The 57,671-nt window shown below is 49.9% G+C and carries 50 protein-coding genes (2 of these 50 cut by a window edge); 27 read left to right on the top strand and 23 right to left on the bottom strand.

Annotation, left to right across the window (positions count from 1 at the left end; translation table 11 throughout):
* The 5 genes from Q4E40_RS11730 to rbfA all read right to left on the bottom strand — a co-directional run.
* A protein-coding gene (locus tag Q4E40_RS11730; RefSeq protein WP_303412356.1) for a DEAD/DEAH box helicase crosses the window boundary here: on the bottom strand, nt 1-330 show its 5' end (the start). The gene continues 2,607 nt to the left of window position 1, outside the view; 330 of the gene's 2,937 nt are visible here — the first part of the coding sequence; it begins with the start codon at nt 328-330; its stop codon lies beyond the left edge, outside the window.
* Nucleotides 331-511: 181 nt separating this feature from the next.
* Nucleotides 512-1,189: a hypothetical protein gene (locus Q4E40_RS11725; protein WP_303412355.1), complete on the bottom strand. Its 678-nt coding sequence runs from the start codon at nt 1,187-1,189 to the stop codon at nt 512-514.
* A gap of 43 nt (nt 1,190-1,232) precedes the next feature.
* On the bottom strand, nt 1,233-2,456 hold the full coding sequence (locus tag Q4E40_RS11720) for an ABC transporter permease (RefSeq protein ID WP_303412354.1): 1,224 nt from the start codon (nt 2,454-2,456) through the stop codon (nt 1,233-1,235).
* 263 nt (nt 2,457-2,719) lie between these two features.
* The gene (locus Q4E40_RS11715) at nt 2,720-3,529 is read right to left on the bottom strand and encodes a class I SAM-dependent methyltransferase (protein ID WP_303412353.1); all 810 of its coding nucleotides are present in this window, start codon (nt 3,527-3,529) and stop codon (nt 2,720-2,722) included.
* 17 nt (nt 3,530-3,546) lie between these two features.
* Nucleotides 3,547-3,942 (bottom strand): 30S ribosome-binding factor RbfA, encoded by a 396-nt coding sequence (rbfA, locus tag Q4E40_RS11710; RefSeq protein WP_303412351.1) that lies wholly within the window; start codon nt 3,940-3,942, stop codon nt 3,547-3,549.
* 145 nt (nt 3,943-4,087) lie between these two features.
* Here rbfA and Q4E40_RS11705 point away from each other — a divergent pair, with 145 nt between their 5' ends.
* Nucleotides 4,088-5,452 (top strand): hypothetical protein, encoded by a 1,365-nt coding sequence (locus tag Q4E40_RS11705; protein ID WP_303412349.1) that lies wholly within the window; start codon nt 4,088-4,090, stop codon nt 5,450-5,452.
* A 15-nt stretch (nt 5,453-5,467) separates the two neighbouring features.
* Here the strand turns inward: Q4E40_RS11705 and rpiB are convergent, their stop codons facing one another.
* From rpiB to Q4E40_RS11660, 9 genes are all read right to left on the bottom strand, one after another.
* On the bottom strand, nt 5,468-5,905 hold the full coding sequence (gene rpiB, locus Q4E40_RS11700; protein ID WP_303412348.1) for a ribose 5-phosphate isomerase B: 438 nt from the start codon (nt 5,903-5,905) through the stop codon (nt 5,468-5,470).
* Nucleotides 5,906-5,909: 4 nt separating this feature from the next.
* On the bottom strand, nt 5,910-6,758 hold the full coding sequence (gene tatC / locus Q4E40_RS11695) for a twin-arginine translocase subunit TatC (protein WP_303412626.1): 849 nt from the start codon (nt 6,756-6,758) through the stop codon (nt 5,910-5,912).
* A 33-nt stretch (nt 6,759-6,791) separates the two neighbouring features.
* Nucleotides 6,792-8,066 carry a serine hydroxymethyltransferase gene (gene glyA / locus Q4E40_RS11690; protein WP_303412347.1) on the bottom strand — a complete coding sequence of 425 codons (1,275 nt, stop codon included), beginning with the start codon at nt 8,064-8,066 and terminating at the stop codon, nt 6,792-6,794.
* A gap of 217 nt (nt 8,067-8,283) precedes the next feature.
* Nucleotides 8,284-14,409 carry an IPT/TIG domain-containing protein gene (locus Q4E40_RS11685; protein WP_303412345.1) on the bottom strand — a complete coding sequence of 2,042 codons (6,126 nt, stop codon included), beginning with the start codon at nt 14,407-14,409 and terminating at the stop codon, nt 8,284-8,286.
* Between the two features lie 681 nt (nt 14,410-15,090).
* A complete protein-coding gene (locus Q4E40_RS11680) occupies nt 15,091-17,613 on the bottom strand; it encodes an Ig-like domain-containing protein (protein ID WP_303412344.1) in 2,523 nt (840 codons plus the stop codon).
* A gap of 425 nt (nt 17,614-18,038) precedes the next feature.
* The gene (locus Q4E40_RS11675; RefSeq protein ID WP_303412343.1) at nt 18,039-18,734 is read right to left on the bottom strand and encodes a metallophosphoesterase family protein; all 696 of its coding nucleotides are present in this window, start codon (nt 18,732-18,734) and stop codon (nt 18,039-18,041) included.
* A 93-nt stretch (nt 18,735-18,827) separates the two neighbouring features.
* Entirely contained in the window at nt 18,828-19,064 is a 237-nt protein-coding gene (locus Q4E40_RS11670) for a hypothetical protein (protein WP_303412341.1), read from the bottom strand.
* A gap of 98 nt (nt 19,065-19,162) precedes the next feature.
* Nucleotides 19,163-19,474, bottom strand: a complete 312-nt coding sequence (locus Q4E40_RS11665; protein ID WP_303412339.1) for a hypothetical protein — start codon at nt 19,472-19,474, stop codon at nt 19,163-19,165.
* 76 nt (nt 19,475-19,550) lie between these two features.
* On the bottom strand, nt 19,551-20,420 hold the full coding sequence (locus Q4E40_RS11660; protein ID WP_303412337.1) for an SDR family oxidoreductase: 870 nt from the start codon (nt 20,418-20,420) through the stop codon (nt 19,551-19,553).
* A gap of 105 nt (nt 20,421-20,525) precedes the next feature.
* Here Q4E40_RS11660 and Q4E40_RS11655 point away from each other — a divergent pair, with 105 nt between their 5' ends.
* From Q4E40_RS11655 to Q4E40_RS11630, 6 genes are all read left to right on the top strand, one after another.
* Complete coding sequence (locus tag Q4E40_RS11655) at nt 20,526-20,774, top strand: 4a-hydroxytetrahydrobiopterin dehydratase (protein WP_303412624.1); 249 nt, start codon at nt 20,526-20,528, stop codon at nt 20,772-20,774.
* A 92-nt stretch (nt 20,775-20,866) separates the two neighbouring features.
* Nucleotides 20,867-21,559 (top strand): 16S rRNA (cytidine(1402)-2'-O)-methyltransferase, encoded by a 693-nt coding sequence (gene rsmI, locus Q4E40_RS11650; protein WP_303412336.1) that lies wholly within the window; start codon nt 20,867-20,869, stop codon nt 21,557-21,559.
* Between the two features lie 157 nt (nt 21,560-21,716).
* Nucleotides 21,717-22,955, top strand: coding sequence for an Lnb N-terminal periplasmic domain-containing protein (locus Q4E40_RS11645; RefSeq protein ID WP_303412334.1), 1,239 nt, complete (start codon nt 21,717-21,719; stop codon nt 22,953-22,955).
* Nucleotides 22,952-23,755 carry an inositol monophosphatase family protein gene (locus Q4E40_RS11640; protein ID WP_303412332.1) on the top strand — a complete coding sequence of 268 codons (804 nt, stop codon included), beginning with the start codon at nt 22,952-22,954 and terminating at the stop codon, nt 23,753-23,755. Before Q4E40_RS11645 ends, Q4E40_RS11640 begins: the two co-directional genes overlap by 4 nt.
* Before the next feature lie 34 nt (nt 23,756-23,789).
* Complete coding sequence (locus Q4E40_RS11635) at nt 23,790-23,966, top strand: FeoB-associated Cys-rich membrane protein (RefSeq protein ID WP_303412330.1); 177 nt, start codon at nt 23,790-23,792, stop codon at nt 23,964-23,966.
* A 345-nt stretch (nt 23,967-24,311) separates the two neighbouring features.
* Nucleotides 24,312-24,650 carry a hypothetical protein gene (locus Q4E40_RS11630; RefSeq protein WP_303412328.1) on the top strand — a complete coding sequence of 113 codons (339 nt, stop codon included), beginning with the start codon at nt 24,312-24,314 and terminating at the stop codon, nt 24,648-24,650.
* A 49-nt stretch (nt 24,651-24,699) separates the two neighbouring features.
* On the opposite strand, the gene Q4E40_RS11625 is transcribed toward Q4E40_RS11630, so the two are convergent.
* The 6 genes from Q4E40_RS11625 to Q4E40_RS11600 all read right to left on the bottom strand — a co-directional run bounded on the left by Q4E40_RS11625 (nt 24,700) and on the right by Q4E40_RS11600 (nt 34,183).
* A complete protein-coding gene (locus tag Q4E40_RS11625) occupies nt 24,700-25,632 on the bottom strand; it encodes a mechanosensitive ion channel family protein (RefSeq protein ID WP_303412326.1) in 933 nt (310 codons plus the stop codon).
* A 38-nt stretch (nt 25,633-25,670) separates the two neighbouring features.
* Nucleotides 25,671-26,693 carry a radical SAM/SPASM domain-containing protein gene (locus Q4E40_RS11620; protein WP_303412325.1) on the bottom strand — a complete coding sequence of 341 codons (1,023 nt, stop codon included), beginning with the start codon at nt 26,691-26,693 and terminating at the stop codon, nt 25,671-25,673.
* An 87-nt stretch (nt 26,694-26,780) separates the two neighbouring features.
* Complete coding sequence (locus Q4E40_RS11615; protein WP_303412324.1) at nt 26,781-27,968, bottom strand: baeRF7 domain-containing protein; 1,188 nt, start codon at nt 27,966-27,968, stop codon at nt 26,781-26,783.
* 207 nt (nt 27,969-28,175) lie between these two features.
* A complete protein-coding gene (locus Q4E40_RS11610; protein WP_303412322.1) occupies nt 28,176-29,591 on the bottom strand; it encodes a TlpA disulfide reductase family protein in 1,416 nt (471 codons plus the stop codon).
* A gap of 195 nt (nt 29,592-29,786) precedes the next feature.
* On the bottom strand, nt 29,787-31,172 hold the full coding sequence (gene radA, locus Q4E40_RS11605; protein ID WP_303412320.1) for a DNA repair protein RadA: 1,386 nt from the start codon (nt 31,170-31,172) through the stop codon (nt 29,787-29,789).
* Nucleotides 31,173-31,243: 71 nt separating this feature from the next.
* Nucleotides 31,244-34,183, bottom strand: a complete 2,940-nt coding sequence (locus Q4E40_RS11600; RefSeq protein WP_303412318.1) for a CHASE domain-containing protein — start codon at nt 34,181-34,183, stop codon at nt 31,244-31,246.
* Nucleotides 34,184-34,450: 267 nt separating this feature from the next.
* Between Q4E40_RS11600 and Q4E40_RS11595 the strand changes: the two genes are divergently transcribed.
* The 13 genes from Q4E40_RS11595 (at nt 34,451) to Q4E40_RS11535 (ending at nt 44,658) form a co-directional block, all read left to right on the top strand.
* Nucleotides 34,451-35,167 (top strand): hypothetical protein, encoded by a 717-nt coding sequence (locus Q4E40_RS11595; RefSeq protein WP_303412316.1) that lies wholly within the window; start codon nt 34,451-34,453, stop codon nt 35,165-35,167.
* Nucleotides 35,168-35,277: 110 nt separating this feature from the next.
* On the top strand, nt 35,278-36,675 hold the full coding sequence (gene fumC, locus Q4E40_RS11590; RefSeq protein WP_303412314.1) for a class II fumarate hydratase: 1,398 nt from the start codon (nt 35,278-35,280) through the stop codon (nt 36,673-36,675).
* A 291-nt stretch (nt 36,676-36,966) separates the two neighbouring features.
* Entirely contained in the window at nt 36,967-37,905 is a 939-nt protein-coding gene (locus tag Q4E40_RS11585; protein WP_303412312.1) for a TerC family protein, read from the top strand.
* A gap of 448 nt (nt 37,906-38,353) precedes the next feature.
* Nucleotides 38,354-39,376, top strand: coding sequence for a hypothetical protein (locus tag Q4E40_RS11580; RefSeq protein WP_303412311.1), 1,023 nt, complete (start codon nt 38,354-38,356; stop codon nt 39,374-39,376).
* A 110-nt stretch (nt 39,377-39,486) separates the two neighbouring features.
* Nucleotides 39,487-40,410 (top strand): DUF5677 domain-containing protein, encoded by a 924-nt coding sequence (locus tag Q4E40_RS11575; RefSeq protein WP_303412309.1) that lies wholly within the window; start codon nt 39,487-39,489, stop codon nt 40,408-40,410.
* A gap of 1 nt (nt 40,411) precedes the next feature.
* Nucleotides 40,412-40,891, top strand: coding sequence for a YdeI/OmpD-associated family protein (locus Q4E40_RS11570; protein WP_303412308.1), 480 nt, complete (start codon nt 40,412-40,414; stop codon nt 40,889-40,891).
* A gap of 50 nt (nt 40,892-40,941) precedes the next feature.
* Nucleotides 40,942-41,304 carry a GNAT family N-acetyltransferase gene (locus tag Q4E40_RS11565; protein WP_303412307.1) on the top strand — a complete coding sequence of 121 codons (363 nt, stop codon included), beginning with the start codon at nt 40,942-40,944 and terminating at the stop codon, nt 41,302-41,304.
* 306 nt (nt 41,305-41,610) lie between these two features.
* Nucleotides 41,611-42,387 (top strand): SDR family NAD(P)-dependent oxidoreductase, encoded by a 777-nt coding sequence (locus Q4E40_RS11560; RefSeq protein ID WP_303412305.1) that lies wholly within the window; start codon nt 41,611-41,613, stop codon nt 42,385-42,387.
* A 95-nt stretch (nt 42,388-42,482) separates the two neighbouring features.
* On the top strand, nt 42,483-42,878 hold the full coding sequence (locus Q4E40_RS11555) for a methionine-R-sulfoxide reductase (protein WP_303412304.1): 396 nt from the start codon (nt 42,483-42,485) through the stop codon (nt 42,876-42,878).
* Nucleotides 42,879-42,902: 24 nt separating this feature from the next.
* Complete coding sequence (locus tag Q4E40_RS11550) at nt 42,903-43,214, top strand: peptide-methionine (R)-S-oxide reductase (protein WP_303412303.1); 312 nt, start codon at nt 42,903-42,905, stop codon at nt 43,212-43,214.
* 88 nt (nt 43,215-43,302) lie between these two features.
* Complete coding sequence (locus Q4E40_RS11545) at nt 43,303-43,689, top strand: diacylglycerol kinase family protein (RefSeq protein WP_303412302.1); 387 nt, start codon at nt 43,303-43,305, stop codon at nt 43,687-43,689.
* 95 nt (nt 43,690-43,784) lie between these two features.
* Nucleotides 43,785-44,180, top strand: coding sequence for a DUF6970 domain-containing protein (locus tag Q4E40_RS11540; protein ID WP_303412300.1), 396 nt, complete (start codon nt 43,785-43,787; stop codon nt 44,178-44,180).
* A gap of 1 nt (nt 44,181) precedes the next feature.
* Complete coding sequence (locus Q4E40_RS11535) at nt 44,182-44,658, top strand: DinB family protein (protein WP_303412298.1); 477 nt, start codon at nt 44,182-44,184, stop codon at nt 44,656-44,658.
* Between the two features lie 125 nt (nt 44,659-44,783).
* Here the strand turns inward: Q4E40_RS11535 and Q4E40_RS11530 are convergent, their stop codons facing one another.
* On the bottom strand, nt 44,784-45,575 hold the full coding sequence (locus Q4E40_RS11530) for a DUF4382 domain-containing protein (RefSeq protein ID WP_303412297.1): 792 nt from the start codon (nt 45,573-45,575) through the stop codon (nt 44,784-44,786).
* A gap of 264 nt (nt 45,576-45,839) precedes the next feature.
* The gene (locus Q4E40_RS11525; RefSeq protein WP_303412296.1) at nt 45,840-48,866 is read right to left on the bottom strand and encodes an AsmA family protein; all 3,027 of its coding nucleotides are present in this window, start codon (nt 48,864-48,866) and stop codon (nt 45,840-45,842) included.
* Nucleotides 48,867-48,972: 106 nt separating this feature from the next.
* Between Q4E40_RS11525 and Q4E40_RS11520 the strand changes: the two genes are divergently transcribed.
* Together Q4E40_RS11520 and gldJ are read left to right on the top strand one after the other, a co-directional pair.
* Nucleotides 48,973-49,986 (top strand): PorP/SprF family type IX secretion system membrane protein, encoded by a 1,014-nt coding sequence (locus Q4E40_RS11520; protein ID WP_303412295.1) that lies wholly within the window; start codon nt 48,973-48,975, stop codon nt 49,984-49,986.
* 63 nt (nt 49,987-50,049) lie between these two features.
* The gene (gene gldJ, locus Q4E40_RS11515; RefSeq protein WP_303412293.1) at nt 50,050-51,285 is read left to right on the top strand and encodes a gliding motility lipoprotein GldJ; all 1,236 of its coding nucleotides are present in this window, start codon (nt 50,050-50,052) and stop codon (nt 51,283-51,285) included.
* Between the two features lie 63 nt (nt 51,286-51,348).
* Here the strand turns inward: gldJ and Q4E40_RS11510 are convergent, their stop codons facing one another.
* On the bottom strand, nt 51,349-52,035 hold the full coding sequence (locus tag Q4E40_RS11510; protein WP_303412292.1) for a ComF family protein: 687 nt from the start codon (nt 52,033-52,035) through the stop codon (nt 51,349-51,351).
* A 95-nt stretch (nt 52,036-52,130) separates the two neighbouring features.
* On the opposite strand from Q4E40_RS11510, the gene Q4E40_RS11505 reads away from it, so the two are divergent.
* From Q4E40_RS11505 to Q4E40_RS11485, 5 genes are all read left to right on the top strand, one after another.
* Complete coding sequence (locus tag Q4E40_RS11505; protein WP_220626146.1) at nt 52,131-52,484, top strand: carboxymuconolactone decarboxylase family protein; 354 nt, start codon at nt 52,131-52,133, stop codon at nt 52,482-52,484.
* Between the two features lie 89 nt (nt 52,485-52,573).
* Nucleotides 52,574-52,924, top strand: coding sequence for a hypothetical protein (locus tag Q4E40_RS11500; RefSeq protein WP_303412289.1), 351 nt, complete (start codon nt 52,574-52,576; stop codon nt 52,922-52,924).
* 100 nt (nt 52,925-53,024) lie between these two features.
* The gene (locus Q4E40_RS11495; protein WP_303412288.1) at nt 53,025-53,786 is read left to right on the top strand and encodes an exodeoxyribonuclease III; all 762 of its coding nucleotides are present in this window, start codon (nt 53,025-53,027) and stop codon (nt 53,784-53,786) included.
* A gap of 157 nt (nt 53,787-53,943) precedes the next feature.
* On the top strand, nt 53,944-57,252 hold the full coding sequence (locus Q4E40_RS11490; protein ID WP_303412287.1) for a DUF4175 family protein: 3,309 nt from the start codon (nt 53,944-53,946) through the stop codon (nt 57,250-57,252).
* A 31-nt stretch (nt 57,253-57,283) separates the two neighbouring features.
* On the top strand, nt 57,284-57,671 hold the 5' portion of the coding sequence (locus tag Q4E40_RS11485; RefSeq protein WP_101444487.1) for an ATP-binding protein. 38 nt of this gene lie beyond the right edge of the window; the window shows 388 of its 426 coding nt (coding positions 1-388); it begins with the start codon at nt 57,284-57,286; the stop codon falls past the right edge of the window.

The raw sequence follows: 57,671 nt of genomic DNA, 5'->3' as shown, positions 1-57,671 counted from the left end.
TTGGCTTATCGCCTCCTGCATGTTTTTATCGCCCTTTTCGGGGTCGTATACCTTCAGGAAAAAATCAGCAGCGGAGAGTTTCTTGTTCGAGAACTTTTTCAGGACGGCGTCCTGCTGGATCTGATCGGTTAGGGGGATCAGTTTAAAGTCTTTGGCATCGAGACGAGCGGAAAATTCGTCGGCGTTTTTGGCAGAAATATTCTGGTGCTGTAAAGTCAGCTGCCCCTTGGTATTAATCTGCACCACAAAAGATTCGAACAGGTATCCCAGGTACTCATGCTCGAACAAAGAGTAGATCACCTGAAACGGCTGCGTGGTGTATACTTTCATACAGGTACAATTTTAGGAGACCAAATTTACCCAAAAATCGCCTGATTTCCTACGCCAAACCCCTTAAAATCACTGTTGCTAATCAAAATATTTTCATATTTACAGCATTAAAATACCCGCTCTAACACATTAAAGACTTTTAATCTCAATATATAGCGGTTACCATATGCTTGCCTAATAACTAAAGTCCTTCTTCCAACCCCAGTTCACTCCTCACCACCTCTGATTGATTTGCCCTCACTAGGTTTAGAGCACTCCCCTGAACCAGGAAGACATTCTCCTCCGTCCACTCCCAGGCGGCATTCATCGGTAGGGTTACGCCGCTTGCGCTAAACCATACTTGTATCGTATCGCTTTTGGTGGTCAGGTATACCTCGTCGAATGTTTGCTGATTAGAGGCTGTAAAAGGCACCCGGGGACAAGAGGACAGGCGAGCCAGCACCTCCTGGTCGTTTCGAAACCAGTTTTGCAGAAAGCCCAGGTGCTGGTCGGAGCACTGATACCCCAGTTTGAGTGCGGTCAAGGCTTTGCACTTAAGATTACTAAACTCCTCGTTCGCATTACCATCCCAGTCGCACTCGCTGCCTATAAAAGTAACGACATAGCCCAGGGCGGCCCGTTCGGCGTCAGTCAGCCTATCAGCTAAAGCCTGATCGATCACAATTGTGCTCACAGAGTCCTGCAGGCCGGCATCGTATACCTGTTCCCGCCACAGGAAACGGATTTTGGTGTTGGGGGAGGTATGGGCTGCTGTTTCGGTTGGTGCTATACCTGCGGCTGGATCTTCCACTGGCGTATCCGTCTCAACTGTGGAGCAGCCGAACATAAGAAGCAGGAAAAACAGCAGGATGGCTTTCATGGGACCGGGGTGAAGCGAAGGGAAATGTGGTCGCGCCTATACCTTACAGGTTGTCGCGCACGGACATGGCAGCCGCTTTGCGGGCAGGGCGTATGGATACCAGCATGGTGATGATCACAATGGCAGCACCCGTCAGCACAAAGTCCATCAACACCAACTTGACAGGGTAAGAGTCGACAACCGACGTGGCCATACCCATCGAAACAATGCCAAAAGTCTGCTGCAGGTTGGCGATCAGCATGCCCAGCGACAGGCCGTAAGAAGCTCCGATAAAGGCGACCAAAGCCCCCTCAAACAGGAAGATGTTACGGATCTGTTCTTTGGTGGCGCCCATGGAGGCAAGCACCGCGATATCTTTCTTCTTGTCGATCACCAGCATGGAGAGGGAGAAGAAGATATTGAGCGAGGCGATGAGCAGAATAAAGGCGAAGGTAATGAACACGAAGAGCTTCTCGACCTTGACGGCACGCAGGAGGCTGGTATGTTGCTCGTCGCTGTTCTGCACCAGAAAGCCTTCTCCCAGCACCTTCTGCAGGGCGCGTTTCACGTTCTCGATGCGTTGCCCGTTCTCTACCTTGATCTCGATGGCCGTACGCCGCCGGCCGTATTCCATGAGTTCCTCCGCAAACTGAATGGGCACAAATACATAGGCGTCGTCGTACTGCCGCTCGATGGCAAACACGCCACCAGGGGTTATTTGCAGCGACTTGAAAGCGCCTTCGGGGTTAAGCGGATTGAATTTGGTGTTTCGCGGGTACAGGAACTGCATGTTCGTGAACTCATTGCTCGTCCGGATGGATAACTGATACTGCACGCCCCGTCCGACCAGGGCATAGTAATTATTGTTGGCATACAGGTTATAGTGCCCCTCCACTACCGAAGAGCCTATCCTGTTCTGCTCGAAAAAGTTTTCACTCACGCCCTTTACCTTTACCACCATCTGGCGGTCGTTGTAACGCAGCAGCGCATTATCCTCGATCACCTCGGTTACCAGCGCTACACCCGGCGTGCGGCGTATCCGGTTCATGAACTCCGTGTCCGTCTCAAAAGATTTGCCTTCCGCCGCCGATATCTTCAGGTTAGGGTCGAAGCTGGTATAGATGGTCCGGATAAGGTCTTCGAGGCCGTTGAACACCGACAGCACGATAATAAGCGCGGCCGTGCCCACCGCCACCCCGATCATGGCAATGTTGGAGATAATGCTGATGATGTTCCTCTTCTTCTTAGAGAAAAAATAACGCTTCGCTATGAGATAAGGGACGTTCATTTAGCAGGTATGGGTGCTTAGGCTAAAGTTTGATTGTTGATTGTTGATTGTTGATTGTTGATTGTTGATTGTTGATTGTTGATTGTTCTTACAAAGATTTTTCCAGCTCCAGGTATTTCAGCATACCTGGCCTGGCTTTCACCTGCCTCCCGCTATACCTATTTATAAAGCATGGCAACAACTCGGTTTTATGACAACTTCCACATCAACTTAATCATTGTGTTGAATCAACAATTTAGCAATTAAGCCATCAACAATTAAATTTATTTCCAGGCTTTCACGATCAGACCTGTGCCCGAAGCATGGTTGCCGTTTACATCAAGCCAGTTTAATATCAAGCTTATCGGAAACGTGATCAGGTAATAGAATGGTAGCAGAATGAAGAAAGCCTTGGATGTATTCAGCATCAGGAGCGGATACTTCATGGATAGTCGCCACGAGATTTGCCCTGGTTTGCCGTAAGAGTAACGTGCCTCCACTTTGCTGAAACCGGCCGAGAAAAGCTTATCCTGAATTTCGCGGATGTTATAACCGTCGCGCACGTGCTCCTCTATAAACGAGGTTTCATCGTCGCCATGCACGTCTGAGCCTCCCTGGTCAGACGGGGTGGAGATGACCAGCATGCCGCCCGGCACCAATGATGCCTGAAAATTGCGGAACACTTCCACATCTTCCAGAATATGCTCCATCACGTCCACTGACAGGATCAGGTCGTAGGTGTTTTCCTCGCGGTACTTGACCAGATCGCCAATCCGGAACAGCACATTCTGCCGCCCGATGGCTCTGAAAAAGCGGTTGCTGTCTGAAATCTGCTCTTCCTTAACATCGACGGCCAGTATGCTCCACTTGCTGCTCTGGCTCGAGAGCCAGTAGGTATACTGTCCGAAGCCGGAGCCCGCATCCAGTATGTGCTGCTCATCGTTTTTGCGGTTGGCGGCCCACTCGCGCAACTCCTTGTGCACGTGCCAGGCACGCAGCAGGAGCAGGTCCAGCAGGTTGTAAAATACGCGGCGCAGGAATGGGGTCTTGTTAAAAACATCGCCCAGCACACGCTTAATCGGGTCGTACTGCATAAGGGTGTTGCTGCTTCTTAGCGGGTATAGGTGTCGTCCTCCTCGTCTTCCTCGGGAGCAGGGGGTATGTCGAGGTTAGCAAATAGCTTGTCGATCTTGGCAGAGTACTCAGCGGTATCGTCGAGGAAGAACACGAGCTCAGGCACAACGCGCACCTGACTTTTGATACGCTGGGCCAGCAGATGGCGGACCGTTTTGGTATTGACCCGTAGCTCCTGCAGCAGCATCTCGTTGCCGTCCTTGGCGTTCATCACGCTCAGGTATACACGTGCCAGTCCCAGGTCGGGCGACACACGCACTACGCTTACCGATATATAGGCGCCTCCGAACAAGTGTGGCACTTCCCGCTGGAAGACCTCTGCCAACTCCTTCTGAATAAGGCGCGAAAATTTTTGTTGTCTTTTACTTTCCATATTGAAGATGCAAATATCATATTAATTTCGCATTTTTACCCCAATTGTGCCGTACTCATTTCGGCTCAGGCTGGTGTATAGTTCTTTCTAACTCCGTCTTCCTTTGATTAGTTACTTCCGAAGCATACTGCCTTCCCGCTTATTTTTGCTGGTATTACTGTTCCTGGCTATCCGGTTGCCTCTTCTCTTTTTGGGTATACCTGCTACCTCATCCGAGCTGCTGCATATGCTGGTAGGGGAGCGGATGGCGGGTGGTTTCGCCATGTACCGCGATATTTACGACACCACGGCACCCCTTTCGGCATTCGTGTACTGGACCATCGATGTGATAGCGGGGCGCTCATACCTGAGTTACCGGATCGTGGCTACTCTGCTGCTGCTCTTTCAGGCGATCATGTTTAACGTGACGCTCAACCGGCACCAGGTATACGCCGGCAAAGGCTACATTCCTGCTTTGTTATACCTGCTCATGGGCAGCCTTACCTTTGAGTTTGACATGCTGACCCCGCTGCTGATCGGCAACACCTTCCTTATTCTGTCGCTCCCTTATATTATTACCATCTCGCGGGAGGGTTTTGAAAACAACCGCCTGTTTGTCGGGGGGTTTATGGTGGGGCTTGCGGCTCTTAGCTATCTGCCTCTGGCCCAGTTTCTGCTGGTGGCGGCTTTTGGTGTCGTGCTCTTCGCTTCCAATACATTCAGAAGCTTCCTGTTAATGCTATGCGGCTTTGCTTTCCCGTATGCCGTGCTGTTTACCTATTACCTGTACACCAATACAGCCTCCCAGTTTGTGGAGATGCACCTGCTGCAGCCCTGGCAGTTTGGTTTCAACCCTCTGGTGCCGCCGGCACACCTGGCACTTGCACTAGCACTTCCGGCGGCCATTTTACTCCTCTCACTCATCAGTACTACTTCGCTGCCGCAGCGCCTCGTTTTCCAAGGCAAGTTTCAGCAACTCATGACGGTGTGGCTCGTGGTAAGCATTATGGTATTAGTAACCCGCCATGAGTTGTCTGTTGGATCCTTTGTGGTCATACTGCCGCCCATTGCCTATTTTGGCGAATTTCTGTTTACAAGCCGCATCAAGAAGTGGATATTGAACCTGATGTTTTTTATCCTGCTGGGTGGGGTACTGCTAATCCGCTACCGACAGCCCCTGGGCATCGCATCCTTTATGAAAATTGATGACTCGCAGTTGTTGCTTCCGAAGGGCGGTGCGAGCGGAGCGGTTAAGGGTAGCTCTGTTTTGGTGCTGGGTGAAGACCTGAGTTACTACGAGCATAATAAGCTGGCGACGCCATACCTTAACTGGCAGCTGTCGCAGCGTCACTTCGGCCGCCTCGATGAGTACCAGGCCGTGTATGATCTCTACCAGAATTTCCGCCAGGCAGCACCCGAATACATTGTAGACCAGGTGGGGCTTATGCCGCAGCTAAAACACAAACTGCCGTCCGTTTTCGATGGCTATACGCCTACGCAAACAGCGGCAGTTTATAAGAGAGTCCGTTAACAGGCTATACCTGACTTAGCAAACCGGAATTTTATCTACTCTATTCTGGTGGCGCCCACCCTCAAACGCTGTCTCCAGAAACACGTGTGTCATGTCAGCCGCTACCTCCTGCGATACGAAGCGGGCAGGTATGCAGAGGACGTTGGCGTTGTTGTGCTCCCGGGATAGCTTAGCCAGCTCTGTCTGCCAGCAGAGGGCCGCCCGTATCTCCTGGTACTTATTGGCTGTCATGGCCACCCCGTTTCCGCTACCGCAGATCAGGACACCAAAATCAGCCTCTTTACTTACCACAGCCTTCGCAAGCGGGTGCACATGATCCGGATAATCTACCGAGGCGTCTGATCCCGGACCAAAGTCCGTTACTTCGTGACCGGCTGCCGTTAACTGTTCTTTCAGCAGGTTTTTATAAGTAAATCCGGCATGGTCGCCGCCGATCGCTATTTTATATCCCATAGTTTTAAGCGTTACTTTCGTTCAATTTTTTCAAATCACGTTTGATGATCCTTCTCGACACACTGATACTTACTTCGTATAGGATGATCAGCGGAATGGATATGATGAGCTGACTGATCACATCCGGAGGAGTGATGACCGCTGCCACAATCAAAATAACGACAACGGCATGTCTCCGGTATAGCTTCATCACTTCCGGTGAGAGCAGGCCTGCTTTGGTAAAGAAGTACACGATTACAGGCAGCTCAAACATAAGGGCACAAGCCAGGCAAAGGGTCGTGAGCGTTGAGATGTAGGAGGTAAGGTCAAACTCATTTAAAATAGAGGGGTCTACCTGGTACCCTGCCAGAAAGTTGATCGAGATAGGGGATACCACATAGTAGCCGAACAGCAGCCCTAGTGCAAACAGGATCGACACCCAAAACACAGCCCCACGTGAGCTCTGCTGCTCCTGAGGGTACAAGCCGGGCTTCACAAATCGCCAGATCTCCCAGAAGGCATAGGGGAAGGCAAGGGCCAGGCCCAGCACTAACGACACCATGATGTGCATGGAGAACTGCCCGCTCATCTGACGGCTTTGGATGGTAAAACCCAAGTCTTCTATACACAGCACATCGGAGCCTATCCACTGACCTACATCGCACATAAACCGATAGCTCAGGAAGTCCGGGCGGGAGGGGGCCAGGATAATATCATGAAAAACGAAGCCTTTTGCCAAAAAGGCGGCAACGGCAAAGATCAGAATAGAGGCGAGTGAGCGGATGATGTGCCACCTTAACTCTTCCAGATGATCCACAAAGGACATTTCCTGCTGCGGCTCTCCTACTCCTTCTTCCAGGTACGGTTGGTCCATCAATCGTCGCTCTTAGGTACTCTTATTGTGTGATTAATAAGCAAAAAGTGGGTAGTCTTTCATCCAGCTGTTTACTTCTTTGCGCACAGCTTCTATTTTGCTTTCGTTCTCATTGTGGGTCAGCACATCATCGATCAGCTCCACGATGCGGGCCATATCCGCCTCCTTAAGACCACGCGTTGTGATAGCAGCTGTTCCTATTCGCATACCTGAAGTCACGAACGGCGACTTGTCATCAAAAGGCACCATGTTCTTGTTGATGGTGATGTCTGCCTTAACCAGTGTATTTTCGGCCAGCTTGCCTGTTATACCTTTCGTGCGCAGGTCGATCAGCATCATGTGGTTGTCTGTACCCCCTGATATGATGTTGTAGCCGCGCTCCACAAAAGCGGTTGCCATAGCCTGCGCATTCTGCTGCACCTGCTTGATATAGCCCATGTAGTCATTGGACAAAGCCTCGTAGTATGCCACTGCCTTGGCCGCGATCACGTGCTCCAGCGGTCCGCCCTGTGTGCCCGGGAACACGGCGCCGTCCAGCAACGAAGACATCATGCGGATTTCGCCTTTCGGAGTCTTGATGCCAAATGGGTTCTCAAAGTCTTTGCCCATCATGATCATGCCGCCTCTTGGTCCGCGCAGTGTTTTGTGCGTGGTGGTGGTAATGATGTGGCAATGCTCAAATGGGTTGTTCAAAAGACCTTTGGCAATCAGGCCGGAAGGGTGGGAGATATCCGCCATCAGCAATGCGCCTACCTCATCGGCAGCGGCACGCAGTTTTTTATAATCCCAGTCGCGGCTGTAGGCAGAAGCACCACAGATGATCAGCTTCGGCTGCTCGCGACGCGCTGTTTCCACTACTTTGTCAAAATCGATCAGTCCTGTTTCCTGCTCCACGCCATAGAAGCTAGGCTGGTACAGTTTGCCCGAGAAGTTAACCGGGGAACCGTGCGTCAGGTGACCGCCATGCGACAGGTCAAAACCCAGGATCTTGTCGCCCGGCTGCAACACGGCGAGCATCACAGCAGCGTTAGCCTGCGCACCGGAGTGTGGCTGTACGTTGGCCCAGCTTGCCCCAAAAAGCTCCTTTGCACGATCGATCGCCAACTGCTCTGACTGATCCACAATTTCGCAACCGCCATAGTAGCGCTTGCCCGGCAGGCCTTCGGCGTACTTGTTGGTCATCACGCTGCCCATCGCCTCCATCACCTGCTCCGAAACAAAGTTCTCGGACGCGATCAGTTCGATGCCGTGGGTCTGGCGTGCTTTTTCTTTTGCAATCAGGTCAAATATGGCTGTGTCTTTCTGCATGGCTTCTTTGGTTTTATATTCCTTCAAAATTAAAGCTTGTGCCTGAATAAACCAATGTTTCAAATGTTTATCTACGATGGCACCTAAGTTGCTGGATTTGTTAGTCCATAATTTATTTTGGCAATAAAGAGAGTAACCCGCTATTGAAAAATTCTCTATAAACAAGAAGGCCCGCCATTGTTGGCGGGCCTTCTTTTATAACAAGTAAGCTTTAGGTCTACTGTTTCATCAGCTTCACCTGCTCTGTCTTACCATTAAACTCTGTCATCAGGATGTAAATTCCTTTTGGCAGGTTGTTGTTCAGGTTCAGAAGGATGGTGTTCTCACCTTCTTCGATGTCGTAGCTTAAGTTCTGTACGGCTGAGCCATTCATGTTCACGATACGCACATTCAACTTACCTGCTCTGTCGGCATTATATACCAACTTAGAGTCAGCGTTGATTGGGTTAGGATACACTCTTGGACCAACTGCCAGGTTTACTCCGGTAGACGATACGGCTACCACTTTGCTGTAATCAGTTGTACCATCGAGGTCCACCTGCTTCAGTCTGTAGTAACGCGTGCCGTTGAAGTTGCCTTTGTGGTTGAACTGGTAGTCCTGACGAAGCGAAGTCGTATTCACTCTGCTCTTCACTTTGCCTACCGCCTTAAATTCACCTTTCAGGTCTTCCGTCATCTGCACCTCGAAGTAGTCGTTGTCCAGTTCAGAAGCCGTTGCCCATGTCAGTTGAACACCATTGCCTTCTTTTCTAGCGTTGAAGGCGATGAGCTCTACTGGGAGTGGGATGATCGCATCACCATTCAGTTGCAGTAGCCTAGTGGTCGGATACAGATTTGTTCTGTGATTTAAAGTAGTATTGTAAGATCCACTTTCTATCGGAGCGAATTTTACTGTTACCACTTGTTCAGTTACATTTCCGTTTTCATCAACTGTTAGATCAAACCCTTTCTTGTAATCGGTTTCTACGCCTTCCAGCAATACTGTGTAAGGCATTGTACCATCAGTGAGTGCCACACTGAGTATTTGCTCCCCATATGCAAGGCTTGAGGCACTCAACGTATATGATTGCATTACTTCTTTACCCGGTTCTGTCGAAAACTTCATTCCAGTTATACTCTGGCTGTTTCGAACAAAGTTGATAACTGGCTGATTGATAAACAGGTCCGTACTGCTTGTCTCTGTGCCACCGGTAGAAGTAATGGTTACTTCGTCAGTAGTAGCACCTCTTGGCACAATCATCTCCAGAGAGTATTCATCTTCTTCGTAGAAGTTTCTTACTGAAGTTCCGCCTATTTTGATAGTTCCAACCCCCGTCAGTTTGTAGCCTTTTACATACACTGTTTCGAGTAGACGAGCTGCATTGTCCGCTTCAATAACGCTGTTATTTTCTTTCTCAAATCTAACAATCATTGGCGTCGTTACATCAAATGTCTCTGCCGACATTACACTGCCTGCGATGTTCTCTACTCGAATAGCGCCAGAGATTGCTTTTGCAGGTACTGTCACTTCCAGCCATGTTCCCCATACGTTGTCGTAATTGCCTACTGTAACTTCTATCTCTTGTTTTTCCTCCTCTGCATTCGGGATCGCGTAAGTTGGGTTATGAGTCTTGAAGAACACTTTGGCTTTGCCATTACGAATTGACATGACATCCCACAGGTTCGTACCATTGATTCGAATTGTTGTGCTAACGGCACCAGCAGTAGTGGCAATGCTCGTAATGGTCGGTGCATTTACTACCCTGAAGTTGCTTGTGCTTTTCACAGTAGTGCCTTCAGCGTTTAGCCCACCGTTGTTGTAAGGTGTCGTAACCGCTATAGGGCCAGCCACGGCGCCTGCCGGAACAGAAAGTGAAATTTGCGTTCCTGTAGCATTCACCGTGAATCCAGTTGTCATTACCACTTCATCACCACTTGCAGCAGTCCCCAGGAACTCAACTTTGCTAGCCTGATCGAAGTTTGCACCATGAATAACAAAAGAAGTGAAAACAGGAGTACCTGCTGTCCCTGAGTTAGCAACAAAGGTACTAGTAGCTCTAAATCTTGGTGCACCGATAATTTCTACTGTGCTTTCCGTTCTAACACCACTACCGCTACGAATAGTCACCGCGCCAGTAGTTGCATCTTGCGGCACTGCTACTACAAGTTGTGATTCTGTGGCACCGTCTGCTACAGTAGCATCTATCGTACTTCCATTGAAACGTACTGTTGGCACTGCCTGCCTAACAGCTCCTTCATTTGTGTCATAGTATCCCATGAAGTTGGCGCCTGCGATAGTTACTTGAGCACCTATACCTGCGTAAACCCTGATTGGTGTGATAGACGTAATGCTCGGCTTAATCACCGTGAAGTTGCTTGCCTCTTTGCTGCTTCCGGTTTTGGTTTTTACAATTAAAGATCCTGTACCAGTATTGCCTGGGTCTTCAATGTATGGTGCTACAAATGTGATCGTTCCACCTGTTTCACGTTCAACTTTTGAAACAATCGGAACAACTACACCCTTAAAGGTTAACTCTTCAATATCAATGAAGTTATCACCAGTAATCGTAATTGTCTGACCTGCATAAGCTGGGTTGATCGTGTAAGCTGTAATGCTTGGAAATAGGATGTTAAAGGTTTCGCTATAACCGATACCGCTCAAAGATTGTACGCTTATTGAACCAGAAGTTGCGCCTACCGGTACTTCAACTGTAATACTTTCATCTGTAGGTGTTCCCACAATTGTTGCCAGTGTACCATTGAAGCGAACTATTGGCGTACCGTCACTTAACACTTTAGTTCCGTTGAAGTACGTCATGAAGTCGGCACCTGTAATAGTTACAGTTGTCTTCTCTGCGTAACCTTGGTTAACTGAAATAGCGCTGATAACCGGCTCAATCACGGTATAGCCTGCTGAACTATTGCTCACACCAGCAGGGGTGGTCAAGGCAATAAGACCAGTGCCAGCATCAAACGGTGCTTTAACCGTTACTGACTCTACGCCATTTTCATTTACTTCTATGGTTACTCCTGTGATATCAGCAGGCATACCATTGAATGTTAGCCTCGTCATGTTGGTGAAGTAGTTACCGGTAATAGTCACGAGTTCATTAGCATAACTTGAGTTGCGCGATACTGCCGTGATAACAGGTATAGGCACAATGAAGTCCTCTGGGCTGATACCATTTCCGGCTGGAGCTATCACCTGGATTTTGCCAGTAATGGCAGCGTAAGGAACCGTAGTCGTAATCACTGTTCCTTCAGCATTGATGGTGAATGGTGTAGCATCTGTATCGTCACCTGTTGCTGTTGTCCCCAAGAACGTAACTTTCGTAACACTAGTGAAGTTGCTACCTATAATTCTTACAACCGTGCCTGCTACACCACTTCCGTCTTTTTCTACTGATGTAATAATTGGTGCAGGTATAACCGTGAAGATGTCTTCTTCTGTGTTGAACATTTCAGTCCCATCTACTAGCAGTGCCAGCGGACCAGTAGTGGCATCCATTGGCACAGCAACTGTGAACGACCTATTTGTTCTTCCTTCTGTGATTGGTGTGGTGGATGTACCGTTAAACTCTACAGTAGTCACTTGGTCCAGCAACCAACCTGTAATGGTAACTATATCGCCCACTTTACCCTCGGTCGGGTTGAAACTAACGATTTCCGGTTTTGTTATGATTTCGTAGATGTCCGTGCTATGCTCGCTATCACCGGCAGCATTCGTTACCATGAGTTTGCCTGTAACAGTACCAACAGGTACAGCTACAGTTAGCTGCGTATACGCTTCATTCACATTCGCGCTTGCAACTGTTACCGTGGTCTCATCATTCTCTTCTTCGCTACCCAAGAAAGTTACCAACAGATTGCCGTAGAAGTTTGTGCCCGTAATTTTTACAATCTCGCCAGCTATACCTCTTAGTGGAGATACAGTAGTGATAGTTGGCTTCTGGATTATCTTAAATTCGGCTTCGCTTGTACCTGGGCCTACACCATTTGTGATTTCAATCAGGCTGGTTTGGGCACCGTCTGGCACAACCGCTGTCATCAATTCATCAGAAGCTACCTCAAAAGAAGTTGCCTCTAAAGCACCGAATTTAACTGATGTTGTTCCTGTGAAGTTATAACCCTCAATGGTCACTTCATCACCAACTACCCCTTCTACAGGATTGAAAGCTGTGATTACCGGGATCAGAACAACTTCATATTGTTGAGTCGTGGTAGTTGTGCCAGCAGGGTTTGTCAAGCGAAGCACACCGGTTGTGGTACCTGCAGGAACTGTCACTACCAACTCGTTATCTTTCGCATTTGGTGTTTCCAAAGTAACTGTCTGCCCGGCACCTTCTGTGCTTCCTAGGAATGTTACTTCAGACACATACTTCAGATACTGACCTGTGATGGTGATTGCTCTGCCAAGTGGACCTTTGGTTGGGCTGATGCTGATAACTGAAGGCTGGTAGATCACTTCTAATGGACCTTCCCATGCTGCTTCACCACCTTTTGTTTTTACAGTGATGCTACCAGTGGCCATCCCTGTTACGAGCGGGAATATGATTTCTGTTCCTGCTTCGTTTATCTGGAATCCATTTGGTCTTGTCTCCGCATCATAAAGTCCGATTGTAGTGCTGCCGAAAACCACTTGCTCAGCGGTCAGGAAGTTTTCACCAGAAATCTTCACAGTGTCTGTAGTCCCTTCAGCTGGAACTATACCATAGACAGAGCCGCCAGTAGTGGTAGTTACAGCCGTAATAACAGGCGTTGGCACGAAGTTGAACACCTGCTCACTTTCGTCTTCTTTGCCAGCACCTGACGCAAAAATTCTGATAGTGCCAGTTTCTGCACCATCCGGCACTGTTACAGTTAACTCATCATCTCTTGTCGGCTGTGCAATAGCAGCCTCTACACCAGCACCATTGTTACCAGCAAACAGCACAGTCGTCACGCTTGACATGTTTGTGCCAAACAGCTTAATCTGCATTCCTGGCCCGGCTGTGTTCGGGCTGAACTGGAATTTGCTGGATTCAGCATCGTAATCAGCAAACTTTGGCGCAGGCACATCGAACGCAACTGAACTTTCATCTTCTCCTGCTGGCGCAAGTACTTTTATTACACCTGTTCCTGCCCCGAGTGGTACGGTTACTTTTATAGTGCTATCGTTAACTACACTGAAATTGGTTGCTTTTACCCCATTGAACTGTACTTCTGTTACTGCTAGAAAGTATTTACCATAGATGGTTACCTCATCGCCAGCACTACCAGTTGCAGGGTAAAACTCAAAACCTGCGTTTGGTTCGTCTTCTTGCACTAAGATTTGAGGACCTAGAACAGTGAATGTTGAAGTGCTCACCGTTGAGCCAGCTGGGCTGGATACAGTTAAAGGGCCCGATGTAGCTCCTAGTGGAATGGTTACTGTAATTTCTGAATCTTCTGTCTCTGCTTCGTATTTAATGGTAGTAGGAACTGCTGCTACACCATTAAACAGCACTTGATTCACTCCCGTGAAATTCTGGCCATAAACAGTGATTGTCTGACCAGGCGCTGCTTCACTTGGGCTGAAAGCTGTGGTCGCATTAAATACCGGCGCTGGCACAACAAACTCATTTTCACCTATTGCAAAGCCGTATGGATTTACAACAGTAATCTTGTCTGTCTTCACACCGTATGGCACGGCTACAGTCAGCATTTCATCAGCTTTGTCGATCGGTGTTGCAACTACATTCCCGAAATATACTTGGGTCGCCTCGTCCAAGTGCTTACCAGTTACCGTCACAATCTCCTTTGGAAGCCCCTGACTTGGTGTAAAGCCAGCAATCTCAGGCTCCTGAGATACTGTAATAGCATCCAGAAAAACATAGGCATTTGAGACTTCCTCTAGCTGGAACTTGACATTGGTTACGTTGTTTGGCAGGTATAGACTGTTGCGGTTGGCAGTTGTTGTAACAGTAACCAACTCTCCGGAAACATTCACTTCACTCTCTCCATCGTAAAGCAGATAGCTTACGCGTACCTTCGCATTGTATGATGAGCGAGTCGTGGTAGCTTTCAGGGTATAACTAACTTTGTAGCCCGTTTGTCCTGTACTACCAGCATCCTGAAGTTTCACATTTACATATGAATCTGTATATCGTAGTTGAGCAGAGCCACCTGTGGTACTGGGTGCCAAATCGTCACCATCTGTTACCAGCCTATTGGATGTGACATTACCACCTTGTGTTGATCCAAACCATGGGCCTCCATAGGTAACTGTCGTATTGGTAGTTGGAGCCTGCGCCATACCGGCGGAGACTAGACCCAGCATGATCACGCACTGCAGGAGCAGGGTACGTAAAAGCCGGCCTAATGGTGGGTTGTAGAGTTGTGCCATAGCTAAAAGTTAAGGGTTACTAATTTTATTGTGCTGTTTTAATGAAAAGTTGATTGCCACAAAATAAGATAATTTATCTTTCATTTCAGCAATAAATTAGACTCTTTTTTTGTCCGATTTTAATATTTACTTAGTAATATGCCTTTTTTGATTTGTAATGGCCTTTTTTATATATAGGCCCATTCAAGGGCGCTCGTACGCTTTTTGTTATAGGCCTACCTAGTATATGAATAAAAAGCGTTCACACATTGTTCTTCTTATATTGCATTGTAAAAGTATATATATAAAATTCTTATTATTATACCTCTAACTTTAATCCTATCTACCGCGCACGCCTATTGCACAATTTGATAAACATTTTGATTTATGTATATAAAATAGTTTTTCTTGATCCCACTTTTGCAGATAATGTCACTAGCTTCTATTTGCTTTCAATTATATTTATCAGTACTCTATTTATTAGGTTTAACCTCCTTAAGACGTAGCCCCTGTTGCCAATAATTCTCTTGTTTTTTTACGCCTTTCTTTATACTATACTGACTTCCATCTTCCACTTACCTAGTAAGGGCCAAGCCCTCTTGTTACCTGGCCAATAACGCGGAATGTACCTTTACCATAAAGCAAAAAGGGCAGCTGCATATTATTGCAGCTGCCCTTTAAAAAGCTAGTTTTATCTAATTGCTAGCGCTTCATTAGCTTAAAGGTATGCTTTTTATCGTTGTCAAGTACATGCAGTACATACATCCCCTTTGTCGTAATACTGCGCATATCGACTGTGATAGAGTTACCAGAGGTTTCCTCAGTGCGCTGTTGCAGCACTTTCCCCATGGCATCCATTAATACTACCTGCACATTGCGTGCCTCAGTCCCACTAAGTGTCACGATAACGGCGTCATCAAAAGGGTTCGGGTATGCCGAAGCTGTACCATTACCTTCGGTCAAGGCAACAGCTCTGATTGGTGAATAGGAAGTAGTGCCGTCAAAGTCAACCTGCTTCAGGCGGTAGTAACGTGTACCGGATACAGCTTTTGTATCCAGGAAGCTATATTCCTGACGTAACGAAGTTGTTCCTACTTTACTTTCCACAAAACCAATTGCCTTGAAATCTCTGCCGTTGTTTGATACCTGCACTTCGAAGCCTTTGTTCTCTAGTTCCGAAGCAGTTGCCCAGGTTAAGTTCACGCCTTTGGTTTGTGCCTGCGCTTTGAAGAACAAAAGTTCTACAGGGAGGGGAGTGATAGGAAGGTCATCGATATAAAAGGAATTTGCCTCAAAACCTTCGATGCCTAAATTGCCAAGACTAGCTAAGCATGCTACGCTCGGGTTTCTTACTCGAATGGCAACTCTGAATCCATCAATGTTTCCTGGCATTTGATCCATCACCCAATCTCTACTTGTTGTTCCCTTTATCCAGGTAGTAGATCCCGTTTCATTTTTAAACCACTGAATACTTTCGATTTCAGCTTCTGGTACATTGGTTACAAATTTAAATACCGCTGGTTTGTCGAGCTCCAAGTCATTTGGCTCAATAATGTTTCCTGTAGCAGTATTATTGCCTGATGCCTGTACCGATAAGTTTGAGGTATATGTGTTACAAACATTCGAGACTGTAACAGATATATTGCCTCTGTAGGTAGATGCAGGATAGTCTACCGTTATTTGGTTTGTACCTGCGCCAGCATTTATGATTGCACCTGCGGATCCAGCATCGGGTGTTATAACCCATGAATATGTTGCACCAGATATAGCAGGCACACTATAAGTAACACCTGTCACTCCTTGGCATACTGCTGCCTGACCTATAATTGGGTTAGCTTCTGGCACAGGTGTAACCGTTACTGTAATTTGAGCAATGGCACTACTCTCGCATCTTGTCGCAATGTTTATCTTCCTGATATTATAAACATAGTTTACAGGGGCAGTTCCAGCTATAAATTCAGGTGTTATGTAAGAAGTCCCCTCACCCAGGTAATCGCCAGCTGCGCTATACCAAAGGTAACTCATACCTGATTCTACCGCGGGCTCTATTTTAACCGAGCCATTACCACATTGATTTATATTCATTGCAGTTGGATTACTCGGAATAGGGTTATTATTAGGCACATTGATGTTCGTACGCGCCTGGCAGGATCCAGATCCAGCAATTACCACATAATAATCACCTGACTGTTGATTTGTTTGGCGTACTAATGTTGCACCTTCTGTCACCAATACTCCTGCAGCGGTATACCATCTATAAGTTTCATTAACCCCAGCACCACTTGCAGTAAAAGTGATGGTTTGATTGCCATTTACACATTTCGCATCTGATGTCACTGTTGGAGGTATAGGATCACCAATTCGCGCAAGTACAGCAACCTTTTGGCTTATGCAACCGATAGAGTTAACTCTGGCTACGTAATAATTAGTGTTCTTAGTTAGGTGCCCAGTATTATATGTTGATGCTGTTGCCCCAGAAATAGCATTCTGGTTTTCATCATACCATTGGTAACGTTCAGTGGAAGTAGCTCCTGATGCAAGTAAAGTGAGGGACGTAGGAGTGCAGCTGCCAGACCCAATTGCTGTTGGCGCAGCCGGCGCGCAAGAACCAGTTATTGATAAGTTGTCAATCGTTAAAGCCGAGTTGTTGCCTCCTTGAGCATTAGTCAATTTTAATGCAAGATATTGCGCATTCGCTGCATTAGGCGCCACAAACTGAATTGTGTAACGTACTAAATTCGTAGCAACATCCTTAGCAACAGTAACACTACCGCCAAGAGGAGTACCTATGAAATTGTTATTTGAAATCCCTGTGCCATTCGCTACTACTTGGACAACACCACCCGAAGCCTGTGCATTGTCATAGGCTACCGCATCAAAACTTACAATGTATGTATAGCCTGCCTTTATGTCAAATCTTCTGGTATTTATCATCGCATACCCTTCATATCCATTATTTTGACCAGTTCCTCCGGTAATTTGTAATTGGCTATTCGCTATAGAAACACTGGTACCACTCCTCAAGACAGTGGCGAAATCAGCGCTTTGATCAAAGCTATTACTGTAGGGGGGCATGTCTTCATTCTGCCCCACACTCTCCCCACTCACCAGCAGGAAGAAGCTTAGTAACAGTAACATAAAAATTTTACTTGCCGCGGCTGTTCCCAAAGCTTTGGCAGTTGGCCGCTGGATGAGGGCGGCAGTTAGATTGTAGGTGTGTTTCATAATGAACGAAAAAATTGGAAGTTACAGGGTGGTTGGTGGCTTGACTGGAACCTAGGTATGGACATAGCAATCCCACATATGCTTTTTACAGCATTTTTTAGAACTCTATCTCTAGAGGACTAACTAGACAGGTATAGTTTAACCAGTTAGTAGCCAATATGTGGCATATCAGCTACCAGAATCATTCTCTACCTACTAAAATATTGGGAAGAATTATTTTGCCCTTTAACTAAATAAGTCTAATTGATTATTAATATAAAGCAATATTAATTATAGGACAGGGATTTTCCATACAATTATTGTTATTTTTTTTATCAAATATTTACAAATTGCACTGAAATCCAACAGTTGTCACACTCTGTTTAAGTATAAAATAATCTTTATATAATCATTTAAGCCTATATAATTATTTAAACAAGTAACTATCAGCTCTTTCTGCGAACAGTATAGGGGCGGTCTAAATTGCACTGAATATTCAATAAATTAGTGTCTAAATCCAACCCAGCAAGGTTGCCATAGGCAGCATTTTTGTAGTAGACGCAGCCAGCATCGAGGTTAATTCGGGCGTCCTGGTGTGCAACACTTTTTTTTATGGCATGGAGGGCAGTGGGGGTATGGCCGTGCAGGAGCCTCTTGTTATGTAGCTTATTCCAATCAACTTCATAGTTTCTTATGTTGAGCATAGCCTCTTTGTCTCTGAACAGATCATCCTGATGGAAGTCAAAGCCGGCATGCACCAGAAAGTAGTCAGGTAGTTCGAGGTAGTAGGGAAGGGAGTCTATGAAACTGGCGTATGTGGTGGGGAGTCTTCTGAAGTCGTGCATCCCAAAATTTTGCAGTACCATTTCTTTTTCCGGCTCTGACAGGTTCAAGGCCGATTCTCCTTTAGAGGCGGCTTTGAGCAGCATCTGGTCGTGGTTGCCGCGCAGGCAGTGTACCTGGTACTGCTGCTTTTGGAGGTGCATGATAAAATCCAGCACGCCTTTGCTATCGGGACCTTTGTTTACGTAATCGCCCAGCAGGTATAGCTCATCAGTTTTCTTGAGCTGCAATTGCTCGAGCACAAGCGCTCTGAAGGTGCGGGCACAGCCGTGTATGTCACTGATCGCGTATCGGGCCATGGCGGGGTGCGTCTGGTCTGAATCGGTGTGAATTGGCTAAAAAAATAGCACCTGTGTTATGAGCAGGTGCTATTCTCTTCAGCTATTTCCTGATTAGTTATACTTGTTATTGTCTAAGCCGGGCTTATCATGATTACGGTTCGGATTATTCACGCGCACGTTGGCACCGGTTTCATCCGCATCATCCACGGTATACTTCTCTTCCAGTTCTTCGTGCTCAGCTCTTGTGCTGTTCGGATCTACGGGCTTGCTGCCTGCTTTGTCCTGACCTTTTCCTGTTGGATTTCCTGAATTTTCCCCACCAGGTTGGGTATGCTTATATGATGGCATAATGTGTCCTCCTTGTATTTAAGTTAAAAAAAGAAGGCAAGCTGCTTCGGCCTATACCTGAGCGCAGCTATACCTTGTGTAAAATTCAATGCAGTTGATCAGGTACCGCGCCCTTCGTCTTCGGTGCGCATGTTGTCAGGTGGCGGCGTGCCGTCATCAGCAAAATCATTGACGCCGGTTGCCGATGGCCCTTCTGAAGCAGTGTCGCTGCCAAAGCCTTCTTTGCCGTCGCGGTTGCCGAAACCACCGCGCTGGTGCTCGTTCTTGGGCGGATCTGCACCCGGAATGATGTGCCCTGCACGGAATTCCTGATCCGTGGTATCGTCTTCAATTACACGTACTGGCCTGTTTTTGGCCGCTTCGCTGTGATTTGATTCACCTGCGTGTTTATCGTTTTCCTTGTTTTCCATAGTTGTGTTTTTATCGCGCTCCTCTCGGGAGCTATACCTGTTTTTACTCCTTTTCGGCCGCTATGGTTTAATTTGATTAGCTACCCACCTGTTCGCCTCCGTTCACATGGATCACCTGGCCGGTTATATAAGAGCCGTCCTCAGAGGCCAGCAGCACATAGGCAGGCGCGACCTCGGATGGCTGTCCGGGGCGTCCCAACGGCGCATCCTGGCCAAATTCCTTCACTTTCTTTTTGTCAAATGAGGCAGGTATAAGCGGGGTCCAGATCGGGCCGGGCGCCACCGCATTTACCCGGATTTTCTTTTCGGCCAGGTTCGAGGAAAGCGAGCGGGTGAAGGCTGTGATCGCTCCTTTGGTAGAGGCATAATCCATGAGGTGGTCGCTGCCGCGGTAGGAGGTAACGGAAGTGGAATTGACGATGGCGCTACCTTCCTTCAAGTGATCCAGGGCCGCTTTGGTCATGTAGAACATCGAGAAAATATTGGTTTGGAAGGTGCGCTGCAACTGGTCTTTCGATATGTCCCGGAGGTCAGTCTGATCGTGTTGCTCGGCAGCGTTGTTCACCAGTATGTCAAGACCGCCAAGTTCCTTCACGGCTTGCTTCACCGCATTTTTGCAGAAAGCCTCATCGCCAATGTCACCCGAGATAATCACACCTTTCCGGCCTTCTTTCTCTATAAGCTTGAGCGTGTCTTTGGCGTCTTTGTCCTCGTTCAGGTATACGATGGCCACATCGGCGCCTTCGCGGGCAAAATGCACGGCCACGGCACGCCCTATACCGCTATCGCCACCCGTGATCAGGGCTTTTTTGCCTTTCAGTTTATCGCTGCCTTTGTAGTTTTCGCGTATGTACTCCGGATGTGGGGTCATTTTGTGTTCTTTGCCGGGCTGCTCCGCCTGCTCCTGGGCGGGTACTTCTTTTGGTTTGTTTGCCATAGTTTTCATAGTTTTAATGTGCTATACCTATACGCCTGCATTTTTGGCCTAGTTACCGCAGCCTAGCATCTTGTGAGGTTGGCCAGCCGTTTATACCTTAAATTACAGCACCAGATTATGTGGAGAGAAACAGATAATAAACTTACCCGCAACTTCGAGTTCAAGGACTTCAGGGCGGCGATGGCTTTTATGAACAAAGTGGCTGACGTGGCTGAGGAACTCAACCACCATCCGTGGTGGAGCAATGTATACAACAAAGTAGCGATCGAGCTGACTACGCACGACGCCGGCAATACGGTGACAGACAAGGATGTGGAGCTGGCCCGGCGCATCGACGAACTCTACGACAACCTGATGGTATAGCTCGCATAATGCCGCAGAGCCACTGTCGCAACCAGCGGGTTTGCAGCACGATCAGCCGTGCACAATCGACAATTAAGTAATACCTTTGCTGCATGCAGGAACCTGAAAAAACCAACCTATACCTGGTGCCGACACCCATCGGCAACCTGGAGGATATTACGCTGCGGGCCATACGCATCCTCAAGGAAGTGGACGTGATTCTGGCTGAGGACACCCGTACCAGCGGCAAACTGCTGCAGCACCTGGGTATAGAGAAGCGCATGCACAGCCACCACCTGCACAACGAGCACAAAGCCAGCGCACACTTGGCGGAGCGCATGAAGGCAGGGGAGGTGATGGCGCTCATATCAGATGCCGGCACGCCCGGGATTTCTGATCCTGGCTTTCTGCTGGTGCGCGAATGTCTGAAGGCCGGCCTCAAAGTGGAATGTCTTCCCGGCGCAACCGCCTTTGTGCCTGCGCTGGTTAAATCAGGTTTCAGCACCGATCGGTTTACCTTTGAGGGTTTTCTGCCGCTGAAAAAAGGACGCCAGACGCGCCTGATCAGTTTGGCAGCCGAGGAGCGGACCATGATTTTCTACGAGTCGCCGCACCGCCTGCTCAAAACGCTCACCCAGTTCAAAGAGTACTTCGGGGGCGAGCGCATGGCTTCTGTTTCACGTGAAATCTCGAAGATGTTTGAAGAGACCCTCAATGGCACGCTGGACGAACTGATCGAAACCTTCACAACAAAAGCTATCAAAGGGGAATTTGTGTTGGTGGTGTCCGGGGCGGGAGCAAAGTAAAGTGTATCACGTAGCACGACTACATGATACCTGTGCAGTGACGCAGAAACCAAACGCTAAGGCCAGCTTGCCGGAAGCTTAAAACCGGTTTTATATTTAAAAAATCTACATACGAAAATCGTGCTACATGATACGTATGTCGTGATACGAGAAAAACATGAAGCTATACCTTAAAAAGCTTTCGCTGCTATGCACGCTGCTGCTTGTCGTACTGCAGGCACAGGCGCAGTTTGAGGGCACCCGCCTGTCGCCGGAGGCTAAGATCAGCCTGATCACCTGCTCGCCGGGCGATGAGCTGTACGCCATCTTCGGGCACAGTGCCGTGCGCGTCAACGACCCCGCCGCGGGTATGGACATCGTGTTCAACTACGGCACCTTCGACTTCAACGAGCCGGGCTTCTACATCAAGTTCATCCGGGGCAAGCTCAACTACAAGCTCTCCATCGCCTACTTCCAGGATTTCGCCTACAGCTATACCCTGGACAACCGCTCCATTTACGAGCAGGAGATGAATTTCACGGAGGCGCAGAAGCAGCAGTACTGGCAGTTTCTGATGACGAACTATGAGCCCGAAAACCGCTTCTACCTCTACGACTTCTTTTTCGACAACTGCGCCACCCGCATACGCGACGGGGTAGAGGCCACGTTCCCCGACCAGGTGAATTTCAACATTGCGCACCTGGACCAGGACATGAGCTTCCGCAACCTGATCGACCTATACCTGCCGCCGCAGCCCTGGTCTGATTTCGGGATAGACCTGGCACTGGGCGCACCCATCGACCAAAAAGCCACGCCTTACGAATACATGTTCCTGCCCGATTACCTTTCAAAAGGTTTCGCCAGCGCCACCATTCAGCAAGACGGACAGGCGGTGCCCCTGGTAGGAAAGCCAAAGGTGATCTTCCAGAACAGTCCATCGCCTGCCTCAGCTGGCGGTCTGTTTAACCCGGCGCTGGTGTGGTGGCTGTTTTTCGGCCTGGTCGCCGCTATTACCGCGCTCGATTACAAGCGCCGCAAGCGCAGCCGTACCTTTGACGTGTTCTTTTTCCTGATCACGGGTCTGCTGGGTGTATTGCTGTTCCTGCTCTGGTTTGCCACCGATCACCAGGCGGCAGCCAATAACTTTAATCTGCTTTGGGCATTGCCTACCCACGTGGTGGCCGCAGCTTTCCTGGCCCGCCCGGTGCTGCCAGGCTGGTTGCAGAAGTACATGCTGGTGACGGCTGTGCTGGCTTTTATTACGCTACTGCTCTGGTGGGTATGGCCGCAGCAACTGCACACCGCAGTTTTCCCGATCGCGTTAGCCCTCTTGGTGAGAGCCGCGTATACGGTGTGGGCTGCCAGACAGCCAACTGTTATCAGTAACACGAACACTAAAATAAAGGAGCGTATATGAACTTGCAGCAACTTTGCCAGAATGCCAATATCATTGTGAAAGGAGTAGGCGCTTTTATCAAGCACGAAGCCGCTGATTTTGATAGGAGCAAGGTAGAACTGAAGGGATTTAACGACCTGGTGTCTTACGTAGACAAAGAGGCCGAAAAGCAATTGGTCGAAGCCCTGCGCAATCTCTTCCCCGAGGCGGGCTTCATTACGGAAGAGGAAACCGATAACACCCGTGGCGAGCGCTTCAACTGGGTCATTGACCCGCTGGATGGCACCACCAACTTCACCCATGGCCTGCCGCTATACTCAGTGAGCGTGGCGCTGCTTGATGGCGACGAAGTGGTACTGGGCATTGTGTACGAGATCAACAAAGACGAGTGCTTCTATGCCACCAAGGGCAACGGTGCGTTCTTAAATGACAACCCCATCAAGGTATCCCCTGCAGAAAAGTTGAAGGATTCGCTCATTGCCACAGGCTTTCCTTATTATGAGTTTGGGCTTACGCAGCAGTACCTGCAGGTGCTGGGCGCTTTCATGGGCAAATCGCATGGCGTGCGGCGCCTTGGCTCGGCGGCCCTGGACCTGGCTTACGTGGCAGTGGGGCGTTTTGAGGGCTTCTTTGAGTTTAACCTGAACGCCTGGGATGTGGCGGGCGGCGCCATTATCGTGCAGGAGGCCGGCGGTCATGTCTCGAAGTTCACGGCAGGCGGCGACTATGTTTTCGGGCGCGAGATTGTGGCCAGCAACAGCCACATCCACCAGGAGATGCTCGATACGATTGCCGAGCACTGGAAAGAGCAACTCCCGTAAACTTTTTGTAACTTTGTGAAGTTGATAAGAGCATATGGTACAGAACATCATCATCTTCCTGATATTCGCGGTGGCAGTGGCCTACATGGGCCAGGTGATTTACCGCAGCTTCATGCCTAACAAAAACGCCGGATGCGCTAAGGGCTGCGGCAGCTGTTCGGCCATCGACTTCAGTAAAATCCAGAAGGATCTCGAGAAGAAGGCAGTATAATTATCCCTTGAAACAAGCTTGCCGAAAGAATTCCTGACTAAGGTCTGCCTGACTACTCTTTTCCCAAAAGCGAAACAGGTGTAGCGTCTATACCTGTTCTCACCCCGATCGCAATGCCAGCACTACCTCTGGGCGACTTCATCTATACCTTGGCAGAAATCCTTAACGCCTTCGGAATAAACCTTGAGTTCCGAGTCACCATACCTGGTAGTTTGTTCTGGCGTATCCTTATTCCTCCGACCCATACCTGAGGCTATTAATAATTCCAGCCCCTTTTACGTATCCATTGCCTGATTTTGCGTATAGGTTTATACCTAACCTGAATATCCCTTAAAACTATACGCTATGCAAGATAAAGTAGAAGAAAGAAGCCTCATTAACGTACTCAATCGCCTTCGCAAGGACGGCTATACCTACGACTTTAAAGTGTCTGGAGAGGGCAAACTGTGCACGATGGAGGACAAGCAGACCTTCGGGCCGAACGAGGTGCGCATCGTGGACTTCTATCGCTTCGAAGGCGAAAGTAACCCGGATGATATGTCGATACTTTACGCTGTGGAAACCAGCAACGGCCTGCACGGTACGATTTCCAACTCGTACGGACCTTACGCCGACGCAAGAGTGGACGACTTCCTGAAACAGGTAGAAGACCTCGGCAAAAACCTTGACAAAAAAGACAAATAAAACAGAAAGGGCCGAATAAACGGCCCTTTCTGTTTTATACCTGCATCGGCTATACCTGATTGTCTGATATCCTGCGACCATCCATCCTCTGGCTTTGCAGTTGTTCCAGGTGCTCGCTTAGCTTCTCGCCACCTTTTATGCCAAAGTCCAGTGTTCGAATCGGGAACGGAATCATGATGTTGTTGGCGTCAAACGCCTTTTTGATCTTGATAATAGCATCGCTCTTGGCCGATACAAAATCGATCTGTTGCGAGTAGCTAACCCAGAAGCGGGCCTTGAAGTCGATAGAGCTTTCGTTAAAGGCATCGAACATCACATCAATATCACGTGTCTTTACACGGTTCTTCACATCCTGCAGGGCCTCTATCACAATCTGCTGCACACGTTCCAGGTCCTCGCCATACGATACGCCTACATCCAAATCGATGCGCCGTGTGCCGCCGTTCGAATAGTTGGTCACCGGGTTCTCAAATACCATCTTGTTGGGCAGTTTTACTAACTCACCGGAGGGCTGCCGAATATCTAAGGTGCGTAGCGACACCCGTTCGATAACTCCAAAATAGTCGTTGGTTTCTATCATGTCGCCCACGCCAAAAGGCTTCTGCACGGCAATGATGATCCCTGAAATGAAGTTGGCGGCAATGTCCTGAAACGCGAAACCCAATGCCAGACCGATAATGCCGACACCAGCCAGCAAGGAGATCACCACCTTATCGAGTTGCAGCACGCTGAGCACAAAGAAGAAACCGACAGCCAGCAGGGCAATGTAAAGAATAGTGGAAATCAGGTTGTTGAGCGCTGCACTGTGCGATATGCGTCCGATCACCTTGTCCAGTCCGTTGCGGATAAATCGGGCAACCACAAATGTGATGATCATGAGGATGATCGCCACTACAATATTTGGCAGCATCAAGATCAAGTGCTCCCCCCAGCTCTCCAGCTTGCCCAGCAAAAGTTCAAGCGCCTTGTTAATGTCGTTCATATAGTATCCGGTTGTTACTCATGATCTTCAGGTATAACCTAGGCCCATACCCGCGTGCCTTCTGTGCAGTTGCGGCACATTTCTATCTCTTCCCGTGATTGTAACAGCGATTTGCGGAATTGGTTATACCCCGGGCTGCGCCATACCTGCCGGAAGCTCTGCTCTTTCACATCGCCCATCCGGTACTCGGCGTCCTTGTCGAAACAGCAGGGCACCACCAGGCCGTCCCAGGTGATCACGCAGGAGTGCCACATCTTCCAGCACTGGTTCAGGAGCTTGTTCTTGATGGAAAAGCTGCCGTTGCCGTTGTTATTATACCTGGAGTAGTAGTCGATGGTCGGTATGAGCGGCGAACCCTGCTGGTAATCATAAATCTGGGCGGTTTTGAACACTACTTCGTCTACACCCAGTTCATCAGCCAGCGCCTGTACCTCCGAAATCTGGTGCTCGTTGGGGCGCACCACCAGGAACTGGAACATAATGTGCGGCGTGCGCGACTTCAGTTCTTTTTTCCATTTCACGACCTGCCGCGTTCCTTCCAGCACCTTGTCGAGCTTGCCGCCCACCCGGTAGGCCGCATAAGTCTCCTGCGTGGTGCCGTCAATCGACACGATCAGGCGGTCCAGACCGGACTCCACGGTTTTGCGGGCGGTGTCGCTGTCGAGGAAGTGGGCGTTGGTGGAGGTGGCCGTGTAGATGCCGCGGTCCGAGGCGTACTTCACCAGCTCCAGGAACTGCTTGTGCAGGTAGGGCTCGCCCTGGAAGTAAAAGATCAGGTATAGCAGGCGCTTGTGCAGCTGGTCGATGGTCTGCTTGAACAAAGTGTCCTGCAGCATGCCGGTGGGCCTAGTGAAGGAGCGGAGGCCGCTGGGGCACTCGGGACAGCGCAGGTTGCAGGAGGTGGTCGGCTCAAACGAAATGCTGAGCGGATCGCCCCAGTGCACCGCTTTCCGCGAAGCCCGTGCATACCAATAACTGCCCGCCACCTGCAGGGCATTGAGCATGCGCAGCGGCGTGAGTTTCGACAGAAAATTGAGCTTATCGGTAAGGTGAAGCTTCATGTACAGGTATGCAAAAGAAAGGGCAGCCCACAAAGGCTGCCCTCTAAATTATACGTTCTGGCGCTAACGGCCAAAAGTGTATGCCGTTTAGTAGCGGAAGAGTGCTTTCACGCTGCTTCCGTCCTCGCTTACCTCGGCCAGGCCGTTGTAGCTGCTCACAAACACCTTACCACCCTGCGCCAGCGTCTTGATAGCCGCCAGGTTAATCAGGTCGTCGTCGCCGCGCTGGTAGTCTTTGTGTACTTCGGCTACGGCACTCTTGGCGTCGTAGCGTCCCCAAACCGGGCTGCTTGGCGTAATAAAGAGCGTGTCAACACGGCCATGCACTGCTTCGGCGGCCACCATGGCAATGTCTTCGGACGTAACGCCGGTGCCCGCCACATTTTCGTAGCGGCTCAGCGAGTCGGTGTGACTCTGCTGCATCAGCGGCTTCACCACCTCCAGCGCCTTCTCGTGTATCGTCTGCGGACTCATACCTGCCGCGCTCTCGTTTAAGTTGATGTGCTGCGGCACGATGTGCTTGTACTTGCTGAACTTGCGGTACAGGGCGCAGTAGTGGTCCACGCCGGCCAGCACAAGCGGCTCCGTGGCGTTGTGCAGAATCTCTTGCAGGCTGTTGTCTACCTCGTGGATGAACTCAATAATCTCGTCATGCTCTTCGTCGCCTTTGCTGGCTCCGGCTCCGTGCACAATGTTGGAGCCGTTTACGGTCGTGGTAGAGTTATGGAAATCCTGGTCTTTGCCCTTCAGTGTGAACTTAAGTGCCTCGTTCATGCTCTCCGGCGCAAAAGCGCTGATGTCGATCTGCCGGATGCGCTCAATAGTGGCTTCGTAGAAACCGATGCGCTCGCGGTAAAGCGACAGGATAAAGAAGCGGCCGTTCTGGCTCAGGATCGGCAGAATCGGTGTGAAGTAGAACTGGTCGAGCACGTACACCACATCTGGCATGGTGGTCGGCAGGGTATAGTGCGCCGAGAAGCCTTTGGTCAAGAACACGGCCAGTCCCTCGGCCTGGTGGCGCCAGAACCCGGTGTCGTTGAGGAGTTCTTCGGCAGGCTGCAGGTAGGCGTTAATTTCCTGCTCCGGCACATCGTGTCTGGCCAGCAGGGTGCGTGCTTCTCTCAGTTTGTTTTTAAAGAGGGTCTGGTCCTGGCCGTTCAAGGTTTCGTGGCCGGCACGGTGCGTAGGTATGTAGATAGAGATGCAAAGTGCGTCTTTCGTGTTGTTCTGCACATTGAGCAGTTTCTCAATGTCACTTTTGTTGATTAATGCCATATTTTCTAGCGGTTAAATGAATAAGGATATCTCAAACAATCAATTCCTTTGATAACCCTTGCTATGCGGGGTTAGGCTTTAATTACGCACCAAACAAATGCACGGTTATTTATGTCTCCGGAAAGAATGGCCTGGCTTCCAAAAACGAAACCGCCCATCACGTTAACATGACAGGCGGCTCTTGATAAAGTATAAGTGACAGGCGGCTTACCTGCGGGAGGCGCGGTTGCTCATCACATGCTGCAGAATTTCCTTTTCAACTTCCCGGTCCATGGGGCGGCGGGGCTTTGTGCTCAGGATGGTGCCGTCCTCGTCTATCAGGAAATAGGCCGGCACGTCTTTGAGGCCATACCTGCGGGCCAGTTCGTGGCCCTGCCCCTTGAGGTATAGCTGCACGCCGCCAAACCCTCTCGACTGCACCACACTGCGCCAGGCCTGTTCGTTTTCGTCTACTCCTATATTGATAAGGACCACGTCGTGGGGCTGTAGCTTCCGGGCCAGTTCCTGCGCATGCGGTTGTTCTACCATGCACAGGCCACAGTCCGTACGCCAGAAACTCAGGTAAACGATCTTGCCTTTAAAGTCGCTGAGCGATACAGAGTCTCCGTTTATGTCCTTCAGGCTAAAGCCAGGGGCAGCACTGCCTATACCTAGGCCCGGGTGGCTCTGGTACTGGCGCAGCAACGTGGTATGCACCTCGGCTATACCTTTGTTCTGACCGAAGTCCTGCAGCATGTCAGGCAGGTGCAGCACGTTGCCTTGCTGCAACGACAGGCGTATAAGGTAGGCCTGCGCCATCACGCGCGCCTGTCCCTGCAAGGTATAGCTCACCTCATCGTATGCCTTTCTATAATAGTGTATGTCCCTCGTTTCCAGTTTGGCCTGCTGCCCTATAAAACGGATGTAGTTGCGCAGAAAGGCCGGAAAACTGATGGCCCCGAGACTGGCAGGCTGCTCCATTTCCACGTGGTCCAGGAAGTCAAAGTATGTGGCAGAGGGATGAAGCTGCACCGGCAGTCGCATCAGCTCGCGCATGTCGAAAAAGGTGAGGCGGTCGTTGGCGTAGCTGTATTCGATCTCGGACAGAATCATTTGCCGGAAGTACTCGCTCACCGGATTTGTTTCTATCTTCTTCTCGAAGATGGCCAGCTGGTCTTCCTTGCGGAAATCCAGAAACTGCAGAAATGCCTTTTCAGATAGCCTTACATTGTCGGGCAGGGTCTGGTAGTCTTCTTCGTCGTCGAAGCGATAGGTATGTAGTGCCAGGTAGTTGTTTTCGTTGGCACCCTGGCCGCTGTATTTCAGCGTTTTGAGCATTTTGCCGGCTGCAAACGTGACCTGCAGCTCAAAGCCGGGCTCCAGGTATAGCGGCACTGATTCGTCGCCGTACACGAGCTCTACTGTCACAGGTTTGCTAACGGGCACCTCAAACCTGAAATGCCCGTTTTTCACCTCGGTAAAGGTGCGCTGTTCTTCGGGAAACAATAAAGAGGGGAGGGAGGCGATCAGGATGTCATCCTGCTCGCCTTTTTGGACTTTGCCCGTAATGGTAACGGTACCCTGAGCCAACAGGGAATGTGTTGCCAGCATACATGACAGCAATAGGGTAAGCATCCGTTTCATAGGTACGAGTGGGTAGTGGTGTCTTATAAAATCTGATTTTGGGTTAGTTAGCTGTAAATCCGATCTTTCTGTCCATGACAGTGGAGACCTCAGCTAACGCACTCAACATTAATTATATAGATTATAATTCCAATTCCCAACGCTGTTCCTGAAGTTATACGAAAGTTAGAAGTCCTTCCCGGTTAAAGGACAATTCTAGCCAAACAGGGAGGCAAACACCTCTTCTAATCGTCCAAAAGCGTGCACATTGATAGAGAACTTGCTCAGATCCACACCCTTTTTGTTGTACTTGGAGATGTAGATGTCCCGGAAGCCAAGTTTCTCCGCCTCCGAAATGCGGTTCTCGACACGGTTCACCGCCCGCACCTCCCCGCCAAGGCCCACCTCGGCCGCAAAGCATGAGGTGGAAGGTATGGCAATGTCCTCAAACGATGAGAGAATGGAGGCGCACACGGCCAGGTCCAGTGCCGGGTCCTCCACTTTCAGGCCACCGGCTATGTTCAAAAACACGTCCTGTGCGCCCAGTCTATACCCGCCGCGCTTCTCGAGCACGGCCAGCAGCATGTTGAGGCGCTTGCCGTCGAAGCCGGTGCTGGTGCGCTGGGGCGTACCGTAGGTGGCGGGCGTCACCAGGCTCTGCACCTCTATCAGCAGCGGACGGTTGCCCTCCAGCGTCGCACCAATGGCGATGCCACTGAAGGCGTCCTCCCGCTGCGAGATCAGGATCTCCGACGGATTGCTCACTTCCCGCAGGCCAGTGCCCAGCATTTCGTAAATACCCAGTTCCGAGGTGGAGCCGAAGCGGTTCTTGGTGGTGCGCAGAATGCGGTAGGTCATGTGGCGGTCGCCCTCGAAGGTCAGCACCGTGTCCACCATGTGCTCCAGTATCTTGGGGCCTGCCAGGTTACCTTCTTTGGTGATGTGGCCGATCAGGAAAACAGGTGTCCCGCTTTCTTTGGCAAACTTGAGCAGCTCGGCCGTGCACTCGCGTACCTGGCTCACACTGCCTGCGCCTGCCTCAATAAAAGAAGAATGTAAGGTCTGGATAGAGTCGATCACGAGCACCTGCGGGCGCAGCTGTTCGATTTGCTTAAAGATGTTCTGGGTGCCGGTCTCGGTCAGGATGAAGCAGTCGGAGGTCTGGGCGTTGAGGCGCTCGGCCCGCATCTTGATCTGCTGCTCGCTCTCCTCGCCGCTCACATAAAGCACCCGCAGGCTGGTCAGGCTCAGGGCGATCTGCAGCATCAGGGTGGACTTGCCTATACCTGGCTCCCCGCCAATAAGCACCATAGAGCCCGGCACAATGCCGCCGCCCAGGACCCGGTTCAGCTCCTGGTCCTTCGTCTGGATGCGCTGCTGCTCCTGGTAGCTGATGTCGGCAATAGGCTTGGGCTTGTTGGCCACCTGTGCCGAACTGCTGGTATTGCCCACTTTCCATACGCTGGTCGGGGTGAGCTCTTCGCGCTGCACCACCTCCTCCACATACGTGTTCCACTCGCCGCAGGCGGGGCACTTGCCAATCCACTTGGCCGACTGCGCTCCGCAGTTCTGGCAAAAGTATGAAGTTTTGATCTTAGCCATTCAGCTCTATACCTAGGCAGCCCTTTCGTATCAGGGCTGGCGTTTTCTTAAAATTGATTAAAAAAGGAAAGCTATACCTGTTCCGATTTTACGGCTTCCTCTACCGGCGTCTGCTTAAAGTATACCCTGAAAGTGGTACCCTGCCCCAGCTCGCTTTCCAGTTCTATGCGGCCGCCATTATTTTCAATAATCCGCTTCACAATGTAGAGGCCTATACCTGTGCCTTCTACGTGATTGTGCAGGCGCTTAAACATGTTGAAGAGCTTTTGCTCCTGTCCTTTTTTGATGCCGAGCCCGTTGTCCTGCACGCGCAGCACCACATAGTCCCCGTCCATATAGGTGCTGATGTGCACCTCCGGCGTCAGATCCGGCTTGCGGTACTTAAGCGCATTCGATACCAGGTTGTAGATGATGCTACGCAGGTTTTTGCGGGCATACAGCAGGTTTTTCACCTGGAAATCTACCTGCACATTCGCATTCGACTCCCTTGCAAGGCTGTCAATGTCCAGCATCACATCCTGCAAGATGTGCTCAAACTCCAGTGGCTCCACTTTGGCGTGCAGCCCCTTCTGCACTTTGGTGATCTCAGCCAAGTCGGCAATGGTCCGCTTCAGCTTATCGATCGCATCGGCCAGCATGTCAAGCAGCTGCTTGTCTTCGCCCTCCAGCTTGCCCTCCAGTATGTCGCGCAGCAGGTTAGACAGGCCCTCCATGTTGGCAATCGGGGACTTCAGGTCGTGCGAAGCGGTGTAGACGAAGTTGTCCAGGTCGTTGTTGGTGCGCAGCAGCTCCATATTTTTCAGGCTGAGTTCCTCGTTGGTCGACACGAGCTTGGTGCGGGCCTTTACCAGCTCTGTTACCTCCACCGCGAAAATGAGCACGGCCTCTGGTTTGCCTTTCGCATCCATAAGCGGCTGTATCACGATGTTGAAGTAGCCCTGCGTCAGGTTGCCGTTGTTGTGGTTGTCAACCATGAGGGGCACCTCCTTGCCCACGTATGGAGAGCCGGTTTCAAACACCTTCCTTATCTCTTCGAATACGCCCTGGTACTCCAGTTCGGTATGGGCCTCGCGCAGGGTTTTACCTACCAGCAGGCGGTTACCGAACAGCTTGCGATAAAGCGGATTGGCCAACAGGTACTGCTGGTCCGAGGCGCGCACCAGCCCTACCAGAGCCGGCACCTCGAGGAATAGCTTCTGCAACAGCTCGGCGTTCTGCTTCACCTTGCGGTCGGCCTCTTTGATATCCGTTATATCGATGGCTGAACTGATATGCCCCAGGAAGTCCCCTTCGGCGCCAACACGCGGCGTGCAGGTCACTACCATCCAGCGGTATTTCCCATCGTGCCGGCGCATGCGCACCTCTACACTGAAATCGCTTTCCGAAGCAAGGGCACTGTTGTACTGCTCCTCAAAGCCAGGCATGTCCTGCGGATGGATGATTTGCTGCCAACCGAAATTAACGCTGTCTTCGAAGCTCTGCCCGCTAAAGTCAAGCCACTGCCTGTTCACATACACGCTCTGCTTCCAGATGTCGAGGATGGTGATGATCACGGGGGCGTTGTCGGCCATGGTACGGAAGCGGGCCTCACTCTCAATAATGGCCTGCTGGGCTCGCTTCTCTTCTGTGATATCCCGCACTTCAATGATAGCATAGGCCTCGCGGCTGCCGTCTTTGACGAGGTGAACAGCACAGGATACATCGAAAAAGCTGCCGTCTTTGCGCACGAACACTTCCTCGTATACCTCTTTTGTCTGTATCCCGCTATGCAGCGCATTGCGCAGCGGGCACTCTGATGCCGGGTATGGCGTGCCATCCGGCCTGCTATGGTGCACCATCTTGTGCAGGGACTTGTTCTGCATCTCCGAGAAGTCAAAGCCGGTCATCTCTTCTGCCGCCGGGTTCATAAAGCTGCAAATGCCATTCGCGTCGATGATGAACAGGGCAGCCGTGGCGTTGTCGGTAATGGTCTGTTTCAGGCTGTTGGAACGGCGCGTATTGATGAGTGACCAGATGATGAAGAACATCAGCAGACTGATGATCGTACCGCCCAACAAAATAAAGTAAGGCAGCTCGGTATCGGCGGAGCGCACAAACGAAGGCTTGGCAGAAAAGTACACGCGCCAGGTCTGATTGCCGATGCTCAGAGTACTCAGCATGTCGAGCTCCGGTCTTTTAGCGGCATGATAATGCAACACCTTGTCTGTGTTGAAAAGCAAGTCTTCTTGTCCCAGGCCAGTGCCGTCATACACTTCTATGTCCAGGTCGCTATAATTACTCCCCCATACAGCCAACATCAGGTCTTTGGCCCGGAAAGGGCTGTAAACGTACCCCTTGATCAGCCGCTGGCGCTCCTTGATGGACTCAGGCTCGGCATTGTCCTTATAAATGGGCAGATAGATCAGGAAGCCGGCCTGCTCGTCCACTCCTGTTTCCTGCACCAGCCTTACCTTGCCAGACAGAGCCGGCTTGCGGGTGTCGCGGGCCATTTGCATGGCCGAGCGCCTGGTCGAGTCGCTGAACATGTCGTAGCCGATGGCCCGCCGGTTGCGCTCATCGAGCGGCTCCAGGTAGATGATGGAGGTATAGGTGGAACGCGGGTTGTCCGGACGGATAGCATAATCCTTGAAACCTTCCTTGCGAAAGCGGCTGATGTGGGCAGGCAGTTCTTTGGGTTTCACAAACTGGGTATAGCCCACCCCCTGTATGCCGGGATAGTTTTCCTCGAGCTTCAGTGTCCTGTAGTATTGCGCCCAGTCTTCGCGGGTAATTGTGTCAGAAGCCACGAAAAGGCCCTTAGCCCCTACCAGAATCTGGGTATAGTCGCGCATGCGCAACTCCAGTGCCTGCGATGCCTGCACTGCCTTCAGTTCAAAGAGTTTCTCGTTCCGCTCCAGCGCCTTCTTCTTCGTCTCTGAATAAATAAAAAGCGTTAATAGGAAAATAAGCAGAAAAGACGAGATCGCGATCAGATACTCCCGGACAAACGCTACCAGTTTGGAAAGTTTCATAAATGAAATGAACAGGCTATTCAAAAAACACAGGCCTTGCGGAAAATAACGGCCGGCAGTAGCACTTAGTTCAATGGTTAGGTCATCAAAAATAACGAATTTATTGTAACAGCTGCAACATTTAAGAGGCTTAAAATCCAGAGCCGGCGACTGTGCGGGCCAAGCACTTGATTATACCTGATTAGCCTATAATTAAACGGATAATGCGGAATTATATACCGGAAATTGGGCTTTGCATGCTAATTTTACGTCAAACCCCTATTTACCATGATAGATATCCTGAAAAGCCTGCTGTTGAGTTTCATCGCTGTGGCTATCCTGTTGCCTGTGCTCCGTTATGCGCTGCGTCGGCTATCACCAGCAGGGCAGCGGGCTTCCATAAGCGCTGACGAGGCCCGCTACATGCAAAAGAAAGAGTGGCAACTGACAATTGCCTATTTTGTTTTCGCCTCGGTGCTGTCCGTATTCTTTGCAGGGGCGCTGGCCATGCTGGCAAGCATACTGCACCTATCTTCGGAGCACATGTTTGTGCTGACACCTAACTTCCATGCCTTCTTTGCGCCGGGCCTGCTGCTGGGCCTTACCACGGCGCTGCTGCCGCTGCGGCTCTCACAAAGTACGATCCTTAGCCAGGACATGGATATCTACAAGCAGTACCTGATCCAGCAGGAGGGGGTTCGCTCTACCCGTATCTACCGCATCCTGTTTGCCTTCATGCTGGTTATCTCGGTGGTGGTGCTTTGGTTTGCCATGCGCTGGCATGTGAACGTGGACGAAAACCAGGTGCAGGTGACCAACATGCTCAACCAGGAGCGCACTTACCCGCACAGCGCCATTAAGAGCATCCACTACATGGGCGCGGAGGGGGAGTACCTTATCACGTTCGAAGACCAGACAGTTCTGAACACCTCTTACCTGAAGCCTGTGCCGTTAGATTTGATAGCCCTTTTGTCCGACCACTCGGGCAAGCGCGTTATCCGATAAAGATGCAGGTATAGGCTATACCTTGATTATACCTGTAAAGCGGCCGTAAAAGAATATTTTCGTAGTTTTGCCGGAGTTAAACTGATCCTTTAAACCTAAGTATAAACGATATGCAAGTTCGCGTAGAGAAAGACACGATGGGCCCGATCGAGGTGCCTGCCGACAAATACTGGGGCGCGCAGACACAGCGCTCAAAAGAAAACTTCACGATCGGTGGTCAGCAGATGCCGAAAGAGGTAATTGAGGCCTTCGCCATCCTGAAAAAATCGGCGGCGCAGGCCAATGCCGAGTTGGGTGTGCTGGCGCAGGACAAAGCCGACATCATCTCGCAGGTATGCGACGAGATCCTGGCAGGCAAGCTGGACGACCAGTTCCCGCTGGTGGTATGGCAGACAGGCTCGGGCACACAGTCGAACATGAACGTGAACGAGGTGGTGGCCAACCGTGCGCACGTGGTGCTGGGCGGCGACCTGATGGACGAGAAAAAGAAGATCCACCCGAACGACGACGTAAACAAATCGCAATCGTCTAACGATACCTTCCCGACAGCCATGCACATTGCCGCTTACAAGAAAGTGGTGGAGCATACGCTGCCTATGGTGAAGAAACTGCACGACACCCTGAAGGCGAAGTCAGAGGAGTTTATGGACGTGGTGAAGATCGGCCGCACGCACCTGATGGACGCCACGCCACTGACACTGGGCCAGGAGCTTTCTGGCTACGTGAAGCAGCTGGAGTACGGCATGAAGGCGCTGGAAAACACGCTGGACCACCTGAAGGACCTGGCGCTGGGAGGCTCAGCCGTAGGCACGGGCCTGAACACGCCGGCTGGCTACGCAGAGCTGGTGGCCGAGAAAATCTCTAAATACGCTGGCCACGGGTTCCGCACGGCCCCTAACAAATTCGAGGCCCTGGCCGCACACGATGCGATGGTAGAGACATCCGGCGCCCTGAAGCAGCTGGCTGTGTCGCTGATGAAGATCGCCAACGACATCCGTCTGCTGGCCTCTGGTCCGCGCTCAGGTATAGCCGAGATCCTTATACCTGAAAACGAGCCGGGCTCTTCGATCATGCCTGGCAAGGTGAACCCAACACAGGCCGAGGCCATGACCATGGTATGCGCCCAGGTGATCGGCAACGACGTGGCCATCTCGATAGGCGGCATGAACGGCCACTTCGAGCTGAACGTGTTCAAACCGGTGATGATCTATAACCTGCTGATGAGCGCTCAGTTGATCGCCGACGCCTGCGACTCGTTTGACAAGCACTGTGCCGTAGGTATAGAGCCCAACAGAGAGCGTATCAAAGAGAACCTCGAGAACTCTCTGATGTTGGTAACAGCCCTGAACCCGCACATCGGATACGACAACGCTGCTAAGATTGCTAAGAAGGCGCACAAAGAAGGTACAACCCTCCGTCAGGCAGCCATCGCACTTGAGTTGCTCACGAATGAGCAGTACGACGAGTGGGTGAAGCCAGAGGACATGATCGGCAGCTTGAAGAAGTAAAAAACACATTTGACTTACAAAGGAAAAGCAGCTCCATTTGGGGCTGCTTTTTATGTTTTACAATGAAACATCATATACTTTATCCATCTATTCTTCTACAGCTACTATTAGTCTAAGGAAAAGTAGTTGCTGTTTAGGCTGATTTTCGTGTTTTCTATCTTATTTTGGTGCCTGTAGTTAAAAACACCATGTGCTTAGAACCCGTTCTGATTAAATTTGTAAACAAAACAGGTCCTGCTTACAATAAACACCTTATAAGCGCTGTAGCTTAACTAAACTATATAAACACTTATGGAAGTAACTGCTTCATTCTGGATTGGGTTCAACGTATTTGTACTCCTTATGCTTGCCCTCGACCTGGGGGTTTTTAACCGGAAGGCACATGTCGTTTCTGTAAAAGAAGCCCTGACCTGGTCGGGCGTCTGGATCAGTCTCGCCTTAATTTTTAACGGGCTTATCTATTACTGGTTTGGTGAGGCGAAAGCTGTCGAGTTTCTGACTGGTTACCTGATCGAGAAATCGCTGAGTGTAGACAACATATTCGTGTTTGTGCTTGTTTTTGGTTATTTCCAGATACCTCCCATCTACCAGCACAAGATCCTTTTCTGGGGCATTCTTGGGGCGCTGGTCATGCGCGTGATCTTCATCTTCGCAGGCGTTGCCCTCATCGAGAAGTTTCACTGGACCATTTACATTTTCGGCGCCTTCCTGATCTATACCGGCTACAAAATGTTTACGGAGAAGGGTACACAGATCGATCCGGAAAACAACCCGGTTATTAAGTTCTTTAGAAGAATGATGCCGGTTACAAACCAACTGCATGGAGATAAGTTCTTCGTGAAAGTCGATGGTAAGCGGTTTGCAACGCCGCTGTTCCTTGTGTTGATACTGATCGAAACCACCGACCTGATCTTTGCAGTGGACAGCATTCCGGCTATACTTTCCATCACGCAGGACCAGTTTATCGTTTATACCTCCAACGTTTTTGCCATCCTGGGTCTGCGTTCGCTGTATTTTGCCCTTGCCCATGTAGTGGACCGCTTCGTTTATCTGTCCTACGGGCTTGCCGTCATATTAGCATTTGTAGGCACAAAAATGCTGCTGATTGATATCTTCAAGATTCCTACTTTTATATCCCTGCTTGTAATTGCTGTAATCTTGATTTTCAGCATCGTCTTGTCCTTTGTGAAAACAAGAAGGGATAACCGTATAAACGGGCAGGGGATGTAATAACCATTCCTCCGGTTAACGACAGGAAGCTACTACTTTACGGAAGCTTCATGCTCTTGACTCCGATAATAAAAAAGCAGCCCCTTTTCCGGGGCTGCTTTTTTATTTGGCTATAGAGTACAATTTGATTCTTCCTGCGACCATGGTCAATTAAAAGCCTATTCCCTGTCGTTCTCCCTGCACTTTCAAAGAAATTTTTCAATTTCAATCCAATTTCTCAAACACTTCCATAACAAGTCGCGTATTCCTACCCAGAAGCTTAAAATAAACCACAAACCCCCTCTTAACACATTTCAACCTACATTCGACCAGCTAAGGCGAATCCCAATGGCTGTGTATTAACTTAATGCACGACGATTACCACCAATATATAATACAATTTTAATATTCTAATTTTTTAATCAACGGATAGGCCTTATTTTTTTCTTTTCACCCTATTATTTTCCCTATGAAAACATTTAATACAAAAACCCTTGCCCTTGCTTTTGCTTCCCTTTTCCTTTTTTCCTGTGAGCGCAGCACCGATCAGGATGCTGTTGAGCCTATGGCGGTGTCGCAGGACGACAGACTGATCGGCTACGATCCGACAACCTGCAACCTGGTGCAGTCATTTGGCGAAGGCGCATTGCCCCGCACAGCAGATGTAATAGAAGAAGACGGGGCTGTGATGATTGTGAAGGCTCAGAAAAGAGGGCCAAACGGCAAGTATCTGCAGGAAACCCAGGCACTTCTGCTGGATGCCCATGACCCTGCCACTGACCTCGTAAACTGGATGGATGCTAACATGATGGATATGACCAGTTTGCTCACTGTAGGTGATGGTTCCGGCCAGAAAGCTAACCGCAAGGGCGGCCGCCTTGTGCTGGACTTTTCGCCGGTAAGCACTGTGACGATGAAGACCATGGTTTTCACGGATATTGCCGCCGAGGACAAAGGCTCTAAAGTGGAGCTGTATAGCCGCAACGGGCAGCTGCTGGAAAGCAAGGAAATCCCGACCGGAGAGAAGAACTCCACCGTCATCGTGTCTTTTAACAATGTACCTGGCGTAGCAAAGGCTATTGTGACTTTCGGGGACGAGCGTAGCAGCATAGGTTCTGGCGCTGTGGCCCGCCTGCAGCTATGCGTCGAAGGACAAGGACGCTACGATGATGCCCGCTACCAGGATGTGCATACCTTGTGGCTGGAGTATACCGGCGAGCAGCCTGCCAATGTCTCTGTTAAGTCGGTACAGGAGGGGAGCAGCAGCAGCGTGCTTTTTGATGCCAGGGGTATGAAGCCGGGCAGCGTGTTTAAGATCGCAGCTTCAGGAGCCAACGCATTAGGTGAGTCTCTTGAAATTAAAACACAACGCGGCGAAACGCAGCTTATACCTGTAAAGGCCGACCCCAACGCTTCTTTGAAGAAAGAGTATGGCAGCTTCAGAGTAGTAGAAGCCCGCTGCACTGATTACCCGCTGAAATTAGAAGAGTAGAATTGAAAATACGTAAACGGGAAAGCAGCTCTGAGAGGGGCTGCTTTTTTTGTTTACCATATATTTCTACATTGTAACAAACACCTTATTACCACTACCTTAAAAAGTTTATGACAAACTACAATGAAGGATTTTTAGGTCGTAAACTTGATCCGAAACTCGAAGAGATTTTGGAGAAGTTTTCGGATGAACTTTATAAGGTAACAAAATTTGGAGCTGATATTATTAAACTAGATTTAGAATCAGAATCAAAAAATGATCGCTCAATTATTGCGACTCTTTTACTTAGAAATTACATAGAACTTGTAGATTCGATTTCACTACTCATTAAAAGCGCATCTACAGATCCATGTAAGCCCCTACTAAGAATATGCTTAGAAACTCTATTTTACATTAAATACTTAATCACTGATGATCAAGAGAGGAGAGCTTCTTCATTTATAGTCTGGCACACTCATAAGAATTTGAAGAACTATCTTAAATTTGATGGTAGATCCGTTGCACATAAGGAAACTGTAGCTAAGTTCAGGAAAGATCGATATCTAAAAAACGAATCTGAATTTATTTACGATAAGTCAGAAGAAGCTATTGTTAATGCACAATCCCTTTTGACACTTCCTCAATATGTAGAAATCAATAACGAGTATTTAAAAGAGCATCGAACAAGAAAGAACCCAAATTGGTACAGCTTGTTTGGTGGCCCAAAAGATATTGAACAACTAGCCGCTCACTTGAATATGCAAGCTATGTATGAAGGCTTCTATCGTAGTTGGTCTCATGCATCACATGGAACAGATATTCTGCAAGGAAAACTAGCTAACAATGGAAGTGGAGGTGCAGAAATTATTCAAATTAGATATCCTAAAGATGCTCAACATATAACGCACTATGCATTTATTCTTTCAGTTTCTCTTTTTCAGACCTTCATAGAAAAAAGGATTCCAGAAAAAATAGATTTTTTCAGTGAGTGGTATTTAAGTATAAGAGATTTCTACATGAGTCTCTCTAGTCATAAATACCTCAATCCTCAATGAGATGCCTTACCCTCTCACCAATAAACTATACCTGCTAGAGAAATTCCCAGGAAAAGGAGGCTGGACTTATGCGGCTATACCTGAGATATTGCCTGACAAGCATACGTACTTCAATTGGGTCAGGGTGAAGGGGACCATTGATGGCTATGAAATAAAAGGCTGCCATTTGATGCCGATGGGCAATGGACAGCTTATGCTGCCGGTGAAGGCGGAGATCAGGAAGAAGATAAAGAAGCAGGCTGGTGACTGGGTGCAGGTAACCCTATACGCTGACAACACGCCACAAGAAGTACCCGAAGAGCTGCTGCTCTTCCTGCAGGACGAGCCCACCTCCTACGACAAATTCCTGAAGTGTACGGATGGCGAACAGAAAGCGATTGTGGACTGGGTGTATTCTGCCAAAACCGACGAGACCAAAATAGAGCGCATCGTCCAGACAATCCAGAAACTGCTGAGCAATCAGAAGCGGCACCAGAAGTAGTTCTTAGCTTTGCAGCAGTGTAAAATGCTGCCCTTTACATCCAACCTACTATGGATCACCTCCGACTGACAAACACATCACACCATCTCTTTGAACAAGCTTGGGAGCTATACGAACAGTCTTTCCCGGTGGAAGAGCGTCGCCCCTTGCACTGGCAGCTCGAGATCATGCCCCATGCCAGCTACCATTTCGAGCTCATACTGCAGAAGGATGCATTAGTAGGTATACTGCTGTGGTGGAGCTTTAAGGAAATACGCTTCATAGAGCACTTCGCAACGGCTCCGAATTTGCGCGGCAGGGGCTATGGCAGACTTATACTCGAAGCCTTTGCAAGCCGCAGTACAAGGCATGTCCTTTTAGAGGTGGAGCCACCGCATGAAGAGATTCAGCAGCGCCGTATCCGGTTCTATTAACAGAGCGGCTTTGCCCTGAACAATCATGTTTACCAACAGCCTCCTTACCACCCGGGGCAACAGCCTCTTACATTGCTGGTCATGTCTTACCCTGCTGCCATCTCAGCCGAAACGGTGGCGCACTTTGTTAGACAACGGCACCCGCTCATCTACCGGCTGCCGCAGTAGCTTACCCCCATCTGACTGCTTCTAGGTCACGAACCTGCTCCAGCACAGTTGACTCGTTCCGCGTAGCATCACAACCATCTGTCATTACCACAAGTATGATTACGTATGCTTTATACCCACACCTTTAAAACCTAAGCTATGGACAAATTAAAAAACAAAGTTGCCCTGATCACCGGATCCGACTCAGGTATAGGGCAGGCCACCGCTATAGAATTCGCCAAAGAAGGGGCTAACGTCGTGGTGACCTACCATACCGACAAGGAAGGCGCTGAAGAAACGCTGAGCGAAGTGAAGAAACATGGCCGGAAAGGGATGGTGCTGCAGGTGGACATCAGTGACGAGCAGGCGGTGGAAAAGCTTTTCGAGCAGGCCCTGAAAGAGTTCGGCGCTATTGATATACTTGTGAATAACGCAGCGGTAAATGGCTCTGGCATCAACGTAGCCGACATGGACACCGAAGTTTTCGACAGAACGATCAAGACAAATCTATACGGTACTTTCTTTTGCTCCCGCGCTTTCATCAGACACCGAAAGCAGCACGGTGGCAAGGGCAAGATCGTCAATGTGTCTTCGGTGCACGAGGAAATTGTGTCGGCGGGCACGGCGGACTATTGCGCCTCCAAAGCTGGGGTACGCAACCTCACCCGCACCCTGGCGCTCGAGCTGGCAGAGGACGGTATCAACGTAAACAATGTTTGCCCCGGCATGATCCTGACACCCATGAACCAGGAGGCAATAGATGACAAAGAAAAACGGGAAGAGAGTGAACAAAACATACCGATGAAGCGGGCGGGCAAGCCTGAAGAGATTGCCAAAGTAGCCCTTTTTCTAGCTTCCTCCGACGCAGATTACGTTACAGGCTCAAGCTACTTTATGGACGGTGGCCTGTCGCAGTTCATGGGGCAGGGGGCATAGCCTATACCTTCTCCCTCGGTCATCCTGTCATATTGTGCCCTTGTGGTTCGTTATTTGCATACCTTTGTATACACAAATTTATTACTATTGAGCTTATGAAAATCGCGAAAGACCCATCTGAATATAACAAACTGACACCAGACGAAGAGCGCATCATTGTGCGCAAGGGAACCGAATACCCGGGCACTGGTGAGTATAACAGCTTTAAAGGAGAAGGGGCATACCTGTGTCGCCGCTGCAATGCGCCGCTCTATACCTCCGAATACAAATTTGAATCGAACTGCGGCTGGCCAAGCTTTGATGATGAGATAACGGGTGCCGTGAAGCGTATACCTGATCCGGACGGACACCGCACCGAGATCGTGTGCGCCAACTGCGGCGGCCACCTGGGCCACGTGTTCGAAGGCGAGTACCTCACCCCAAAGAACGTGCGCCACTGCGTGAACTCCCTTTCCATGAAATTTGTACCGGTCGAAGAGCTGGAAAAGTAAAACCACAGGTATAGCCGCAGGCACATGTTTAAGCACAGGCAACAGGTATCGACCAGGAAGCGGGCACATGAAACCGGCTCTTATGTCTGTACCTGTTGCGGCTATGCGCTGTTCGAGGCCAGCAGGAAATTTGAAGTCGGATCTGGCTTCCCCAGCTTCTGGGAGCAGATTGGTGACCACGTTATCCACAAGGCGCTCAGCACCTACGGGCGGGAGCGCATGCAGCTGGTATGCGGCCAATGTGGTCAGCACCTGGGGCACCTTTTCGAAGATGCTCGCACCCCCACGCAACTCCGCTATTGCATCAGCCAGACTGCCATCCGTTTTGTAGATTAACCATACAGGGCTATACCTTAACTTTATACCTGCTTGTACAGTAAACCACAGCGAAAACCGAATATTCATCACCCTGATAGATGCCAGCATGAGTCGCCCTTCTTTCATCAAAAGCCGCTTAAACAGTTTCCGCTTTGCTTTCAATGGCCTGTCAGCCGTATTTCGATCTGAGCCCAATATGCACCTGCATGTGCTGGCCAGCATCATTGTGCTGGTCATGGCCTATCGCTTTGAAGTTACCCAGGTAGAGTGGTGCCTGCTTATTCTTTGCATTGGCATGGTATGGGTGGCTGAGATTTTCAACACGTCCATCGAAACACTTACCAACCTGGTCTCGCCGGAGCACAACATCCTGGCAGGCAAAACCAAAGACCTGGCGGCCGGTGCCGTGTTAATGGCTGCTATTACCGCTGTGGCTGTCGGCCTCTTCATCTTCATACCTTATTGGGTCGCCTACGTAAACACTGAATTGTAATTGCCGCAAAGGCAGGTACAGGTATAATGCTGCGCTAAAATCGGTGTTTAGCCATAAATATCCTACCTTTGCGCTTCAGCTGAAAACTAACCGCTATGGCTGTACCAAAACTGCCTGCATGGGCACTTGCACTCCTGCTTACGACAACGGCTGTCGGTTGCCAGACAGCAGGCAGTCCTGCAACCTCCGAAGTGGAACAGGAAAAGGATGTTCCAACCGGCTGGCTAAGCGAGCTCATCCGGGAGTTGGAGCAGGAAGACGTAGCCAACCCGCCCGCCAAGGTATACCGCTATACCTACAACGGGCAGGGGGTATACTACCTGACCGGCCGCTGCTGCGACATCCCCTCCAAGGTATACGACACTGACGGCAACCTGCTCTGTGAGCCGGAAGGCAGCATAACGGGCAAGGGCGACGGTCGCTGCGCGGATTTCTTGGACGCCAGAACGAACGAGACCTTAATTTGGGAAGATAAAAGAGAATATAATTGAGATGACTGGAAACGACGTATTAAAGAACCTTTCTGATTATAACATCTGGGCTAACCAGACGATGCTACATGTATTCGACTCACTGCCAGAGCTGCCGCCTAACGCAGCCCGCCTGTTTAGCCACGCGCTCAATGCGCAGGCCATCTGGATAGCCCGCATCACCGGCACCGAGAGCCCAGTGAAGGTATGGCAGGAGCATAACCTCGAGGAACTGCACAAACTGCACCAGTATGCTTCTTACAAAATAGCCGAGCTGGTGGTTAACTCCGACGAAGATGAGTTCAACCGCCTGATCGACTACACTAACAGCCAGGGCCACAAGTACAGCACCCGCGTACTCGATATCCTGACCCACGCCTTCAACCACGCCACTTACCACCGTGCCCAGGTTGCCACTGACCTGCGCAAGTGCGGCCACACTCCGCCCAACACCGACTATGTAACGTATGTGCGTGAGCTGATGGGGCAGGTATACTAACTGGGCCACAAAGGCCTTTTAGACAAAAGATAATCAGACTTTAAACAAAAAGGGAGCCCTTCACGAGGAAGGGCTCCCTTTTTGTTTGCTTCAGAGACAAGCCAGGTATAGCTTGTTTCTAAAACTTATTTTGTTGGCAACTTAACCGTGCCCAGATCTTTGATCTGATCCTGTGAAACGCTGATGTTTGTCAGGGTCGTGTCGTTTACAGCACCTGCGGTATAGAACTTCACCGAGTAGGTACCCGCCTTCACTCCTTTGATCAGGAAATCACCGTTTTCATCGGCAAACCCACCGATGGTGTCGTTTGCGGTAGAAATCACATAGATGCCTGGCTTAGCCTCAGCTGGCGTTACTCTGCCTTTTATACCGCCTGCTACTGCTTTAGTGATCGTACGCACAACCGGTTTCAGGTTATACTGGCCGTTTCCTCTGGCTACAACCGACTTGGCTGCATCAAAGTCGAGCAACACCACATAGGTCACATCTTCTCTCAGGTCAGCATTCAGCTGCAACTTTACGCCTGATGTTTGCCCGCTTGGTGTTTTCAGACCAACTACATCGCCATTCTTAAGCTTAAGCGAGTTGTTCTCGCCCAGTACCAGCCTGATCTGGGAAATAGAGCCTGCTGGCAGGTTGGCAGACGCAAGCAGTGTATCGCGCCCGTTGGCGAACTCAAGGAGGTTGTATATACCTGGGTTAATCTCGTCAAGCGTTTGCCAGCCGCTTTCGCTGTCAGTATCCTCTTTGTGTATCTGCACGGAGCGGATGTCCACGTTTACCTCCTCATAGTCGCCTGGCGCGTCTGTCATGCGCACTTCCATACGGGCAGTGCCGTTGCTGTCGGAGTCACTGTCGCAGGAGCTGAACCACATCAGACCGCTCAAAAGAAAAGGAATTACAAATTTTGCTTTCATAAAAATTGCATATTTAAGTTTCATAGCAAATATCAGTACCTTAAATGAAGATAGAATGAAGAATCAGATATCGCTATATTTTATTTAGTCAGGAATATGGATTTGTTTGGTTTCATAGATCCCTGCGACTGCAAAACGATAAATAGTCTAACAATGTTATATAGCTTTAAGAAAATAAAAGCCGGCAGCCATTTTCTGCTGCCGGCTTTTGCTCGTTTAAAAGAGTGCAATTGCCCTAGGGCCTCACTTTTATAAATTTATACTTTACTGCTGCACTTTCGTGGTATCGGGCTGCGCAGGGGGGGTAGCAGGCTTTGACTTGGGCTTCAGGAAGTCCGTTATTTTATCAGTTGCCTGCTTTTTAATCTGCTTTTCGGCTTCCAATCGCTTTTTCTCCAGTTCCTGCCGCGCCTTATCCTCCGCTTCCTGGCGGCGGCGGTCAAGCTCGTTGCGCACGCTGTCCTGCACCTGCTGCTTCTTCTGCTCCAGCTGCATTTTCGCATTATCCACTTTGCTCTTCACCACACTTTCCACCAGGTCTTTGGCCTGGCCCTTAGCACTGCCGCCTGCCAAGGCCACGCGAGGATCAGACAGCGTACCGCCAATATTCAGGTTCAGAGTAATGCGATCCGAAGTCTTCAGGGCCTCGTTGCCAATCAGGCTACCCAGTCGGGTGTTCAGTTCACGGCCTACCTTACCGGCTGGCACATTGAGTGCGGTTACATAGTCGATGTTGCCGTTCACGTTGTTGGAACCGCCCACCGTCATTTGTATGTCGCCTACTTTTAGGTCAAACGGCCGAATCACCAGGCTGCCGTCTATGATCTGGGCATCGATGCGCTTGTTCTGGATCACGAAGTTCTGCAGCTCTTCAAAGTGAGTCAGCCTGCTGATTTGGTCCACAATCTTCACATCGCTCACAGCAGCTTTCACCACGTCAATTATACCTGAGCCATCCAGCGTCTTGAATACCGGGGTCATGTCCTGGCCAATCTCTCCGGCAAAGTTGAACTTGGTGGAGAAGGTTCCGTCGAGCAGACCTGCGATGGGGGCAATCACTTTAATGGTGTTAAAGGCGTTGAAGGCCTCCTTAAAGCTCAGATTCTGCACATCCAGCTTCATGTCAAACAGTGGCTGCTTCAAGCTTTGGGTGTTGTAGCTTCCGCTGGTTACGAAGGTACCGCCCAGCGTGCTGAACTTCACAGACTCCAACCGGGCCACTTTGTCTTTTACGAGCACACGGCCGTCCACATTGTTGAGCTTCAGGTTGTCATAAAGCACCTGCTTCGCATCCACATTCAGGGTGATATCCAGGTTCTCCGGCACTGCCACTACGCCCTCGGCCTCGGCAGTGGCATCCGTGGTCTGCCCGGTGTTTTCATCCACCATCCACTCGTTCACATTAAAGTTGTTGGAGCTCAGGTTGAAGTTACCGCGCAGCGACTGGTTTTCGGCCAGGGCATAGCCGATGTAGTTCGACACCGTGCCGCTGGCCTTGAAGTCGCTTTGGCCCAGGAAGCCGTTCATGTTGTTGAGCTGGATGCGCTCGTTGTTGAAGACGGCATCAGCGCTGCTGATCTTTAAACCTTGCGGCAGATCGGTGCTCACAAAGTTCAGGTTTTTGATGCCCATGGTGCCGTTTGCCGTCACGTTGCCATACTTCTCAGCTTCGATATCCGACATTTTGCCCTTGGCAGCGACGTCAGCGTTGATGCGGCCGGTCACGGTCATGCCTTCCTGCGGGAATATTTTGGTGAGTTTCTCCAGATCGAGTATACCCTTTATCTGGCCATCGAAAGCAGGACTCTCTATACCTTGCACCAGCATGCGGCCCTCCAGCGGTTCTCCGTCCAAGGTCATGTTGAAGCGCTCTACATTGATGCGGGTGTCGTCGGTATTACCTGTTTTGTTGAGGATGTTCACCGCGGCGTTCAGGTTTTGGATAGGGGCGGGGAAGTCTTTTGACTTCACATAGCCATTGGTCAGGCGCATGTCGGCGTCTATTACCGGCATGCTCTTTTCGCTGTAGGTGCCTTTCGCATCGGCATCTACTTTCAGCAGACCACGCAGTGTCATACCTTCCACAGGAAACACCTTCGTCACCTCGTCCAGGTCAATATTGGCCTTCACGTTGCCGTCTACCTGCATCACTTCTATACCTTTCACCAGCACGCGGGCATCGATCGGGTTCTTGCCCATGTCCATGTGGAACTTGCGCACATCCACCACCGTGTTTTCCAGGTCGCCATCCGGGTTGTCGATGCGCATGTCCACGTTGATGTTGCGGGCGGCCTGCGGCAGGTCAGGGTACTTGAACATACCTTCGCTTACTTTCAACTCCGTGCCAAAGCCTGGCATTAGGGTATCATTGAAACGCCCCTTCACATAGCCATCGAAGCTTAGGTTGCCCTCGGTTTTGATGTCCTTGAAATCTTCTTTGAACATACCTGGCACCACCGACAGCACACTACGGAAGTCTGTGTCTACGGCCTTAAAGGTCAGGTCGAGGTCAATGTCGTCTTCCGGCATCAAAATGGTACCGGCAAACTGAACCGGCAGTTCGTTGATGCGGATGTGGTTGTCTTTGAAGGTAAAGAGGAACTTGTCGAGGTCCATCGCCATGGTCACGTCAGCATCCAGCACCGCGTTCTCGATGTAGTTCACCCCGTCGTACGTCATCACAAAGCGGTCGGCCTTGGTCTGCGATTTCATGTCGAACACGCTCTTCTCAAAGTCGCCGCTACCGGTATGCTGCACGTTGTAGGCCGCCAACCCGAAAGGAATGCTCAGGTCATCGTAATAAAGCGTGCCGTTGCTGATATCCCACTGCTTGATCGCCATGCGGAAGTCGCTGGCCGCTGTGTCGGCTTTGGCCGTTGTGGTGGTATCTGCTATAAAGATGTCCCAGTTTGCCTTGCCGCTCTTAAGCACGAGCAGGCGAATGGTCGGATCATCGAGTTTGATGCTGTTAACCTTAACCCGGTTGCCTGTAATGACGCTCATCAGGTCAAGACCCATCCGGAAGGAAGGAACCTTGGCCAGCGTGTCGGTCGCAAAAGAATCCTGGCCAACAACCAGCAGGTTCTCCACGCCCAGTGACATGTTCGGGAAATCCCGGAAGAGCGAAAGGCTTACGTCATCTGTCGCGTACACAACAGTGGCGTTGATATTCTTGGCGATCTCTTTGTCCAGGGCCTGTTTAATTTTATCTTTGAAGAGCAAGGGCACCAAGGCTGCGAATGCCAACAGGACTGCTAAGAAGACAAAAAAACCGATAACTACTTTTTTCATATAGGTGGTTGCGTTTAGTAAAAGCTAAGCTATATAATTTTATAGCGAAAACCATGCAGAAATTATACAAGCGCTGCAGCAATAACCGTTCAGGAGTACTGAAAGTATGCGCATAGGCCTCACAAAATTACTTTTTTGCCTGATGATTTGCCTTTGCGGCTTGCAGGCAACAGGGCAAGATGCGCATTTTACGCAACAGTACGCCAACCGGCTATACCTGAACCCTGCCTTCAGCGGGCTTGGGCGCGACTGGAGTGTGGCCGTTGCGCACCGCAACCAGTGGCCTTCGCTTAATGGGTCCTTTATCACCAACCAGGTCTCGGCCGACTATCGCTTTGATGGCACCAAAAGTGCAATTGGGATGGTACTGCAGCAAGACCGCGCCGGTATTGGCGGATTACAAAAACTGCAGGCCGCCCTGGCCTATGCCTACCACACCCGCCTCACCGAGAACCTGGCTTTCGCTGCCGGCCTGCAGACGACGATTGCCTCGCTCCGTGTTAATTACGACAACCTGGTGTTTGGCGACCAGCTCTCCGACTACGGACAAACTGCCCTTACTTCAGCCGAAGCCAATCAATTTGATCCGACTAATTATGTAAGCTTTGCCGTAGGGAGCATCTTGTACAATAACAATTTCTGGGCAGGTCTCAACGTGTCGCACCTCAACCAGCCAAACTATGGCTTCGATGAGACAACGCGCCTGCCCCTGCGGTTTGTGGCAAATGCCGGGTATAAGTTTTATCTGAGCACTGGCCTGAGGCGCGGCAATGCAGAGTTTAGCGTAAGCCCGGCACTGAATTTCACGCATCAGCAGAATTTTAGTCGCATTGATTTAGCCTTGTATACTATTTATTCGCCTCTGGCGTTAGGAGTAATATATAAAGGAGTACCTGCAACGGGCGCCGACCAAGACCAGAGCTTAGGTATAATTGCAGGCGTGAGCCTCAACAGGCTTCGCATCGGCTTTAGCCACGACGTGGGAGTGAAGGGTTTTGGCAGGCAGGCGGGAGGGGCGAATGAAATTTCGCTCGTTTTTGAACAACTTAACTTAAATAATTTGTTCACTGCCCGACGATCGTCCAAAATAAACCATAACATTGTTTGTCCGGCATTCTGAATTTAGTTATAATTGCACGTTAAATTACATTAAAAGAACCTTATCATTAGTAGGTCCTAATCTATGAAGCTTATTAAGTATGTATCTGCCGTTGTAGTAGGAGGGGCTCTCCTTGCATCATGTGGCAAAGGTGGCGGCTATCCAACTAGCACTGACCCAGGCGATTATAGCTCGGCCACGGGTATAGAATACAACGAGGACGAAACGGCGTTTCAGGTAAACGATTACGAAGATTTCCCGCAGGCGCCGGGTCTTGTATTTATTGAAGGTGGCCGTACCACGCTGGGCTCTATGGAGGAGGACATCGCCATGACCCGTGACAATATCGAACGCACGGTAACGGTAGCTTCTTTTTACATGGACGAAACCGAGGTGGCTAACATCCACTGGCTGGAGTACCTGCATTACCTGAAGCGTGACTCTATACCTGAGGTATACGTAGCTGCTCTTCCGGACACAACTGTATGGTCTCGTCAGCTTTCCTTCAACGACCCTTACGTAACGTATTACCTGCGCTACCCTGGTTTCCGTTTCTTCCCGGTGGTAGGTGTTAGCTGGCTTCAGGCCAACGACTATTGCACCTGGCGTACGGCTAAGGTGAACGAGAACCTGGCCAAGGAAGCAACAACTGGCGGCAAGAAGAGAAAAGGCCTCTTCGGTAGAAACCGTACGGAGGAAGCAACTGAGGCTACAGCACTTTCCATCGAGTCTGGCTATGTGTTGCCAAACTACCGCCTCCCAACAGAGGCTGAGTGGGAGTATGCTGCCCAGGCTTTGATCGGTACCCAGTACAACGAGGACGAAAACCAGAACAACAGAAGACTATACCCTTGGGATGGCCATCAGCTGCGTAACCCACACGGCAAGAAAATGGGCCAGTTCCTGGCTAACTTCAAGCGTGGCCGTGGTGACTACGCCGGTGTAGCCGGTTCGCTGAACGACGGCGCCATGATCACGGATTACATCTACGCCTATCCGCCAAACGACTTCGGTCTCTACAACATGGCTGGTAACGTAAACGAGTGGGTGCAGGACGTTTACCGCCCACTTTCTTTCCAGGACGTAGAAGACCTGAACCCTTTCCGCAGAGACGGTTATCAGGACGAAGCTGAAAACTACGACACGGCAGAAGGTTTCCACTCGCTGATCAGCAACGAAGTACGCGTTTTCAAAGGAGGTTCATGGAAAGACGTAGCCTACTGGCTGTCTCCAGGTACCAGAAGATTTATGGCACAGGACTCATCTACAGCGACAATCGGTTTCCGTTGCGCGATGATCAACGCCGGGTCTAACAGATAAGACTAACAGTTAATACTATATTTTAAAGAGCCCGGGGTTTACCCGGGCTTTTTGCATTTATACCTAGGCTGCGGCAATAGTAGTCACGCTGACTTCGCTGCATCCATGCTGCAACAGTGCGTGGGCGCAGGCTTCCAGTGTCGCACCGGTGGTCAGCACATCGTCCACTAGCAGGATGCGTTTTCCCTTTACCTCCTCTGCCTGCTTCACCAGGAATACCTGTTCCACATTCTGCCAGCGGTCTAAGCGGCTCTTCTTTGTCTGCGAGTCGGTGTCCACTGCGCGCTCCAGCACTTTACTGCTCCACGGAACCTGCAAAGCCTCTGCCAGCCCTTTGGCAAAGCCCTCAGACTGGTTATACCCACGGCGGCGCAGTTTCAGGCGGTGGAGCGGCACAGGCACAATCAGATCGAAGTGCGCGGCATAGCCATGGTCGTAGAGTAAGGCCCCATACCGCTTGCCCAGATGCTCACCAAGTTCCTGCGCGCCTTTGTATTTGAGTTTATGGAGCACACGCTGCACACGCCCTTTGGATCTGAAATGCAGGTAAGAAAACGCAAACCTAACAGGTACCTTTCCCCAGAACCGCTGCTGCAGGTAATTCAGCTCAGTTGCGCCGTGCACATGCAGGTCGGTGTAAGGGAGCTTCACATTGCACTCGGTACAGATATAGTGCTCGCCCCGGGCCAGTGGTTGGTCGCATGCGTGGCATATTTCAGGAAAAAGCAGGGACAGGAAATCCTGTAACATAGCGGGGCTGATGTGGTTAAGGTATTCTTGATAATTTCGATTAACTTTATCTCTTATACTTTTAATAGCATAAAACAGTCATAGCACACACAACAATGAGTCAGATAGAAGAATTCAACGAATATCGTACGCGCATGAACGAACGTATCATGTCGTACGACAACAAAGTAATCAAACGCTTTTTTAACCTCGACACCAATACCTACGCGGAGGGCGCCCTTGATGTAAAAACCAAGGAGATGCTTGGCTTAGTGGCCTCCATGGTGCTCCGCTGCGATGATTGCATCAAGTATCACCTGGGCAAATGCTTTGATGAGGGCGTTTCGGACGAGCAGGTGTTTGAGGTGTTCTCCATTGCCAACCTGGTGGGAGGTTCTATTGTGATCCCGCATTTCCGCCGTGCCGTCGAGTATTGGGAGGAACTTAAAGCCCAGCAAAGCGCTTCTTAAAATGTCTCAAATGCTGGGTTGTTCACCTGTTGCTCTTTACGATATGAGGTCAACGATTTAACAATTTAGCCATTTAACAATTAACTTATATGACCGACGAATCATCTAACCTGGAGCACAGATGGACCAATCTGCGGGCTTCTATGATGAAGACTTTCGGGAAGAAGCCTGACCTGAATGCGATCCTCTTTTTGATAGGTATACAGGAACTGGGCAGGGGTATCTCGAATTTTACAAAAGAAGAAAAGCAGGACCTGATGCACATCGCCACCTGCAAGGTATTTAGCCTGTCGGGTTTCTACGAATTAGAGCAGGTTGACGAAGAAGGGTGGCCGCATTATCGCTCTGTCAAGCCTATTCCTTTCACCAACCTGAAAGACCAGGAGCGAATGCTGAAGTGGCACATCCTGGAGTACTTTGATAGAGCCGACGATATTTAACTTCTCAAGCAAATTATTTAACCTGTGCTGGCAGCATGTCTCCTCTCCCAAAAGTTGAAGGGTAGCCATGCTGCCTGTGCATGGACGCGAAACTGTAAGTATGAAAATTATTACCTATAACGTAAACGGCATCCGTGCCGCTATTTCTAAAGGATTTCAGGATTGGGTGAAAGCTGCTAACCCGGATGTGCTTTGCCTGCAGGAAATCAAGGCCTGCGAAGTGAAGTTTGACCGGGCCATTTTCGAAGACCTGGGCTATAACGTATACCTGCACCCTGCTGTCAAGAAGGGGTATAGCGGGGTGGCCATCCTCAGCAAAGAGAAGCCAAAGCATGTAGAGATAGGTTGTGGCATAGCATGCTACGACAACGAAGGCCGTGTGATCCGCGCAGACTACGACGATTTCTCAGTGATGAGCGTATACATGCCTTCCGGCTCCAGTGGCGATGAGCGGCAGAGCTTTAAGATGCAGTGGCTCGACGATTTCAATGGGTATATCGGTGACCTGAAGCAGACCTTGCCAGGTATGGTGATCAGCGGCGATTACAATATCTGTCACCAGGCGATCGATATTCACAATCCAAAATCGAATGCCAAAAGTTCGGGCTTTTTACCTGAAGAGCGTAATTGGATGACCTCTTTTATCGAGAGTGGTTTTGTCGACAGTTTCCGCCATTTCAACAAGGAGCCGCACAACTACAGCTGGTGGAGCTACAGGGCTGGAGCCCGCTCCAAGAACCTGGGCTGGCGTATCGATTACAACATGGTGACAGGCAATTTGCAGGATCGTATGCAGCGGGCCGCCATTCTGCCAGAGGCCAAACATTCTGATCACTGCCCCGTGTTATTGGATATTATATAGTACAACGCGCTGTACGTATACTAAATTGACCTCGTCGTCAGTTTAATAATAGAGGCTTTAGGAGATTCTCTTAAATTTCTATAGTTTAACAACTTATACCTCTCAGGTTAATCATTAGCTGTAAGCATGAGTTTGCAATAATTAAAGAATCAGGCAGATGAATCAGCACGATGCGATGGACAGGCTGTTACACCAGCTGCAGGCCTTTAAGAAAAAGTTCTACCTCAACCTGTTGTTGCGGGGGAGCATTTTCGCCATCGGCTTGCCGATGTCCATCTACATTGTGTACAGTCTGCTGGAGTACATTTTTTATTTCCCGGTGTTTGTACGGGCCTTTTTGCTGTTCTCTTTTGTCGCCCTTACTGTTTACGCCCTTGTTCGCTGGATCATTCTGCCGCTCTCAGCCTTAACCAACCTCCGAAAGTTACTTTCAGACGAGCAGGCAGCTGCCAGGGTGGGGGACCACTATCCCGAAATAAAAGACAAGCTTCTGAATGCCATTCAGCTAAAGGACCTCGACCGGACCAACGAGCTCATTGCCGCAAGTATAGCCCAGCGCTCTTCCCAGCTTGTCAATTATCCTTTTGAGGAGGCCGTCACCTATCGCGAGAACAAACCGCTTCTCAAATACATAGCGCTTCCAGCCGTTATTATGCTCTTGATTGCCTTGCTATACCCTACCATTTTTGTGCAGGGCACGGAGCGCATCCTTAACTACAAGAAACACTATACCCCGCTGGCACCTTTCCAGTTTGTGGTGGAGAACGAATCGCTCCAGACCTTTAGAGGAGAGGACTTCGAACTGAAAGTGCAGCTGGAAGGCAAAACCATACCGAACGAGGTATACATTCACTACAACGGCAGACGTCAGCGGCTGCAGAAGAGCGGCAGTGGCTATACCTATACCTTTAAGCAGCTGCAACGCCCGGTCGAGTTCCAACTGGAAGGGTCCGGCTTCATGTCTGATGACTACAACCTGCAACTGCTTTCCCGCCCCAGCCTGAAGAATTTCCACATGGAAGTGACCTACCCCGCTTACCTGAAGCGCAAGCCTGAGCTGATCCATAACTCGGGGAATGCCACTGTACCTGCAGGCAGCACCATTACCTGGAATTTTGACGCCACTGAAACGGATCGTGTTGAAATCAATTTAGAAAACCCCTCTGAAACGCTTGTAGCCCAACCTAAGGCAAACTTATTCACAGCCAGCAAACAGTTTACCGAAAGCCAGAACTATGGCGTCGACCTGCGAAATGCGCATAGCAGCAACAAAGAAGAGATCAATTACCAGATTACCACTATACCTGACCGCCACCCGCAGATCACGTTGGAGCAGTACCACGACTCGGCGCTCTACCGCTTTGTGGTGCTTGCCGGTGAGATAGGAGACGACTATGGTCTGACCCAACTGGTGCTGCACTATAAAGTGACCAACGATAAGAACCCGCAGGCCAGGTATAAGAGCGTGCCGATCGGACTGAACCGACAGCAACTCAACCAAACTTATTACCACCAGTGGAACACAGCCGGTTTGCAACTCAACCCGGGCGACAAGCTGGAGTACTTTGTGCAGGTATGGGACAACGACGGATTGAAAGGGCCTAAGAGCGCACGGACGCGTTCCTTCGAACTGCGTGTACCAAGTAAAAAAGACCTGGAACAGGAACTAATCAGCAATGCGCAGTCGGTGGAGAGTCAGCTCAGCAAGTCCCTGGAGAGAAGTACCAAGCTAAAGGAGGAGCTCGCCCAGTCCGAGGAGAAGATGAAGACCAAGCGCGAATTGAACTGGCAGGACAAAAAGCAGCTGGAGGACCTGGCCGAGAAGCGCAAACAACTGGAGCAGGACATTTCCTCCATGAAAGAGCTATTTGATGAGCTCAATAAAAAACAGAATATGTTCTCGGAACAGGATAAGCAACTGGCCGAAAAAGCGCAGGAGCTGAAGAAACTGATGGACAGCCTGCTCGACGAAGAAACTAAAAAACTATACGAGGAGCTTGAAAAGCTATTGCAGGAGCAAAGTCCGAAAGACTCCGAACTACAGAAATTGCTGAGCAAACTCGATAACCGCGAGCGCAACATGGAGCGTGAACTCGAAAGGGCGCTGGAGTTATTTAAACAGCTTCAGTTTGAGCAAAAACTCGACAATATCACCAACAAGCTGGAGGAGATGGCAAAAGAGCAGGAAGAGTTGGCCGACAAAACCGCACAGAAGCAAGAAGAAAACAAACAACTACAGCAGGAGCAGGAAAGCCTAAAAGAGGAGTTTGAGCAGCTGAAGCAGGACATGAAGGATTTGAAGGAGCTCAACGACAAGCTTCAGAACCCGAACCAGATGGACGAGCAGCAAATGCAGCAGGAACAGCAGCAGATAGAGCAGGACATGGAGCAAGGACAGCAGCAGCTCGAAAAGAACCAGAATAAGAAAGCCAGCGAGTCGCAGCAGAAGGCAGGGGAGAAGATGAAGCAGATGGCCCAGCAAATGGAACAGATGCAGAACAGCATGAGCATGGAGGGCATGGAGCAGAACCTGGACAACCTCCGCGACATTCTGGAGAACCTAATCAAGCTTTCCTTTGACCAGGAAGGCCTAATGAAAGCCTTCCGTGGCGTGAACCAGACCGATCCGCGCTTTATTTCCCTTTCGCAGCAACAGCTCTCCCTCCGCGATAATGCCAAAGTAATTGAGGACGGTCTTTTTGCACTAGCCAAGAAGGTGTTTCAGCTGGAATCGTTCGTGACCCGCGAGGTGGCCCAGATGAACCAGAGCATGGACAACAGCATGAAGGAACTGCGCGACCGCAATGTTGGCCGGGCCACCGCACAGCAGCAACTAGCCATGACTTCCATGAACAACCTGGCGCTGATGCTGAACGATGCGCTGAAGCAGATGCAGCAGGCCATGCAGCAAATGCAGGGCAGTATGGCCAGCAAACAGAAGGGAAGTAAGCCACAGCCAGGTGATTTTGGACAGATGCAGGATGCTTTGAACAAAAAAATCGACGAATTGAAAAAAGGTGGCAAGTCAGGTAAGGCACTGTCTGAAGAATTAGCTAAATTAGCTGCGGAGCAAGAGGCTCTGCGAAACGCCCTGAAGGAAATGGAAAAGCAGGGGCAGAAACCCGGCGAAAAGGGCGGCAATGGTGAGTTAGGAAATATCACCAAGATGATGGAACAAAGCGAGACTGATCTCGTTAATAAACGTTTGACTGACCAGACCATCTTGCGGCAGCGCGAAATCCTTACTCGTTTGCTGGAAGCAGAGAAGTCTATGAAGGAGCGGGAGCTGGATAACAAACGAGAAGCCAAGAGCGCTCAGGATGTTGCCAGACGAGTTCCACCGTCATTTGAAAAGTATTTAAGAACGAAAGAAAAACAAACGGAATTACTGCAGACTGTACCACCGGCCTTAACGCCCTACTATAAGCAGAAGGTAAGCGAGTATTTCCAGCATATGAGTAACTAATACGCACCTTATAGCATCACTAACAAGTTATATGAATCAGGTTAAAATTCAGATTCCTTCCTTAATCGAGAACATCCGGGTTATAGAGAGCTTCATAGACAATTCAAAGGAAGAATTCGAGTTTGAAGACGACGTGTATGGCAACATCATGGTAGCCGTTACAGAGTCTGTGAACAATGCCATCCGCCATGGCAATAAATTCGATAAGGAAAAACTAGTATACCTTACACTTCAGGTAGAGAACAATCAGCTTCTTTTTGAGATTGAAGATGAAGGCCCCGGCTTTGATTATGATACCCTTCCGGATCCTACCGCTCCTGAAAACCTGGAAAACCCGGGAGGCCGCGGCATTTTCCTGATGCGCAATTTGTGTGACGAGGTAAACTTCCTCGACAACGGCAAAAAGGTACAACTCATAT

Source organism: Pontibacter coccineus (genome assembly GCF_030546575.1).
GTDB classification, from domain to species: Bacteria; Bacteroidota; Bacteroidia; order Cytophagales; family Hymenobacteraceae; genus Pontibacter; species Pontibacter coccineus.
Note: the sequence above shows the minus strand (reverse complement) of the source record. Positions and strands in the feature narration are given on the sequence as shown.

What these genes read in the sequence shown, in the direction of transcription:
- Q4E40_RS11520 (WP_303412295.1), top strand. Translation starts at nt 48,973, where the DNA reads ATGCGCATAGGCCTCACAAAATTACTTTTTTGCCTGATGATTTGCCTT.
- Q4E40_RS11565 (WP_303412307.1), top strand. Translation starts at nt 40,942, where the DNA reads ATGGATCACCTCCGACTGACAAACACATCACACCATCTCTTTGAACAA.
- Q4E40_RS11600 (WP_303412318.1), bottom strand. Translation starts at nt 34,183, where the DNA reads ATGAAACTTTCCAAACTGGTAGCGTTTGTCCGGGAGTATCTGATCGCG.
- Q4E40_RS11625 (WP_303412326.1), bottom strand. Translation starts at nt 25,632, where the DNA reads ATGAACGACATTAACAAGGCGCTTGAACTTTTGCTGGGCAAGCTGGAG.
- Q4E40_RS11570 (WP_303412308.1), top strand. Translation starts at nt 40,412, where the DNA reads ATGCCTTACCCTCTCACCAATAAACTATACCTGCTAGAGAAATTCCCA.
- Q4E40_RS11610 (WP_303412322.1), bottom strand. Translation starts at nt 29,591, where the DNA reads ATGAAACGGATGCTTACCCTATTGCTGTCATGTATGCTGGCAACACAT.
- fumC (WP_303412314.1), top strand. Translation starts at nt 35,278, where the DNA reads ATGCAAGTTCGCGTAGAGAAAGACACGATGGGCCCGATCGAGGTGCCT.
- Q4E40_RS11550 (WP_303412303.1), top strand. Translation starts at nt 42,903, where the DNA reads ATGTTTAAGCACAGGCAACAGGTATCGACCAGGAAGCGGGCACATGAA.
- Q4E40_RS11620 (WP_303412325.1), bottom strand. Translation starts at nt 26,693, where the DNA reads ATGAAGCTTCACCTTACCGATAAGCTCAATTTTCTGTCGAAACTCACG.
- Q4E40_RS11630 (WP_303412328.1), top strand. Translation starts at nt 24,312, where the DNA reads ATGCAAGATAAAGTAGAAGAAAGAAGCCTCATTAACGTACTCAATCGC.
- Q4E40_RS11720 (WP_303412354.1), bottom strand. Translation starts at nt 2,456, where the DNA reads ATGAACGTCCCTTATCTCATAGCGAAGCGTTATTTTTTCTCTAAGAAG.
- Q4E40_RS11505 (WP_220626146.1), top strand. Translation starts at nt 52,131, where the DNA reads ATGAGTCAGATAGAAGAATTCAACGAATATCGTACGCGCATGAACGAA.
- Q4E40_RS11530 (WP_303412297.1), bottom strand. Translation starts at nt 45,575, where the DNA reads ATGAAAGCAAAATTTGTAATTCCTTTTCTTTTGAGCGGTCTGATGTGG.
- Q4E40_RS11675 (WP_303412343.1), bottom strand. Translation starts at nt 18,734, where the DNA reads ATGGCCCGATACGCGATCAGTGACATACACGGCTGTGCCCGCACCTTC.
- Q4E40_RS11670 (WP_303412341.1), bottom strand. Translation starts at nt 19,064, where the DNA reads ATGCCATCATATAAGCATACCCAACCTGGTGGGGAAAATTCAGGAAAT.
- Q4E40_RS11660 (WP_303412337.1), bottom strand. Translation starts at nt 20,420, where the DNA reads ATGAAAACTATGGCAAACAAACCAAAAGAAGTACCCGCCCAGGAGCAG.
- Q4E40_RS11575 (WP_303412309.1), top strand. Translation starts at nt 39,487, where the DNA reads ATGACAAACTACAATGAAGGATTTTTAGGTCGTAAACTTGATCCGAAA.
- Q4E40_RS11615 (WP_303412324.1), bottom strand. Translation starts at nt 27,968, where the DNA reads ATGGCATTAATCAACAAAAGTGACATTGAGAAACTGCTCAATGTGCAG.
- Q4E40_RS11500 (WP_303412289.1), top strand. Translation starts at nt 52,574, where the DNA reads ATGACCGACGAATCATCTAACCTGGAGCACAGATGGACCAATCTGCGG.
- Q4E40_RS11560 (WP_303412305.1), top strand. Translation starts at nt 41,611, where the DNA reads ATGGACAAATTAAAAAACAAAGTTGCCCTGATCACCGGATCCGACTCA.
- Q4E40_RS11685 (WP_303412345.1), bottom strand. Translation starts at nt 14,409, where the DNA reads ATGGCACAACTCTACAACCCACCATTAGGCCGGCTTTTACGTACCCTG.
- Q4E40_RS11635 (WP_303412330.1), top strand. Translation starts at nt 23,790, where the DNA reads ATGGTACAGAACATCATCATCTTCCTGATATTCGCGGTGGCAGTGGCC.
- Q4E40_RS11495 (WP_303412288.1), top strand. Translation starts at nt 53,025, where the DNA reads ATGAAAATTATTACCTATAACGTAAACGGCATCCGTGCCGCTATTTCT.
- Q4E40_RS11585 (WP_303412312.1), top strand. Translation starts at nt 36,967, where the DNA reads ATGGAAGTAACTGCTTCATTCTGGATTGGGTTCAACGTATTTGTACTC.
- Q4E40_RS11510 (WP_303412292.1), bottom strand. Translation starts at nt 52,035, where the DNA reads ATGTTACAGGATTTCCTGTCCCTGCTTTTTCCTGAAATATGCCACGCA.
- Q4E40_RS11535 (WP_303412298.1), top strand. Translation starts at nt 44,182, where the DNA reads ATGACTGGAAACGACGTATTAAAGAACCTTTCTGATTATAACATCTGG.
- Q4E40_RS11555 (WP_303412304.1), top strand. Translation starts at nt 42,483, where the DNA reads ATGAAAATCGCGAAAGACCCATCTGAATATAACAAACTGACACCAGAC.
- Q4E40_RS11490 (WP_303412287.1), top strand. Translation starts at nt 53,944, where the DNA reads ATGAATCAGCACGATGCGATGGACAGGCTGTTACACCAGCTGCAGGCC.
- Q4E40_RS11595 (WP_303412316.1), top strand. Translation starts at nt 34,451, where the DNA reads ATGATAGATATCCTGAAAAGCCTGCTGTTGAGTTTCATCGCTGTGGCT.
- radA (WP_303412320.1), bottom strand. Translation starts at nt 31,172, where the DNA reads ATGGCTAAGATCAAAACTTCATACTTTTGCCAGAACTGCGGAGCGCAG.
- glyA (WP_303412347.1), bottom strand. Translation starts at nt 8,066, where the DNA reads ATGCAGAAAGACACAGCCATATTTGACCTGATTGCAAAAGAAAAAGCA.
- Q4E40_RS11580 (WP_303412311.1), top strand. Translation starts at nt 38,354, where the DNA reads ATGAAAACATTTAATACAAAAACCCTTGCCCTTGCTTTTGCTTCCCTT.
- Q4E40_RS11525 (WP_303412296.1), bottom strand. Translation starts at nt 48,866, where the DNA reads ATGAAAAAAGTAGTTATCGGTTTTTTTGTCTTCTTAGCAGTCCTGTTG.
- Q4E40_RS11545 (WP_303412302.1), top strand. Translation starts at nt 43,303, where the DNA reads ATGAGTCGCCCTTCTTTCATCAAAAGCCGCTTAAACAGTTTCCGCTTT.
- Q4E40_RS11715 (WP_303412353.1), bottom strand. Translation starts at nt 3,529, where the DNA reads ATGCAGTACGACCCGATTAAGCGTGTGCTGGGCGATGTTTTTAACAAG.
- Q4E40_RS11680 (WP_303412344.1), bottom strand. Translation starts at nt 17,613, where the DNA reads ATGAAACACACCTACAATCTAACTGCCGCCCTCATCCAGCGGCCAACT.
- tatC (WP_303412626.1), bottom strand. Translation starts at nt 6,758, where the DNA reads ATGGACCAACCGTACCTGGAAGAAGGAGTAGGAGAGCCGCAGCAGGAA.
- Q4E40_RS11540 (WP_303412300.1), top strand. Translation starts at nt 43,785, where the DNA reads ATGGCTGTACCAAAACTGCCTGCATGGGCACTTGCACTCCTGCTTACG.
- Q4E40_RS11665 (WP_303412339.1), bottom strand. Translation starts at nt 19,474, where the DNA reads ATGGAAAACAAGGAAAACGATAAACACGCAGGTGAATCAAATCACAGC.
- Q4E40_RS11725 (WP_303412355.1), bottom strand. Translation starts at nt 1,189, where the DNA reads ATGAAAGCCATCCTGCTGTTTTTCCTGCTTCTTATGTTCGGCTGCTCC.
- Q4E40_RS11640 (WP_303412332.1), top strand. Translation starts at nt 22,952, where the DNA reads ATGAACTTGCAGCAACTTTGCCAGAATGCCAATATCATTGTGAAAGGA.
- Q4E40_RS11645 (WP_303412334.1), top strand. Translation starts at nt 21,717, where the DNA reads ATGAAGCTATACCTTAAAAAGCTTTCGCTGCTATGCACGCTGCTGCTT.
- rsmI (WP_303412336.1), top strand. Translation starts at nt 20,867, where the DNA reads ATGCAGGAACCTGAAAAAACCAACCTATACCTGGTGCCGACACCCATC.
- rpiB (WP_303412348.1), bottom strand. Translation starts at nt 5,905, where the DNA reads ATGGGATATAAAATAGCGATCGGCGGCGACCATGCCGGATTTACTTAT.
- gldJ (WP_303412293.1), top strand. Translation starts at nt 50,050, where the DNA reads ATGAAGCTTATTAAGTATGTATCTGCCGTTGTAGTAGGAGGGGCTCTC.
- rbfA (WP_303412351.1), bottom strand. Translation starts at nt 3,942, where the DNA reads ATGGAAAGTAAAAGACAACAAAAATTTTCGCGCCTTATTCAGAAGGAG.